Source organism: Alteromonas sp. K632G, assembly GCF_017653625.1.
GTDB lineage: Bacteria > Pseudomonadota > Gammaproteobacteria > Enterobacterales > Alteromonadaceae > Alteromonas > Alteromonas naphthalenivorans.
The window spans coordinates 1-57,671 of sequence record NZ_JAGGDM010000001.1 but is presented as its reverse complement, the minus strand read 5'-3'; the positions used below and the strand labels follow the sequence as shown (position 1 = coordinate 57,671).

The 57,671-nt window shown below is 44.2% G+C and carries 51 protein-coding genes and 1 pseudogene (1 of these 52 running past the window's edge); 23 read left to right on the top strand and 29 right to left on the bottom strand.

Translation table 11 applies throughout. The features are described 5' to 3' along the window. The 5 genes from J5X92_RS00260 to galE all read left to right on the top strand — a co-directional run. On the top strand, positions 1-580 hold the 3' portion of the coding sequence (locus J5X92_RS00260; RefSeq protein ID WP_013785221.1) for an ABC transporter ATP-binding protein. Its footprint begins 95 nt before the window's first position; the window shows 580 of its 675 coding nt (coding positions 96-675); its start codon lies off the left edge, out of view; it ends in the stop codon at positions 578-580. 11 nt (positions 581-591) lie between these two features. Next, on the top strand, positions 592-1,716 hold the full coding sequence (locus J5X92_RS00255; protein ID WP_013785222.1) for a capsule polysaccharide transporter: 1,125 nt from the start codon (positions 592-594) through the stop codon (positions 1,714-1,716). Between the two features lie 371 nt (positions 1,717-2,087). Continuing rightward, positions 2,088-3,608, top strand: coding sequence for a peptide MFS transporter (locus J5X92_RS00250; RefSeq protein ID WP_041453010.1), 1,521 nt, complete (start codon positions 2,088-2,090; stop codon positions 3,606-3,608). Positions 3,609-3,752: 144 nt separating this feature from the next. Further along, the gene (locus J5X92_RS00245; RefSeq protein ID WP_041452577.1) at positions 3,753-4,055 is read left to right on the top strand and encodes a DUF6170 family protein; all 303 of its coding nucleotides are present in this window, start codon (positions 3,753-3,755) and stop codon (positions 4,053-4,055) included. Next, complete coding sequence (gene galE, locus J5X92_RS00240) at positions 4,052-5,074, top strand: UDP-glucose 4-epimerase GalE (RefSeq protein WP_126872039.1); 1,023 nt, start codon at positions 4,052-4,054, stop codon at positions 5,072-5,074. The genes J5X92_RS00245 and galE overlap by 4 nt, the downstream gene beginning before the upstream one ends. A 177-nt stretch (positions 5,075-5,251) precedes the next feature. On the opposite strand, the gene J5X92_RS00235 is transcribed toward galE, so the two are convergent. The 10 genes and pseudogenes from J5X92_RS00235 to ccmA form a co-directional block, all read right to left on the bottom strand. After that, positions 5,252-6,118, bottom strand: a complete 867-nt coding sequence (locus J5X92_RS00235; RefSeq protein WP_260563428.1) for a VacJ family lipoprotein — start codon at positions 6,116-6,118, stop codon at positions 5,252-5,254. Next, positions 6,118-7,416 (bottom strand): c-type cytochrome biogenesis protein CcmI, encoded by a 1,299-nt coding sequence (ccmI, locus tag J5X92_RS00230; protein WP_013785227.1) that lies wholly within the window; start codon positions 7,414-7,416, stop codon positions 6,118-6,120. Before ccmI ends, J5X92_RS00235 begins: the two co-directional genes overlap by 1 nt. Then, a complete protein-coding gene (locus J5X92_RS00225; protein ID WP_013785228.1) occupies positions 7,413-7,856 on the bottom strand; it encodes a cytochrome c-type biogenesis protein in 444 nt (147 codons plus the stop codon). The genes ccmI and J5X92_RS00225 overlap by 4 nt, the downstream gene beginning before the upstream one ends. Next, on the bottom strand, positions 7,853-8,473 hold the full coding sequence (locus tag J5X92_RS00220) for a redoxin family protein (RefSeq protein ID WP_013785229.1): 621 nt from the start codon (positions 8,471-8,473) through the stop codon (positions 7,853-7,855). The genes J5X92_RS00225 and J5X92_RS00220 overlap by 4 nt, the downstream gene beginning before the upstream one ends. Beyond that, positions 8,470-10,515: a heme lyase CcmF/NrfE family subunit gene (locus J5X92_RS00215; protein WP_208804163.1), complete on the bottom strand. Its 2,046-nt coding sequence runs from the start codon at positions 10,513-10,515 to the stop codon at positions 8,470-8,472. The genes J5X92_RS00220 and J5X92_RS00215 overlap by 4 nt, the downstream gene beginning before the upstream one ends. A gap of 140 nt (positions 10,516-10,655) precedes the next feature. Then, positions 10,656-11,102: pseudogene (ccmE, locus tag J5X92_RS00210) on the bottom strand (cytochrome c maturation protein CcmE); the annotation flags it as partial. A gap of 35 nt (positions 11,103-11,137) precedes the next feature. Beyond that, on the bottom strand, positions 11,138-11,353 hold the full coding sequence (ccmD, locus tag J5X92_RS00205; RefSeq protein WP_013785232.1) for a heme exporter protein CcmD: 216 nt from the start codon (positions 11,351-11,353) through the stop codon (positions 11,138-11,140). Further along, positions 11,353-12,102 carry a heme ABC transporter permease gene (locus tag J5X92_RS00200; RefSeq protein WP_126872044.1) on the bottom strand — a complete coding sequence of 250 codons (750 nt, stop codon included), beginning with the start codon at positions 12,100-12,102 and terminating at the stop codon, positions 11,353-11,355. The genes ccmD and J5X92_RS00200 overlap by 1 nt, the downstream gene beginning before the upstream one ends. After that, entirely contained in the window at positions 12,102-12,770 is a 669-nt protein-coding gene (gene ccmB / locus J5X92_RS00195; RefSeq protein ID WP_126872045.1) for a heme exporter protein CcmB, read from the bottom strand. The genes J5X92_RS00200 and ccmB overlap by 1 nt, the downstream gene beginning before the upstream one ends. Further along, positions 12,767-13,417 (bottom strand): cytochrome c biogenesis heme-transporting ATPase CcmA, encoded by a 651-nt coding sequence (gene ccmA / locus J5X92_RS00190; protein ID WP_126872046.1) that lies wholly within the window; start codon positions 13,415-13,417, stop codon positions 12,767-12,769. The genes ccmB and ccmA overlap by 4 nt, the downstream gene beginning before the upstream one ends. A 184-nt stretch (positions 13,418-13,601) precedes the next feature. Here ccmA and J5X92_RS00185 point away from each other — a divergent pair, with 184 nt between their 5' ends. Both J5X92_RS00185 and J5X92_RS00180 read left to right on the top strand, forming a co-directional pair. Further along, entirely contained in the window at positions 13,602-16,166 is a 2,565-nt protein-coding gene (locus J5X92_RS00185) for a flagellar hook-length control protein FliK (protein ID WP_208804161.1), read from the top strand. Further along, a complete protein-coding gene (locus J5X92_RS00180; RefSeq protein ID WP_013785237.1) occupies positions 16,163-16,474 on the top strand; it encodes an EscU/YscU/HrcU family type III secretion system export apparatus switch protein in 312 nt (103 codons plus the stop codon). Before J5X92_RS00185 ends, J5X92_RS00180 begins: the two co-directional genes overlap by 4 nt. Positions 16,475-16,541: 67 nt before the next feature. On the opposite strand, the gene J5X92_RS00175 is transcribed toward J5X92_RS00180, so the two are convergent. The 4 genes from J5X92_RS00175 to J5X92_RS00160 form a co-directional block, all read right to left on the bottom strand. Next, positions 16,542-17,738: an ABC transporter permease gene (locus tag J5X92_RS00175; protein ID WP_126872048.1), complete on the bottom strand. Its 1,197-nt coding sequence runs from the start codon at positions 17,736-17,738 to the stop codon at positions 16,542-16,544. Then, positions 17,729-18,529 (bottom strand): ATP-binding cassette domain-containing protein, encoded by an 801-nt coding sequence (locus tag J5X92_RS00170; protein ID WP_126872049.1) that lies wholly within the window; start codon positions 18,527-18,529, stop codon positions 17,729-17,731. The genes J5X92_RS00175 and J5X92_RS00170 overlap by 10 nt, the downstream gene beginning before the upstream one ends. A 214-nt stretch (positions 18,530-18,743) precedes the next feature. Then, on the bottom strand, positions 18,744-19,781 hold the full coding sequence (recA, locus tag J5X92_RS00165; RefSeq protein WP_013785240.1) for a recombinase RecA: 1,038 nt from the start codon (positions 19,779-19,781) through the stop codon (positions 18,744-18,746). 263 nt (positions 19,782-20,044) lie between these two features. After that, a complete protein-coding gene (locus J5X92_RS00160) occupies positions 20,045-20,533 on the bottom strand; it encodes a CinA family protein (protein WP_126872050.1) in 489 nt (162 codons plus the stop codon). Between the two features lie 304 nt (positions 20,534-20,837). On the opposite strand from J5X92_RS00160, the gene mutS reads away from it, so the two are divergent. The 3 genes from mutS (at position 20,838) to eno (ending at position 26,634) form a co-directional block, all read left to right on the top strand. Next, positions 20,838-23,471 carry a DNA mismatch repair protein MutS gene (gene mutS / locus J5X92_RS00155; RefSeq protein WP_208804513.1) on the top strand — a complete coding sequence of 878 codons (2,634 nt, stop codon included), beginning with the start codon at positions 20,838-20,840 and terminating at the stop codon, positions 23,469-23,471. 178 nt (positions 23,472-23,649) lie between these two features. Continuing rightward, positions 23,650-25,281 (top strand): CTP synthase, encoded by a 1,632-nt coding sequence (locus J5X92_RS00150; RefSeq protein ID WP_208804159.1) that lies wholly within the window; start codon positions 23,650-23,652, stop codon positions 25,279-25,281. Positions 25,282-25,341: 60 nt separating this feature from the next. Further along, entirely contained in the window at positions 25,342-26,634 is a 1,293-nt protein-coding gene (gene eno / locus J5X92_RS00145) for a phosphopyruvate hydratase (RefSeq protein WP_013785244.1), read from the top strand. Positions 26,635-26,902: 268 nt separating this feature from the next. Here the strand turns inward: eno and J5X92_RS00140 are convergent, their stop codons facing one another. After that, the gene (locus J5X92_RS00140; RefSeq protein WP_208804157.1) at positions 26,903-29,827 is read right to left on the bottom strand and encodes a TonB-dependent receptor; all 2,925 of its coding nucleotides are present in this window, start codon (positions 29,825-29,827) and stop codon (positions 26,903-26,905) included. 622 nt (positions 29,828-30,449) lie between these two features. Between J5X92_RS00140 and J5X92_RS00135 the strand changes: the two genes are divergently transcribed. Beyond that, positions 30,450-31,244 (top strand): hypothetical protein, encoded by a 795-nt coding sequence (locus J5X92_RS00135; protein ID WP_232363144.1) that lies wholly within the window; start codon positions 30,450-30,452, stop codon positions 31,242-31,244. Between the two features lie 91 nt (positions 31,245-31,335). Here J5X92_RS00135 and J5X92_RS00130 read toward each other — a convergent pair whose 3' ends face one another. After that, positions 31,336-32,325, bottom strand: a complete 990-nt coding sequence (locus tag J5X92_RS00130; RefSeq protein WP_126872086.1) for an alpha/beta hydrolase — start codon at positions 32,323-32,325, stop codon at positions 31,336-31,338. A gap of 503 nt (positions 32,326-32,828) precedes the next feature. On the opposite strand from J5X92_RS00130, the gene leuA reads away from it, so the two are divergent. The 5 genes from leuA to J5X92_RS00105 all read left to right on the top strand — a co-directional run bounded on the left by leuA (position 32,829) and on the right by J5X92_RS00105 (position 38,885). Continuing rightward, positions 32,829-34,388, top strand: a complete 1,560-nt coding sequence (gene leuA / locus J5X92_RS00125; RefSeq protein WP_013785248.1) for a 2-isopropylmalate synthase — start codon at positions 32,829-32,831, stop codon at positions 34,386-34,388. After that, positions 34,389-35,486 carry a 3-isopropylmalate dehydrogenase gene (gene leuB / locus J5X92_RS00120; RefSeq protein WP_208804155.1) on the top strand — a complete coding sequence of 366 codons (1,098 nt, stop codon included), beginning with the start codon at positions 34,389-34,391 and terminating at the stop codon, positions 35,484-35,486. 8 nt (positions 35,487-35,494) lie between these two features. After that, positions 35,495-36,895, top strand: coding sequence for a 3-isopropylmalate dehydratase large subunit (gene leuC / locus J5X92_RS00115; protein ID WP_013785250.1), 1,401 nt, complete (start codon positions 35,495-35,497; stop codon positions 36,893-36,895). Positions 36,896-36,898: 3 nt separating this feature from the next. Further along, positions 36,899-37,510 carry a 3-isopropylmalate dehydratase small subunit gene (gene leuD, locus J5X92_RS00110; RefSeq protein ID WP_013785251.1) on the top strand — a complete coding sequence of 204 codons (612 nt, stop codon included), beginning with the start codon at positions 36,899-36,901 and terminating at the stop codon, positions 37,508-37,510. Between the two features lie 151 nt (positions 37,511-37,661). Then, the gene (locus J5X92_RS00105; protein ID WP_126872053.1) at positions 37,662-38,885 is read left to right on the top strand and encodes an HD-GYP domain-containing protein; all 1,224 of its coding nucleotides are present in this window, start codon (positions 37,662-37,664) and stop codon (positions 38,883-38,885) included. Between the two features lie 66 nt (positions 38,886-38,951). Here the strand turns inward: J5X92_RS00105 and J5X92_RS00100 are convergent, their stop codons facing one another. Further along, on the bottom strand, positions 38,952-40,196 hold the full coding sequence (locus J5X92_RS00100; RefSeq protein ID WP_126872054.1) for a general secretion pathway protein GspB: 1,245 nt from the start codon (positions 40,194-40,196) through the stop codon (positions 38,952-38,954). Further along, positions 40,189-41,100 (bottom strand): AAA family ATPase, encoded by a 912-nt coding sequence (locus tag J5X92_RS00095; protein WP_013785254.1) that lies wholly within the window; start codon positions 41,098-41,100, stop codon positions 40,189-40,191. The genes J5X92_RS00100 and J5X92_RS00095 overlap by 8 nt, the downstream gene beginning before the upstream one ends. Positions 41,101-41,229: 129 nt before the next feature. On the opposite strand from J5X92_RS00095, the gene J5X92_RS00090 reads away from it, so the two are divergent. The 5 genes from J5X92_RS00090 (at position 41,230) to hemW (ending at position 45,995) form a co-directional block, all read left to right on the top strand. Then, complete coding sequence (locus J5X92_RS00090; protein WP_208804153.1) at positions 41,230-42,408, top strand: multifunctional CCA addition/repair protein; 1,179 nt, start codon at positions 41,230-41,232, stop codon at positions 42,406-42,408. Positions 42,409-42,558: 150 nt separating this feature from the next. Further along, a complete protein-coding gene (gene srmB / locus J5X92_RS00085; RefSeq protein ID WP_126872056.1) occupies positions 42,559-43,803 on the top strand; it encodes an ATP-dependent RNA helicase SrmB in 1,245 nt (414 codons plus the stop codon). 41 nt (positions 43,804-43,844) lie between these two features. Further along, positions 43,845-43,982 carry a hypothetical protein gene (locus J5X92_RS00080; RefSeq protein ID WP_185864142.1) on the top strand — a complete coding sequence of 46 codons (138 nt, stop codon included), beginning with the start codon at positions 43,845-43,847 and terminating at the stop codon, positions 43,980-43,982. A 278-nt stretch (positions 43,983-44,260) separates the two neighbouring features. Beyond that, positions 44,261-44,863 (top strand): XTP/dITP diphosphatase, encoded by a 603-nt coding sequence (locus J5X92_RS00075; RefSeq protein ID WP_013785257.1) that lies wholly within the window; start codon positions 44,261-44,263, stop codon positions 44,861-44,863. Beyond that, positions 44,856-45,995, top strand: coding sequence for a radical SAM family heme chaperone HemW (hemW, locus tag J5X92_RS00070; RefSeq protein ID WP_208804151.1), 1,140 nt, complete (start codon positions 44,856-44,858; stop codon positions 45,993-45,995). The genes J5X92_RS00075 and hemW overlap by 8 nt, the downstream gene beginning before the upstream one ends. A gap of 54 nt (positions 45,996-46,049) precedes the next feature. On the opposite strand, the gene J5X92_RS00065 is transcribed toward hemW, so the two are convergent. The 8 genes from J5X92_RS00065 to J5X92_RS00030 form a co-directional block, all read right to left on the bottom strand. Beyond that, positions 46,050-46,859 carry a YggN family protein gene (locus J5X92_RS00065; RefSeq protein WP_208804149.1) on the bottom strand — a complete coding sequence of 270 codons (810 nt, stop codon included), beginning with the start codon at positions 46,857-46,859 and terminating at the stop codon, positions 46,050-46,052. 201 nt (positions 46,860-47,060) lie between these two features. Further along, a complete protein-coding gene (locus J5X92_RS00060; RefSeq protein ID WP_013785260.1) occupies positions 47,061-47,588 on the bottom strand; it encodes a DUF1566 domain-containing protein in 528 nt (175 codons plus the stop codon). Positions 47,589-47,590: 2 nt separating this feature from the next. Continuing rightward, a complete protein-coding gene (locus tag J5X92_RS00055; RefSeq protein WP_013785261.1) occupies positions 47,591-49,417 on the bottom strand; it encodes a DUF1566 domain-containing protein in 1,827 nt (608 codons plus the stop codon). Between the two features lie 98 nt (positions 49,418-49,515). Beyond that, positions 49,516-50,007, bottom strand: a complete 492-nt coding sequence (locus J5X92_RS00050) for a PAS domain-containing protein (RefSeq protein ID WP_208804147.1) — start codon at positions 50,005-50,007, stop codon at positions 49,516-49,518. Continuing rightward, positions 50,007-51,002 (bottom strand): response regulator, encoded by a 996-nt coding sequence (locus J5X92_RS00045; RefSeq protein WP_013785263.1) that lies wholly within the window; start codon positions 51,000-51,002, stop codon positions 50,007-50,009. The genes J5X92_RS00050 and J5X92_RS00045 overlap by 1 nt, the downstream gene beginning before the upstream one ends. Before the next feature lie 185 nt (positions 51,003-51,187). Then, entirely contained in the window at positions 51,188-51,907 is a 720-nt protein-coding gene (locus J5X92_RS00040) for an LrgB family protein (protein ID WP_013785264.1), read from the bottom strand. After that, positions 51,900-52,358, bottom strand: a complete 459-nt coding sequence (locus J5X92_RS00035; protein WP_013785265.1) for a CidA/LrgA family protein — start codon at positions 52,356-52,358, stop codon at positions 51,900-51,902. Before J5X92_RS00035 ends, J5X92_RS00040 begins: the two co-directional genes overlap by 8 nt. Before the next feature lie 369 nt (positions 52,359-52,727). After that, on the bottom strand, positions 52,728-53,060 hold the full coding sequence (locus J5X92_RS00030) for a DUF3718 domain-containing protein (protein WP_013785267.1): 333 nt from the start codon (positions 53,058-53,060) through the stop codon (positions 52,728-52,730). 239 nt (positions 53,061-53,299) lie between these two features. Between J5X92_RS00030 and J5X92_RS00025 the strand changes: the two genes are divergently transcribed. Continuing rightward, positions 53,300-53,959, top strand: a complete 660-nt coding sequence (locus tag J5X92_RS00025; protein ID WP_013785268.1) for a hypothetical protein — start codon at positions 53,300-53,302, stop codon at positions 53,957-53,959. Between the two features lie 20 nt (positions 53,960-53,979). Here J5X92_RS00025 and J5X92_RS00020 read toward each other — a convergent pair whose 3' ends face one another. The 3 genes from J5X92_RS00020 to J5X92_RS00010 form a co-directional block, all read right to left on the bottom strand. Next, on the bottom strand, positions 53,980-54,309 hold the full coding sequence (locus tag J5X92_RS00020) for a hypothetical protein (protein ID WP_208804145.1): 330 nt from the start codon (positions 54,307-54,309) through the stop codon (positions 53,980-53,982). A 286-nt stretch (positions 54,310-54,595) separates the two neighbouring features. After that, on the bottom strand, positions 54,596-55,393 hold the full coding sequence (locus J5X92_RS00015; protein ID WP_208804142.1) for an MbnP family protein: 798 nt from the start codon (positions 55,391-55,393) through the stop codon (positions 54,596-54,598). An 830-nt stretch (positions 55,394-56,223) separates the two neighbouring features. Continuing rightward, on the bottom strand, positions 56,224-57,303 hold the full coding sequence (locus J5X92_RS00010) for a hypothetical protein (RefSeq protein ID WP_208804140.1): 1,080 nt from the start codon (positions 57,301-57,303) through the stop codon (positions 56,224-56,226). A gap of 142 nt (positions 57,304-57,445) precedes the next feature. On the opposite strand from J5X92_RS00010, the gene J5X92_RS00005 reads away from it, so the two are divergent. Then, the gene (locus J5X92_RS00005) at positions 57,446-57,634 is read left to right on the top strand and encodes a helix-turn-helix domain-containing protein (protein ID WP_208804138.1); all 189 of its coding nucleotides are present in this window, start codon (positions 57,446-57,448) and stop codon (positions 57,632-57,634) included. Positions 57,635-57,671: the final 37 nt, after the last annotated feature.

The following is a 57,671-nucleotide window of genomic DNA, read 5'->3' as shown; positions in this document are numbered from 1 at the left end:
CAACGTAGCCATATTGGGTAAAAACGGTGCGGGTAAATCCACCTTGTTTCGCATGTTAGCGAAGAGTGAATACCCTGATAAAGGGCGCGTGCTTACTAATAAAGCGATGTCATGGCCAGTTGCACTGCAAACAGGCGTGCATCCCCAAATGACAGGCCGTGAGAACACACGTTTCATCGGTCGTATCAATAACGTGGCGTCGTTACCGGAATACGAAGAGAAGGTTCAAGCTTTTGCTGAGTTAGATAAGCGCTTTGACTTACCCGTGCGGACGTACTCATCAGGTATGCGGGCTAAGTTTGTATTTGCTTGTTGTATGAATATTGACTTTGATATTTATCTTATTGACGAAGCCACTTCTGTAGGCGACCCACTTTTTAGAAAAAAAGCCAGAGCGTCACTTAAAGAAAAAAGTGAAACTGCCGGCGTTATCATGGTAAGTCATGAACTCGATCAAATTCGAGAATTCTGTACATCCGCCGTCATTATAGATGATGGTAAATTATCGTATTACGCTGATCTCGAAGAAGGCATTGACGTGTACACGCAAGATGCAGCTAACAAAAAATCGTTAAAATAGGTTTATTACACGTGGAAAAAACTCTTACTAAGCTGAATGAACTGATGAAACAGCATAAAACGCTTTTGCTTGTGCTGCCTTGGTTTTTATATGCCTTCTATCTCATTGTATGGGCTGCACCTCAATACGAAAGCCAAAGTCAGTTAATCGTAAAATCAAGTGATGGCGGCAGTAGTTTCGACCCATCTTCATTACTGATGTCGGCAGGTATTAGCTCTGGCGGCATGGGAAATGAAAGCCAACTAGTAGAAGCTTATATCAAATCTGCAGACATGATTAAGTACTTGGATGAGACCATTAACCTAAGAGAACATTACATGTCTGACGAGGCCGACTTTTTTAGCGGCTTATCAAGTTCTCATAAGCAGGAAAGCTTCTATCAGTTTTACTTAGACCACGTTGAAGTGAGTGTAGATTCAGCCTCTTCTGTTATTTCACTTCGTACCCGTGCTTTTAACCCCGAATTCGCGCAAGTCATAAACCAAGCTATTGTGGTAAAAGCGGAAGAATTTATAAACAATATCAACAACAATCTAGCCAAATCAAAGCTAACCTTCGCTAAGGGTGAGCACGAGATTGTTGAGCAAAAACTTCAACAAGCTAAAACAGAAATTTTAGGCTTTCAGTCAAAATATAATGTGCTTGACCCTACCGCAGAAGGCGCAGCTTTCCAGCAAATTGCATTTTCGTTAGAAGCCACCTTGGCACAAAAGAAAGCAGAGTTGAGTACCATTTCAACCATGATGTCTGATGCTGCTCCTGAGGTGATTAATATCAAGCGAGAAATTGGTGCACTGCAGAGTGAAATTAATAAGCGCAAAGAGCAGATTAGTACCACTGACCCAGATAGCTCTGATACTGACCTTTCCGTAGGTGAACTGATGGCGCAATACAGCAACCTACAGGTTCAGTTACAGTTAGCTATACAAGCATTTTCTTCTTCACTGATTACCCTTGAAAATGCCCGAGTGGAAACCTATCAGAAATTACAGCACTTAGTAACTATTGAGACGCCTACTCTGCCGGATGACAATAAGTACCCAACAGTGGTTTACAATTTGGTGTTATTTGGCGTAATACTTTTATTGCTTTATGGCATCATTCGAATTGTATTAGCTACAATTAGAGAGCTATAACGGACAATACCTTGAAACCTGATTTGTATCGCACTTCGCTGCTATATTCTTAATAGCATTCGTAGTAATACATTCGTCGTAAAAAAGAGTGCGATACAAATTTTCAAGTAAACGACAGGCAGTAAGCTATTCCCTCATATTTTTAGCGCCAGCCCGCGAAAAGCATAAAGAGCAACCCAAGCGGCAACGCTCAATTTTCAAACAAAACGTGCTTTTGACAGGCTTAAAAGTAGAGTTTATCGCCCAAATCTTGTGTCTTCACTCGAGCTTTAGTATAACGGCTTATCCTTTATTGGACCTATATCAAAAGAGTGTATGCATTAAGCACTCTACTATAACAACCATAATTAATATGGAATGATAACGTGACTATAAAAAAATCTAACGACACCAGCTTTTTCGGCCATCCAGGGGGCCTTCGAACGCTGTTTTTCACAGAAATGTGGGAACGCATGAGTTATTACGGTATGCGTGCCCTTCTTGTTTTATTTATGACAGCCAGCCTACAAACTCAAGGGCTTGGTTTTACGGTAGCCACCGCAGGGGCAATTTACGGCCTTTATACCGGCGCAGTTTACTTTTTAGGTTTACCAGGAGGTTGGTTATCTGACCGTCTCATCGGTGGTAAAAAAGCCGTGTGGTACGGTGGTATTATCATCTTCTTAGGCCATGTGGTACTTGCTATCGACTTACAGAACTTATTTTTTGTAGGTTTAATCCTTGTAGCAACTGGGACTGGCCTATTAAAACCCAATATTTCGGCCATGGTAGGGCAGCAGTATGGCGATGATGATGCTCGCAGGGACAGTGGTTATGCCCTTTATTATATGGGTATCAACATCGGCTCTCTTATTGCCTATTTGGTAACAGGTTACCTACAAGAAAACTGGGGCTGGGACTATGCCTTTGGTGCGGCAGCGATTGGTATGGCTATTGGTCTTATTCAATATTACTTCACCAACTCGTCGCTAGCGTCAGACTCAACGGCTCCAACTAATCCTTACACAGGCAGCGCTAAGAAAACCGCGTGGACAGCCGTTATTACAACCGTAGCGTTAGCTGTCGTTGTTATTGTTCTTGCTCACATGGGGACAATTGTTATTGACCCTCTTGCACTCGCTCAGCAAGTGGCTGTATTTTTCACTGTCGTATTTTTTGCTTATTTTGGTTTTATCTATTTCAAAGGCGCATTAAGCGACAATGAAAAAAGACGCATGTGGGCATTATTTTTAGTTTGTATTGCCTCGGCTTGTTTCTGGTCAGGCTTTGAGCAAGCCGGTTCATCTTTAAACTTGTTCGCTCAAAACTATACCGACAGAGCTTTATCTGCTGGTTCAATTTTCACGTCATGGTTCGGGCTTTCTACCATTCCAACCGTATGGTTCCAGCTTTCTAACTCGCTATTTATTATTATCCTTTCGCCTTTCTTCGCTGCGCTTTGGATTAACCTTGCTAAGCGTATGATTGACCCTTCGTATACCCTTAAGTGTGCAATTGGTCTTGTGATTATGGCAACAGGCTTCTTGGTAATGTTTATGGCCTCTCAGTACGCTGCTCAAGGTTTAAAAGTAGCCCCTATGTGGTTGGTCACTACTTACTTCTTACATACTGTTGGTGAGTTATGTTTAAGCCCCGTTGCACTGAGTGCGGTAAGTAAACTATCGCCCAAGCGTTTTGCTGGTCAAATGATGGGGGTTTTCGTTCTAACCTACTCTATCGGTAACATTATTGCCGGCCTATTGTCAGGTAATTTCGATCCTGAAAATGTAGCCGAAATGCCTAACCTTTACCTACAAATCGCGTTGTTTAGTATTGCTATCGGTATTGTTATCGCACTGCTGAGTCTCAAATCACGTTTTTGGGAAAAAGCTGGCGTTGAGTCGCAAGCCTAAGTTGATTAATAAAGATAGGAACAGGTGATTAAATTTTTGTTGAAAAGAGCTCATTAGACCAATTACGGTTTGAACCTTTCCTGCAATCACCTACAATAACCGCCGTTACACAATATGTGTCGGCGGTTTTTATTTGAGTACGCTATGAAATTTTATTTTTCCACCCGAAATATTCCTCAGCTAAAAGGTCTCCCTCTTACTGAACGCGTTAAGCGTTTAGACAGAGCAGCTTCACGAATGACCGTTCCAGAAAAAACACTCATGAACGTGCTCAAGCTACTGGTTTTCATACCCGCTTTTGTGCTTATATTACAAACCGCATCGAACTGGACATCACTGTTGTGGGCGGGACTCGTATTTTTGCTGTACCCGCTTTTAGTTAAGCCTATACAACATTCTATCTGTGCTAAACATTTGGCACCTAATTCAGACAAGGAGCATGCATGAAAACCATCTTGGTTACCGGTGGCGCAGGATACATTGGAAGTCATACTGTACTTCAACTACTCGAACAAGATTACAGCGTTGTTGTCTTGGACAACTTGGCGAACTCGAGTGCAGAGTCACTGAGACGTGTTGAGGCTATCTCAGGAAAATCCGTCACTTTCGTTCAAGGTGATATTCGCGACACTGCTGTGCTTGATGGTATATTTAGCGAGCATACGATTTATGCGGTTATTCACTTTGCGGGCCTAAAAGCCGTAGGAGAATCGGTTCAGCAGCCCCTGTCTTACTATGAAAACAATGTGTATGGCACGCTTACCCTGTGTAAATCAATGCAAAAGCACAACGTTAAGAATATTGTGTTTAGCTCTTCTGCTACAGTATATGGCGATCCTGCAGCCCTTCCTTTACGCGAAGACATGGCCACGGGACACCCAACCAACCCTTACGGTATGTCTAAGTTAATGGTAGAGCATGTGTTGGCTGATTTGTTTGTGTCAGACAGCGAATGGAACATTGTGCTACTTCGTTACTTTAACCCAGTAGGCGCACACGCATCAGGCAGCATTGGTGAAGATCCAAACGGTATTCCAAACAACCTCATGCCTTATATTTCACAAGTCGCTACGGGAAAATTAGAAAAACTCAGCGTATTTGGTGACGATTACGATACCCATGATGGTACTGGTGTACGTGATTATATTCACGTAGAAGACTTGGCTAATGGGCACTTGAAAGCGATTGATAGAATTGCTTTGAATATGGGCCTTGATAAATATAACTTGGGAACTGGTCAAGGTTACTCAGTGTTAGATATGATCAAAGCGTTTGAAAAGGCATCGGGTAAAACAATCCCTTATGCTATAGCACCGCGCCGTGGAGGCGATGTAGCGGCATGTTACGCAGACCCGACTAAGGCAGCTACTGAACTTAATTGGCACGCTGAGAAAGGCTTAGAGGCCATGTGTGCAGACACATGGAATTGGCAATCACAAAACCCTCAAGGATATCCTAAAGGCTAGTGACATTATGCTGCTGCTTCCGTGAAGTGAAGTGTGCAAGCACCGAATACTGAACCTAAAAAAGCCCCTTAACGGCATTTCGTTAAGGGGCTTTATTCTTTGTGTAAGTTAAAAGCTACGTTAGGGCTAATTACCTTTTAGCTTCAGGGGCTATTTTCCCCTTAGGGCAACTTCTCGTTAAAGCTCGTTTCCTTGAGGGCCATCTTCTTCTGGCTCATCTGTCGAAGTGTTATCTTCAACATCCGTTTCTTCATACTCCAGCATGGCTTCGAACTCAGCAAAATCATCAAGCTGCTCTTCATCTAATGCCTTATCACCACTTTTGCCATCGGTAACTTTAAATGCGAGGTTTTCGAAGTACGCATTTTTTACAAATGCATAGTCATCGACTGACTGTTCAAGTTGTTGCTCTTGGTCAATTAATGAAGCTCGCCCTTCCAACAACGAAACCAAATAACGTGCAATAGCAAACTGCCCATCGATAATCGCCATAGGATATACCATGCCGTCTACAACGTTACCGGAAAAACTGCGTGGGTCATTTGGGCCAAGCGCGGGTAACATTAAGAATGGCCCCGTTCCTACACCCCATGTTCCCATGGTTTCACCAAACTCTTCTTCTTTTTTAGTTATACCTATATGGTTAGCAACATCAATAGTACCGAATAGGCCAACGGTCGAATTAAGCACAAAACGAGCAAGGCTATCTAAACCGTCGTCTACCTTGCCTTGAAACATATTATTCATAAAGTTTGCTGGTTCTTGAAGGTTTTCTGCAGCATTAAACAATCCAACACGTGCAAAATGAGGCATAACCGTGACATACCCTACTGTAATGGGTCGCAGTAAATAGGCATCTAATACTTCCCAGTTGAAATCCCACATCACGCGGTTCACAGGCTCTAGGGGATCTCTAGGATCACTGGTATCTTGAACGGATGTACTATTTTGTTCAACTTGTTGAGACACTTGCTGACTTGCGCACCCGCCTAACAAACTCGCTAATAAAAGCGCACTTACCGAGACCCATTTTGAAAATTTAATCACAATAATTCCTTCTCTATCATCACGTTGATGTCTTTCACGTTTTGAGGTGCCACCTCGGTAACTTGACTACCTTCCCATTCCCCAGGCGATACAGATACATCGCCATCAGCAGATACTCGAGCGGTAAGCGTAACTTTGCTGAGTGAGTCTAATGTGTATTGCGGCATCATTGCATTATCCGTATCTAATGCAATAGTGACAGGAAAATCTTGTAACGGGATCTTAACCACGGCCGCCGGCATTCTGTTTTCTGAGTTAGCATCTTGCGCAAACACAATAAGAAAGCCGGATTGCGGTAACGCTGAACGGGCTTCATCAGATACATTAACGGTAATATTAAAACCTGTTTTCGTACTAGTCGTCTTTTCAATCGCGGGCGCTTGCGTACCAGATGATTCATCTATGGGACTATTATCTAGTACAAGCACTTGCCCGTCTTGCGCTTGAAGTTCTTGCTCTCGCATGGCAAGTCGCTGACCAATATCGTTACCCGCAGGTAGCTTATCTTTAACTTGCCCGTAATAACGGGTTAGGTTTTCTAAATCGCCTAGCTGCGCAGAAACCACCGCCATCATTAGCGCTAAATTATCATTTTCTGGCGTACTGCGTAATAACCCCTTAAGCACACCTTGTGCGCGATTGAGGTTATTCACATCACCCGTAGTCATCAAAGCTTGGGCTAGCGTAATTTGGTGAGACGTATTTCCAGGTTTTAACGCAACAGCCTTATCTATGGCTTCAATGGCCTGCACTTCTTGGCCTAGGCTTAACATAAGCCGCCCCAAATATAGCCAGCCCGTATCATCTTCAGGGGCTTCTCGTAGGCGTTGACGAATGGCCAATGCCAAATTAGCCACGTCTTCGGGCCCTAAATCACTTCCATTGCCACTGGCTAATTGTGCGCTTAACTCTGGTAACGCTGCAATAGCATCAGAGGCACGCTGCACTTGGCTAAATTGATTCACCGAAGCGTATACCACTACACCCGCAACGACGGCGACTAGACCACCAATAAGTAAAGGAAGACCTGCCGTGCCAGTACGTGTTGATTCAAAACTACTTTCATCAACCAATGCGACTTTTAGTTCATCAACAGCCACTCGCATATCGTGCTCGGTGATTAAGCCTTCTTGCACTTCTCTTTCAAGCTCTTGCAATCGCTGCTTTACAATTTGCGTGTTGCTTAGGTTATCCGCTTTAGCGTGATTTTTTCTACGAAGCCAAGGGAATGCCAACAGCATAAGTACTAAGGTAATTAACCCTGAAACAACAATATAAAACTCAGTCCAACTCATTCTTTTTCCTGCTCAAGCAATGCATCTGCCTTAGCCAGTTTGGCTTTGATATCCTGCGGAGCTGTCGAAGACTTCCGGCGTACTACAAAAAAAAGCGCGAAAACGACAAACAACACAGGTGCAGCCCACAGCCACATGGTGGCAATGGTTACCGGTGGTTGGTAATGCACAAAATCCCCGTAACGGGCTTTCATAAAATCAATAACTTCCTGCTCAGACTTGCCTTCTTTCAACAACGCATAAACTTTACGGCGCATATCGTGGGCAATCATGGCATCACTGTCGGCAATATTCTGGTTCTGGCACATAGGGCAACGTAGTTCGGCGGTTAAACTCAAAAACTGAGCACGTTGCGCAGGCGTATCAAACGCAAAGTTATCTTCAGCGCTACAAGCAGAAAAAGCGATAAATAAAGTGATAACGAATAGTAAACGTTTCATTCGCCGACTCTCTTAGTGCTTTCTGCTTCCTTTTTACCATCGGCCTCGGCCACTAACTGTTGATAAAGCGGCCCCACTTTGTTTTGCCATACACGTTCGTTGATATCACCAATATGATGCATGCGAATAACCCCGTTAGCATCCAGTACAAAGTGTTCTGGGGCGCCAGTAACCCCTAAATCTAGAGACGTATCGCGATATACATCAAAAATATTAAATGCATAAGGGTTACCGTAACGCCTTAGCATACTAGTAACTTCTTGTTGCACTCGGGTGAGTGTTTTTGTCCCAAAGTCAGGGTCAAGATCTTGGTCAAAGTATAAACCTACAAACTTTACTCCTAGCTCATTTTTAAGCTGGGTTAAATACGGCATTTCTACCGCACAGGTTACGCACCACACTCCCCATACATTCACAATAGTCACCTCACCTTTCAGTGAATCTGGGGTGTAGGTGGTATCGGGTTGCATTAAATCGGGTAATGTAAATTCAGGCAGTGGCTTGCCTTTAACTTGTGAATCTAGCTCTCGTGGGTCTGAAAACAACCCTTGGAACAAGAAAATCACCAGCATCGAGAACAGCACCAATGGAATGACAACTAAAGGCGCCTTTTTCATTGTGTGACCTCCTGACTGCCAGCATCACTTGTATTTTTCGTATCCGCTTCTAGGGGCTGTGCCTTTCCTGTCACGCGGTTAATAGCTTTCGTCACTTTTTTCACTTTGGTCATGCGATAGCGTTTATCGCTGATCGAGAATATACCGCCAATCGCCATGACAACCGCGCCCGCCCATAACCATGCTACAAACGGTTTTATGTAAATACGAACTGCCCAAGCGCCATCATCAAGGGGCTCGCCCATGGCAATAAATAAATCCCGCGATACCGTAGAATGAATTGCTGCTTCTGTCATTGGCATACGCTGAACTGTATACATACGCTTTTCTGGTTCTAAATGTACAACAAATTCATCCGCCTTGTTCACATCAAATACACCCACATCAGCGGTGTAATTAGGGCCTTGGAATGGCTTAACATCGGTAAAAGTAAAAGCATAACCGCCAAGCTCTACAGTTTCTCCCACTTCCATTCGCACATCCCGCTCTAACTCATAGTTAGACACTAAAGTAATGCCGATAATACTGATGGCAAACCCGATATGGCCTAATACCATGCCCCAATGACTTGGCGTAAGCTTGCGTAGTTTTGTAAATGTACTGGTATTACTTGGGTTAGCGTTAACGCGCTGAAACACTTCTTGCACGGTAGTAACCAAAATCCAAAACACGAGTATCATGCCCAGTACACCCATATACTGTGCCGTGTCGTAACTAAAATTGACCAAAAGCGCTGCACTTATTGCAATTCCACCAGCGACAAGCAACTGATTTTTGAGTGCACCTGCAGTCTGGTGTTTCCAGCGAGTTAAAGGGCCAAGGCCTAAGAACAACACAAACGGCACAATCAACAGGGTAAACATTTGATTAAAAAATGGCGCCCCCACTGAAATACTGCCTAGCCCTAGTTCTTTATGAACCAGTGGCAATAAGGTACCAAGTAACACCACTAACGTAGCGGCACACAAAAATACATTATTACCCATGAGCAATACTTCACGAGAAAACGCTTGGTATCGACCGGGGCTCTTTAAAGCCGAAGCGCGCATGGCATATAGTAACAAGCCAAAGCCACTCAACACGATAAGAATACCGAGTATAAATAGACCACGGGTTGGGTCGCTTGCGAAAGAGTGAACGGAAACAATCACTCCTGAGCGAACTAAGAAGGTTCCCAACAAGCTTAACGAAAACGCAGCAATAGCGAGTAATACCGTCCACGACTTAAAGGCTTTTCGTTTTTCCGTTACCGCCAAAGAGTGCATCAAGGCGGTTCCCACCAACCAAGGCATAAAGGATGCGTTTTCTACGGGATCCCAGAACCACCAGCCCCCCCAGCCAAGTTCGTAGTAAGCCCACCAGCTACCAAGGGCGATACCCACAGTAAGAAACGCCCAGGCAGCAATAACCCACGGACGAGCCCAACGCGCCCATGTGGAATCGAGTTGACCTGAAATCAATGCAGAAATAGCAAAAGCGAACGCCACTGAGAAGCCTACATACCCCATGTATAACATTGGTGGGTGAATGATCATGCCAAAATCTTGCAGAAGCGGGTTTAAATCTCGGCCATCGACAGGGAAAAACGGCAACATACTATTGAAGGGATTTGAGGTAAGCAGCATAAACAAATAAAAGCCAATACCAACCATACCTAGCACCGATAGCACCCTTGCAACCATGGTAAGAGGAATACCTCGGCTAAATATGGCGACTGCTACCGTCCAAATTGACAGCATTAAAACCCACAGCAAAAACGAACCTTCGTGGCCGCCCCAAACTGCAGTAATTTTATAGACAAGTGGAAGCTGGCTGTTGGAATGCTGCGCCACATACTCAACACTGAAATCATCGGTAACAAAGGCATAGGTTAAGCACAAATACGCGATTAGGGTAAAAACAAACAATCCAATCGCCAAGGGCTTTGCGGTAGCCATTAGCGTGTCGTGTTGACGATGAGCCCCCCAAAGCGGGTAAACTGCAAGCAAAATAGATAATACTAGGGCGAGTGTTAATGCAATGTTCCCAATCTCAGGCACCATGGTTACTGGCCTCCTGGTTTAGACTTTAAACTTGGCTTTGAACTTGGCTCTGATACCGTCATTGATGCTGTTTCTGACGCTACTTCTGGACTTGCTTCATACTGATAAGAAGATGAAGCATCGGTGACGGGCATATTGGCAGGTTTTTCATGCTTAATGCCCTTCATTTTTTCTGCCAGCTCTGGTGGCATGTATTCTTCATCATGCTTAGCAAGAACTTCTTGCGCAGTAATTTCTGTTGCCGAAGTAAGCACACCGGTAGCCACGATCCCTTGGCCTTCACGAAACAAGTCAGGCAGTATCCCCGTGTAGGTCACCGTAACGGTGGGCCCCGTATCTATTAAATCAAAGGACACCGCTAGGCTTTTGCTGTCTCGGCTCACACTACCCGGTACGACCATACCGCCAATACGAAGACGTTGACCAACATGTGGCATTTGCCCTTGCTTACCTTCAATAATTTCACTTGGTGTATAAAATAAATCGATACTGTCGTTTAATGCATAAAGCATTAAACCAATTGCGCTGGCGATTAACAGCCCAACAATGCTCACTACCGCCAAACGCTGCTTTCTTCTAGGGTTCATGCCACTATCTCACTTTAAAAACTACTGACTACAACTTACTGTGCTGATGAAGCGTGTGATTTTTCTCTCGCTTCTTTAATTCGCACCTGACGCTGTTGTTCTTTTAAAACCGACTTCAGTAACCCTTTATGTTGCCGAAAGCTTAATACTACTAGCAGTATCATTGCTCCAAAGGTCACACCAAAAGATAACCAAACGTAGAAGGCATAGCCTCCCATGTCTAAAAATGCTGAGAATGAATCAAACTGCATTAGCTATTCTCACTTGTTGCGTGCGCTAACTTTTGCACCCAAGGGCGATGCATCTCACGGCGCACAATTTCGCTGCGTAGCCTTACCGTAGTCACTGCCCCAATAAAAAATGCAAAACCTAATAAACTAATTAATAACGGCCACAACATTTCAGGCGCAATAGAAGGCTGATCGAATTTGCTGATGGTGGCCCCTTGATGCAAGGTATTCCACCATTCTACGGAGTAATGAATAATAGGAATATTTACTACGCCGACTAAAGCCATCACCCCTGCTGCTTTACCCGCCTGTTGTTTATCTTCAAAGGCACCATAAAGCGCAATAACCCCGATATACAAAAACAACAAAATAAGTTCTGAGGTTAGGCGTGCATCCCATACCCACCACGCGCCCCACATAGGTTTACCCCAGGCTGCACCGGTAAATAACGCAATAAAAGTCATGACGGCACCCACTGGCGCCATGGCTATCATGCTCATATAGGCCGTTCGCCATTGCCATACCATTCCTACCAAGGCCGCAATCGCCATAGCCACATAGGTGCCCATAGACAACATTGCGCTAGGCACATGAATGTAGATAATGCGAAACGAATCACCTTGTTGATAATCTTGTGGTGCAAAGGCTAGCCCCCACACTGTGCCTACGGCCAAGCATAACAATGTACCAAGCCACAACCAAGGCTGCAAAGTTAGGCACAATTGGTAAGCATTTTCTGTTTTAGCGTAAGGATGTAACCACTTCCACATCAGTTTTGACTCACTTTCAAAGAATAAGCTATGGCAAACGGCGCAGCGGCAGCAGCCAGTAACAGCATGGCGCCAATAATAGCAAGTTGAGGATGATAAGGTAATTGCAGTGCGGCAGAATCTACAGCAGACGTGGCAAAAATCAGTAACGGAATAAAAACGGGGATTAAAAGCAATGCTAAAAGCAGTCCGCCCCGTGCTAGCCCTACCGTTAATCCCACTGCAATAGCACCAATTAGCGACAGCAAAGGTGTGCCAATTAGCAAAGTAAGCATTAATGCTATAAACATATCCGTGCTTAGGTTTAAAAACATCGCAAGCAACGGCGACAGAATCAATAAGGGCACAAAACTCACCAGCCAATGTGCCAGTACTTTAACCGTCGCAACGGCCGGGAATGACATGCCACTTAAGGTATATTGTTCTAAAGAACCATCAATAAAATCATCACGAAAAAGCCGTTCCATCCCTAACAAGGATGACAATATAGCCGCAATCCAAATAACGCCTGGGCCAATACGTTGCAGTGTTTCTGGAGAAGGGCTCACGCCCAAGGGGAATAGGGTAACCACCATCAATAAAAACATGAGGGGTTGAACCAACTCAGCTTTTTGCTGAAACGCAATCTGCATATCTCGTTTGAAGATACCGAGTAGTAAGGGATTCAAAACCGGTACTCCAAATCAACACAGCGGTGCGTACCCGCTTCAGGAGACAGCGCTTGGTGGGAAGTAGTAATAATCATGCCGCCGTCTGCCACATGCTGTTTCATTTTACGCTCAAGTAATATTACACCTGCGCTATCAAGTGCGGTGAAAGGTTCATCTAATACCCATACCGTTGCACTCTTGAGCCACAGCCGACTCAGTGCAACACGACGTTGTTGTCCAGCGGATAAGAATCTGACAGGCACATCTTCAAGGCCAACTAACCCTAAGCGTTCAAGCACTTGATAAATGCTTTCGATATCGGATGTTTGGGTAACATCCTTATTTTGAATACCGTGTTGCGCTAACCAAAAGCGCAAATTATCAATGGCAGACAAAGCGCCATTTAATGCACTTTTGTGGCCTAAATAAATAAGAGTTTGATAATATAATGAAGGGTTGCTGCTGATGTTCGCGCCATTGAAAATCACGTCACCGTGCTCAGGCGAACTCAAGCCAGTAAGAATACGCAATAAGCTGGTTTTGCCCGCACCGTTAGGCCCACGCAAATATACTAATTCCCCTGCATTAAGATTTAACGAAAAGTCGTCAAACAAAACACGATCGCGTTTTATGCAAGTTAGTCCAGATGCACATAAACCGGACACGCACGCTCCTTTACTATTCACTGTTTAAAACCGGCGTAGTTTATCACAGTAAGTTTCTTTCGCAGTCGCGAATTATGATTAAATATGATTTACTTCAACAACAAACGCGATGATATGCCCCGCTTATTACCTATACTTTCCATTACGGATTAAACTCGTCGCTCACCTGGCCGATAAGCTCCATATGACATCACAGTTAAGCGCACTGCTTTCAAATATAACTCAAAGTACTTCAGGGTCGAAATCGTCGGCAGCATCAGTGCTGAATAATTTATCCCAAGCTGCGGCGCTCGATACCGCCGCAAAGGTAACTGTGGCGCGATTGCCTGAACAGATACTTGCTATTCAAACGCAAGGGCAACCGGCAACTCGGGTTTCACTGTTGAAAAGCGCAGATTTATTGCCGCCACAGCGCCCTCAATTAACCTCTTTCAGCCAAGGTGGAGTAACTCAAGCTGCCCTTATTAGCACTGAAACAGGCATGAGTACCAGTCAAGTTACCGCGATGCAGCTTAAAACCCTTTCACTTTCTCTTGCGACGATGCTGGCTTCTATGCCGACACCACAACAGAGCATGCGCGTTAGCGTGCAAGCAACGGTTACGCAATTAACGAGTAATCAACTGAGTCTAACGCTAGCAGATGGCCAGCCGTTAAATTTATCACTAAAGCCTGACGCCGCAGCGCAATTGAGCGCCGATATCAAAAACAATGGCAAGCTGGTTTCACTTTCACTTAATCAAGTGCCTGGTGATACTGGTAAATTGACTGTTTCAGTAACGTCAGCGAAACAAGCAAACTTAGCGAGTCAAGGTACTCAATCAGCAGCTTCCACGTTACAAGCCGCGCCTCTATCAGTGACCGACAGCAAAATTACGACTGTGCTCACCAATGCATTGCGTTCCCAAGGTATCGCCTTCGGGCATGGTAACCCTGTTAACGGGAATGTGCCTGATGCCATCGCTAAGCTACTCCCTAATATTCAATCACAAAATACTTTGCAGCAAGTATCTATGCTCAGCCTTAAGGGCAATACGTTAACATCGTATTCCGCTGCCAGTCAGGCAGTATTGACGTTCCCCACATCCGATAGCGGTACTGTCATTCCAAGAGCTTCACAGCAGCTTGCCGCCAAACTTAGTGCTTCAGCTATACCTGTGGGAGCTATGGTTGAAAAAACGGCTGGAAATAGTTCCGCTTTGACTGAGACTACAGGAAAAACTTCGGCAAATGGTAGTGAAAATGTAGCTCAACGAGCAAAAACAGACAGTGCTAATCATGCTTCAAATTCGTCATCAATTACGTTGTCACCAGAATTCTCAACTGCGGTAGATAGCAAAGGTGCTTCGATACAAGGGACCGATGTTCACAAGGCTATTGTTACTTTATCTCGAGCATTACTTAGTCAGACGGGGTCCACTCAACAAGCGCTAACACAATTGACATCAATACTTAGCGGGACTGCAGAAGGCAGCGATAAAACCACTGCCGTATTAAGTCAAATAGCAAAGCAAATTACAGGCATAAACAGCAACGCATTGCCCAGTGCTAGACCATTAATAGCACCGCAGGTATCGAATGCAACTACCACACCTGCTTCACCTAACTCGAGCCAAGAGACTAACGCTTTTACAAATGACAATACTGTTGGTTTAAAAACGGGCGCTGGGGATGTTAATACAGGTAACGCGGATAACAGTTTACGAAAAGGCATTTCTCAGCTAATAGCTTTGCTCGGTGGCTCGGGGAACAGCATTCGCGGTAATGTTATACAGAGCAATACCTCTCAAGGTACAGGCTCTCAGGGTACTGCTACTCAAGGTACTGCCACTCAAGGTAAAGATACGCTAGGTAATCACACTGGGGCAGCTTCAAATACGCCCACTACAAACGATAAAACTGCAAATCAAGTTACTGGTTCACAGGATATAGAGAAAAATAATGTAGAGGCAAAAACCTCAACGCCAAACAACCAACAGAGCATGCAGGCGACTCAAAATAATACCGATTCATCTATAGCGTCGCGCATTTATGGTTTACTTAACGCTCCCGCTATCGCGGTAACGCCGTTATCATTGACGTCCCCCATTGCCGCCTCTAATTTTGTACAAGGTTTAGTGGCATTGTTACAACTGTCTTTAGCGGGTAGAGCACTATCGAGACAGCCATCTCTCAAAGTACAAATTGATTCACCTGATAGCATTATAAGTAAAACAATAACGAATACCTCTGGTTCTGCCCCCTCTAGCCGCGTTGCGCAAGATGTTGCCAATCTTGATAGTCGCACAAACTTACTGGCTAATTTAAAAACCTTATTAGCGAACCATCAACACAGCAAAGTGGCTCAAGCCGAAAACCGGGTTCAGGGGCAAGATAGTTTTTTCTATGCATTACCTTCTGTATCTCAACATTACGCACCGGCTGAACTTTTAGTGCAAAGAGAGCCAGATCGACAACACGGAAAAGAAGACAAAGATGGCGAGAAACGTTTATGGTATGTCACAATGAAGCTAGATATCGGTGATGCGGGCCAACTCCTCGCTAAATCCAAGATAGACACCGATACCATTACCATCGACCTCTATACTTCCAACGAAACCGTACTGACTCGTGTTGCTGATACCTTGCCGTATTTAGAACGACGATTGGCTGATTTAGGGCTGAATGTCGAGAAAATGAGTTTTCAGCGGGGTCATATTCCTGACACACTAAATAAACGCCCACATCAAATTTTTGAGACACGAGTATGAGTGAGAAAGCAAAGCGTGCGATTGGGCTTAAGTATGATGGTGGCGATAAAAAAACAGCCCCAAAAGTTGTCGCAAAAGGCTACGGAGATCTTGCAGAAGCGATTATCGCCATGGCTGAAGAGTCTGGCATTCTTATTCATGAAGACCCCTATCTTAGCGAAGTGCTTAGCACCTTAGATTTAGGGCAAGATATACCCGAATCGTTGTATTTTGTTATCGCCGAACTGCTAGCATATTCCTATGTACTACAAGGAAAAATACCGCCTGGCTGGGAAGGTGTGGTTAAGCATATAAATTATGAGGTATAAAAAGCGACTTTGAAATTATCAAAGTCGCTGCTTTTCATCTTAAGTTATGTTGGGTTGATTTACCCTACTATCTAAATAGTACTTTCTCTTTATTAAACCAGTACACACAAAATGCAATGAGTGCGGCGGCGATGGCGACTGTAGAAGTAAATATGCCGAACAAGGCAAAATAATCCATAGTGCCTTTGAATAACTCTTTCATCGCTAATGCTACATTGGTGAGTGGCACCCAAATCCAACCACCTTCTAATTTAACACCCGGCATCATTGCAATTAACACAGGGAAAACTACTACCATAACAAGTGCCCCCATATAACTTTGGGCTTCTTTAAATGATCGAGCATAAATAGAAAGAGACAATAAGACCGCGGCAAATATTGCCACTACCGGAATTAGCATTAAAAAGATAAGCACAAAATCAATGATGCCAATCATCGCCATCACCTCTGCTACAAATTCAATTGCCAACCCTTGAGACAAAACTATGCCCCATATGGCCATGGAAGATACGGTGATAAGTGCTGTAATTAGACCCGCGACACCGATGGTAAAGAATTTTCCCAAAACCAGTTTATAACGCTCCATCGGCGATATTAATAGTGTCTCTAGCGTACCCCGCTCTTTTTCACCCGCACCTAAGTCTGATGCTGGTGCCATAGCACCTTGTAGGCATAAAATGAAAATGAAATAAGGTAATAACCCGCCCAAGCGTTCACCCCATACTTCACGATCATCCGCTATGTTTTCTTTTTCAATGACAATAGGCGCGAGTAACGCTTGCTGCTGTGACTCATTCAGTCCTAAATTAGCAAAGGCCGTTTTTTGAAATTCATCAGTGTAAACATCGACAATTTCAGACACTCTTCCTAACACTTTATTTAAGCCTGCGTCATTTAAATACAATTGCAGCTTATGCTGACCAGAAGTGAGCACCTCGTTGTTAAAGGTTTCTGGGATAACTAAAACGAAGTCTAGTGTTTCATCTTTAATGAGCTTGGCATAGTCAGCTTCACCTTGGATATCCACCATCGTAAATTTGTCAGTTTCATTAGCGAATTGTTGCGACATGTCTGGCGCATATTGCTCGCCCACAATGGCATATTTCAATACAACGTTTTCGGCCTTTTCAGCGGCGGAATTCATGAAAAACATGGCGACACCGAAAATTAATGGGAAAAGCAGTAAAGGCAACACAATCATAAAAATAATAGTTTTACGGTCGCGCAATAACTCTTTGAATTCTTTTTTAAAAATTAACCACATTGCCCCACCTCCGCTGTATTCATTTTTAAAGTGTGCAAAAAGCTTTTATGCATTTGTCCGTCAGATAGCGCACTAAAAGCAGCAAGGGAATCATTAAATACACTTTCGCCTTGATTAATCACCGTTACACGGTCGCAAAGCATTTGAACTTCATCCAAATGATGGGTAGAAAAGATAACTGGCGTTCCTTTATCTTTAAGGCGCTGAATAAAGTCCATCACTGTTGAGGTGGCCATAATATCTAAGCCTGTAGTAGGCTCATCAAGCACAACTAAGGAAGGTTCATGAATAACAGCGCGGGCAATGGCTGTTTTTTGTTTCATACCAGATGAGAAGTTTTCTGCCCGTCTGTCTAAAAAGCTCTGCATGTCGAGTAAGTCAGCCATTTCTTCAATACGTGCAGAAATTATCGCTTTAGTAATGCCGTGTAATTCGCCAAAATAAGCAATATTTTCTCGCCCAGTCAGCCTGCCATATAAACCAGTTGAGCTAGACAGAAAACCTATTTTTTTACGCGCAATTATTGGGTTGGCTAGCACGTCTTCACCATCAATTACCACGGTGCCGCTATCTGGCTTAAGTGCGGTTGAAAGCATGCGTAATGTAGTGGTTTTTCCTGCTCCGTTAGGGCCAAGCAAACCAAGCACTTCTCCTTGACCACATGAAAACGATACATCTTTCACTGATTGAAAGTAGCGCCCTTTTAATCGTGGATCCTTTTTCTCTTGCTCACTTAGCTTTTTGGGGTTCTCCACCTCAAAGCGTTTAGCAAGACTAGATATATCAATCATTATCCCTTCCCTTTTTTTATTATTTAAATCGAATGCTTACAGTACTAGTCTTTGCCTTTCTATTTTTATTACAGCTTTACTGTTTTTTTATTTTAATTCAATCCAAGATATAGAATTAAAGTGTTAAAAAGTATGTTTTTTGAACACAAAAAAGCCCACCATTTGGTGGGCTTTTAAATAACACAAATGCGCTATTTTATAGTCAGTTTAGTAGCTACTGCTGATCATCTTCTGCAGCAGGTGCTTCTTCTACTTTCACTGTCTTAGGTAAAAGTAGCTCAGCGCGAATTTGTTTTTCAATCTCATCGGCAATAGCTGGGTTTTCTTTTAGGAACTTCATTACGTTCGCTTTACCCTGACCGATACGATCACCTTTGTAGCTGTACCAAGCACCGGCCTTATCAACCAATTTCTGCTTAACACCTAAGTCGATAAGCTCAGCTTCTTTACTTATACCTTCGCCGTAGCGAATCATGAATTCAGCTTGCTTAAATGGCGGTGCTACTTTGTTTTTCACTACTTTAACGCGAGTTTCGTTACCTACTACCTCATCGCCTTCTTTGACCGCACCGATACGGCGGATATCTAAACGTACTGAAGAGTAGAACTTAAGTGCGTTACCACCGGTTGTTGTTTCTGGGCTACCGAACATTACACCAATTTTCATACGAATTTGGTTAATGAAGATACACAAGGTATTTGAACGCTTGATATTACCGGTAAGTTTACGCAATGCTTGCGACATTAATCGCGCTTGCAAACCAACGTGTGAGTCACCCATGTCGCCTTCAATTTCCGCTTTTGGCGTAAGGGCAGCAACCGAGTCAACAATAACGACATCAACACCGCCAGAACGAACCAGCATGTCACAAATTTCAAGCGCTTGTTCACCCGTATCAGGCTGAGAAACTAAAAGCTCATCGATGTTTACACCTAGCTTCGACGCGTAAATTGGATCAAGTGCGTGCTCAGCATCTACGAAGGCACAGGTTTTACCATTCTTTTGAGCCTCTGCAATTACCTGCAAGGTAAGTGTCGTTTTACCCGAGGCTTCAGGTCCGTAAATTTCTACCACACGACCACATGGCAAACCGCCTATGCCCAAAGCGATATCAATGGTGAGTGAACCAGTAGAGATAGCCTCAATGTCCATCGCTTGGTTGTCGCCTAAACGCATAATAGCGCCTTTACCGAACTGCTTTTCAATTTGCCCAAGTGCGGCACTTAAAGCTTTAGATCTATTACTGTCCACGTCAATATCCTCTAGGATTAGCGGTTAAATTCTTTAGTTGGTGATGTCTTTGTTGAAGCTGCCTTTGCTATTTATACTAGCTATCTTTACTAACAGTATTATTCATCTATACAGCTAGCATTCATTGCATCAACATTTGCTTACCGACACCTTACCAAGTGTTGCGTGCATTCTATACTGTACAAGCATACAGTTTCAACCTGAGTTTTCATTTTATTTTGCTTAATGGGTTCTTATTGGCAGCATCTTAGATGACCGTCTGTTCAATCAGCCAACATCGCCAATAGATGGGTAATCGCAAATTCTATTGCATGCAGACGAACAGTCTCTCGGTCTCCAGCAAAAACCTGCTTAATCGTTTCTGACTTAGCACCACAGATAAACCCAAACCAAACAGTACCCACAGGCTTTTCTTCGCTGCCGCCACCTGGGCCTGCAATACCGCTTACGGTTACCACGACATTCGCGTCGCTCTTGTGCTTAACGCCCGCCGCCATCTCTTCAACGGTCTGCATTGACACCGCGCCATGTGCATTTAGAGTTTCTGGCTTTACAGCTAATTCACGTATTTTTGCGTCGTTTGAATACGTCACCCAACTTTGATTAAACCAATCCGAACTCCCAGCAATACTGGTAAAGGCGAACGCAACGCCGCCCCCGGTGCAAGACTCTGCGCTTGAAACCGTCCAGCCTTTACGGCGAAGCGCATTACCCAGCGCCGTCACCATCTCTGTTATATTGTCAGATACCATGAATGTCCTTTATCGCTATCAGCGCTATTATCAGCTTCGGCCGTTAAAGCATTAATTTGAAGCATTAGGCTGTGCCGATGTACTTATTGGTGAGAGCTATCATTTAACTAATGAGTTCAGGAAATGGTTGAAAATTCCATACTCGTATCAATAATACACAGCAAATACGAAAAGTGATTATTTTAGCACTCCTGCTCTTTTAATCACTCTTCTGTTAATAATTCTTCTGTTAATATAACAAATTGAGTTATCGCAAGTAGCAGCAATAAAAAGCACGAGGCATTTTTTGGAATCACACACTCCTATGATGCGCCAGTATTTAACGATAAAGGCGCAGCACCCTAACATTCTTATGTTTTACCGTATGGGCGACTTTTACGAGTTGTTTTTCGATGATGCCAAGAAAGCCGCAGAACTGCTTGATATATCGTTAACCGCACGGGGCAAATCTGGTGGCGATCCTATTCCTATGGCTGGCGTTCCTTACCACGCGGTTGAAAGCTATTTAGCCCGGTTGGTGAAAATGGGCGAGTCAGTGGCGATTTGCGAACAAGTTGGCGATCCAGCTACAAGTAAAGGTCCTGTCGAACGCCAAGTCCAGCGTATTGTTACCCCAGGTACGGTTACCGATGAAGCCTTATTAGAAGAACGCCGCGATAATGTACTAGCGGCAGTTTGCGGCCACAGTATGCATTACGGCGTGGCTACATTAGATGTAACCAGTGGCCGGTTTGTAGTGGTCGAGTGCGACACTGACGATGCCTTGTTAGGTGAACTACAACGAATTAATCCTGCTGAACTACTCTATCCTGAAGGCTTTGAAAGCTTACCCTTGATTGAACAGCGTAAAGGCTTGCGTCGGCGGCCCGAGTGGGAATTCGATATCGATACCGCCACCGAACAATTAACCGCTCAGTTTCAAACGAAAGAACTGGCGGGGTTTGGGGTATCAGATTTAACCAAAGGCATTGGCGCCGCCGGTTGTGTGCTTCAATATGTGAAAGATACCCAGCGTACAGCCCTTCCCCATATTCGCCGTATTCAAAAAGAACAGCAAGACAGCCGCGTACAATTAGATGCAGCTACCCGCAGAAATCTAGAGCTTACCCACAATTTAGCCGGCGGCATTGAAAGTACCCTGTTTAGCGTGATGGATACGACCACTACCGCCATGGGTAGCCGGTTACTACAACGCTATATTCACTCGCCTATTACCGATCAACACGAATTACATAACCGTCAAGATGCCATTGAAGCACTTATCGACAATGAGCCAGATGCTATTCGCGGTCATTTAAAAACGATTGGCGATATTGAACGCATAATGGCACGTTTGGCATTACGTTCAGCAAGGCCCAGGGATTTCGCTAGACTTAAAAACGCGTTGAATACCCTGCCCGACCTTCAAGAAGCGTTGGGGGCGTATAACGTTGCACAGCTAAATGAATTAAAACAGGCCGTCAGTACTTACCCAGAGCTACAAGCTTTATTAAATAACGCGATTATCGATAACCCGCCTGTGGTTATTCGCGATGGCGGGGTTATTGCTGAAGGCTTTAATAGCGAATTAGATGAGCTTCGAAAATTGTCTCAAGGTGCTACTGATTATCTTGACGCCATGGAGCAACGCGAACGTGAACGCACAGGCATTTCAACCCTAAAAGTAGGCTACAACCGGGTTCATGGTTTCTTTATCGAGATTAGTCGTGCCAATAGCGACAAAGCGCCCGCCGAATATATTCGCAGGCAAACGCTTAAGAATACTGAACGCTTTATCACCCCAGAGCTTAAAGAGCACGAAGATAAAGTACTTACCAGTCAAGGTCGTGCGCTAGCCCTCGAAAAACAGCTTTATGAAGCACTTTTCGATGAAGTCGCGCCAAGCCTAAATGCGCTAATTGAAACGGCCGCAGCACTGGCTAAACTCGACGTATTATGCTGTTTTGCCGAGCGCGCGTTAAGTCTGGATTGGTATCGCCCAAGGTTAAGTATGGAAAGCGCGCTGACCTACGAAGAAGGTCGGCATCCTGTGGTGGAACAGGTTATGAAAGACCCGTTCATTGCTAACCCATTAACACTCAACGATAGCCAGCGCATGCTTATTATTACCGGCCCTAACATGGGCGGTAAATCAACCTACATGCGCCAAACCGCGTTAATTGCACTATTAGCGTATATTGGCAGCTATGTGCCCGCACAAAACGCCCATATTGGTAAAATTGATAGAATATTTACTCGTATTGGCGCTTCTGACGATTTAGCATCTGGTCGCTCAACCTTCATGGTAGAGATGACGGAAACCGCCAACATTCTGCACAATGCCACCGAGCATTCGTTAGTTTTAATGGATGAGATTGGCCGCGGCACCAGTACTTACGATGGCTTATCTCTCGCATGGGCGTGCGCCAGCTACCTCGCCCAAAAGCTGAATGCTTACACCTTATTTGCGACTCACTATTTTGAGCTTACCGAGTTACCTGATACCGAGAAAAGTGTAGTTAATGTACATTTGGATGCGGTAGAGCACGACGACACCATCCGGTTTATGCATAGCGTACAAAATGGCGCGGCGAGTAAAAGCTTTGGTTTACAGGTTGCACAACTTGCAGGTGTACCTAAGCCGGTTATTAAAGCGGCGCAGCAAAAACTCGCTATTTTGGAAAACGCGCATCTTATTTCTGAAACTGAATCCAGTGCTGATATTAAAACTGATAAATCATCTAACATTGGGGATGAAACTGGCAAGCAGCACGATAGACGCGCCAACAAAAAAGCAGCGTCAACGGCGCATGGTTCCTTACAATCTCAGTCACAACTGTTGTTCCCAGATAAACCCCATCCGGTTGTAGAAGCGTTGGAAAATTTATCCCCAGATGAACTTTCACCACGCCAAGCACTAGACCTTATTTACACGCTCAAGCGTTTAAGTCAGTCATAAAAAACAGCGCTTGCGGCGAAAGCCACGCTCAAATAGGTAAAAGAAGCGATTGTGTGGGCAAACAGATTGTTTGCTCACACTAACTTGCGTATACTATTAACCCGTCCAAAGTATGGGTAGTTTAGTTCCTAAACTACACTCATATTTACCCAATACAACTCAACGTTCTAGGTTTCGCATGACAAATTATATTTTCGTCACCGGTGGTGTAGTTTCATCGCTAGGTAAAGGTATTGCCGCTGCGTCGTTAGCCGCAATTCTTGAAGCTCGCGGGCTCACCGTCACCATGTTAAAACTCGACCCGTATATTAATGTCGACCCAGGCACCATGAGCCCTATTCAACATGGCGAAGTATTTGTTACCGATGATGGCGCAGAAACCGATCTTGACCTTGGTCACTACGAGCGTTTCATTCGCACCCGTATGACCAAGCGTAACAACTTCACTACCGGACGGGTATACGAAGAAGTACTAAAACGTGAACGTCGAGGTGACTACTTAGGCGCCACTATTCAGGTTATTCCACACATTACCAACGAAATTAAGCGCCGTGTGGTTGAAGGCGCTGAAGGCCACGATGTGGCTATTGTTGAAATTGGTGGAACGGTAGGTGACATCGAATCACAACCTTTCTTAGAAGCAATTCGTCAACTAGGCACCGAACTAGGCCGCGAAAAAGCGATGTACATGCACTTAACCTTAGTGCCTTATATGCCAGCTTCAGGCGAAGTAAAAACGAAACCAACACAGCATTCGGTGAAAGAACTCCGTTCTATTGGTATACAACCAGATATTCTAGTGTGCCGCTCTGTAGGCGCGCTTCCTTCTACCGAGCGTTCTAAAATTGCGTTATTTACTAACGTAAACGATAAATCGGTAATTTCGCTTAAAGATGTAGACAGCATCTACCGCATTCCAGCTGCCCTTAAAGCGCAAGGTATGGATCAACTTGTGGTAGACCGCTTTGGTTTAGACTGTAAAGAAGCCGACCTATCTGAATGGGAACAAGTGCTTTATGCAGAGTCTAACCCTACTGCTGAAGTTAACATCGGTATGATTGGTAAATACGTTGAATTGCCAGATGCTTATAAGTCAGTTAATGAAGCGCTTAAACATGCTGGGTTGAAGAACCGTTTAACCGTAAATATCCACTATATCGACTCTCAAGACGTTGAAAGTAAAGGCGCACAAATTTTAGAAAAACTAGATGCTATATTAGTGCCTGGTGGTTTTGGTGAGCGCGGTATCGAAGGCAAAATTGCGGCAGCCCGTTATGCCCGTGAAAACAAAGTGCCTTACTTAGGTATTTGTCTTGGTATGCAAGTAGCCCTTATCGAGTTTGCGCGTAATGTAGCCGGTATGGAAGATGCCAATAGTTCTGAATTTGATCCAGAGACACCGTATCCGGTTGTTGGTTTAATTACAGAATGGCTTGATGAAGCAGGTACCACAGAAATACGTAGTGAAAACTCAGACCTCGGCGGCACTATGCGCTTAGGCAGTCAGCTTTGCCACTTAATTGAGGGCACTAAGGTGCATGAAATGTATGGCAGTGCTGAAATTTACGAGCGCCACCGTCATCGTTACGAAGTTAACAACAACCTTCGTGAACAAATTGAAGCCGCAGGGTTAAAGGTAAGTGGTTTGTCCACTGATAAACGACTTGTAGAAGTTATCGAAATACCTGACCATCCTTGGTTTATCGCGGGTCAATTCCACCCTGAATTTACGTCAACCCCTCGTGATGGACACCCATTATTTAAAGGGTTTGTCGCTGCTGCTGGACAGTATCAAAAAGAGAATCATTAATTTCTAATAAGGGAACACTTGCTCCCGTTTGTGTTTCCAAACAATTGTTAAGGAAAAAACATGGCGAAAATTAGTCGCATTATTGGTCGCGAAATTTTGGACTCACGCGGTAATCCTACCGTTGAAGCCGATGTGTACTTAGAATCAGGCGTTATGGGCCGTGCTGCTGCTCCATCTGGTGCTTCAACAGGTAGCCGCGAAGCATTAGAACTTCGTGACGGTGACAAGTCTCGTTATTTAGGTAAAGGCGTAATGAAAGCCGTAGCCGCTATTAACGATGAAATTGCCCCTGCGCTTTTAGGTAAAGACGCACTAGCACAAGCTGATATTGACGCTATCATGATTGACCTAGACGGAACAGAAAATAAAGAAACTCATGGTGCAAATGCCATTCTAGCGGTATCGCTAGCAGTAGCTAAAGCAGCGGCCTTAGAGAAAGGCGTTGCCCTTTACGAGCACATTGCAGATCTTAACGGCACTCCTGGTCAATACTCGATGCCAGTACCTATGATGAATATCATCAATGGTGGTGAGCACGCTGACAACAACGTAGACATTCAAGAATTCATGGTACAGCCAGTAGGCGCAAAGAGCTTCAAAGAAGCCCTTCGCATGGGTGCTGAAATTTTCCATTCACTGAAGAAAGTACTTTCTGCTAAAGGCCTAAACACGGCTGTTGGTGACGAAGGTGGTTTCGCACCAAACCTTAGCTCTAACGCTGAAGCGCTAGCGGTTATCGTTGAAGCAGTAGAAAACGCTGGCTACAAAATGAATGAAGATATTACGCTAGCACTCGATTGTGCGGCATCTGAATTCTACAAAGATGGTCAATACGTATTGTCTGGTGAAGACAAGAGCTTCGATTCTGAAGCCTTTGGTGATTACCTAGCTGACCTTTCTGACAAGTACCCTATTGTGTCTATTGAAGATGGTCTAGACGAGAGTGATTGGGACGGTTGGGCAAGTTTGACCAATAAAATTGGCGAAAAAGTACAACTTGTTGGCGACGACTTATTTGTAACTAACACCAAGATTCTTAAGCGTGGTATTGATAACGGTATTGGTAACTCAATCCTTATCAAGTTCAACCAAATTGGTTCACTAACTGAAACCTTGAACGCAATTAAGATGGCGAAAGATGCAGGCTTCACGGCTGTTATCTCTCACCGTTCAGGCGAAACAGAAGACGCCACTATTGCTGATTTAGCAGTAGGTACTGCGGCTGGCCAAATCAAAACTGGTTCACTATGTCGTTCAGACCGTGTTGCTAAGTACAACCAACTTCTTCGCATTGAAGAAGCGCTAGGTGATGCTGCAACTTATAAAGGTCGCTCTGAAATTAAAGGTCAGTAATAGCACGCGCTTATATTAAATAAGCGCTTATTACTTATCTAATTGAAAGCTGTGTTAAGGCCCATATTTTATGGTCTCTTAACGCAGCTTTTTTGTGTCTGCTTGAAGCCTTTTCCTAACACCCTTTCAATAATGCTCCTTCAATAACGTCCCTTTCAAAAAAGATGACAATAATTAAGGACTAGCGAGCTTAATTTAAGACAAAAAAATACCCCAGCTCGTGCTGGGGTATTTCAATTTTAGTGTTGTTAGCGAAGCTACACGCTATTTAGAAGCGGTAGTTAGCACCTAAAGTCACTCGGCGGTCGGTAAGACCTTGGAAGCACAACAGTGCACCTTCATTAATACAAGACTGCTCAACTTCTGATTCAGTAATGTTTACCGCCTCAATACCTATGTTCAAGTCTTCGTTCACGTCGTAGTTGATGCTAGCGTTAAGCTGACCACGGTCTTCCTGAACTACTGGGAAACCCCAAGGGAAACTAGATGTGCTTCCGAAGTCGTCCGAGCGGTACGCTTCACGCCATGTGTAACGCATACGGGCTGACAAACCAAACTTCTCGTAGTACAAGGTAAAGTTATAGGCATTTTCAGATAAGTTTAGTAAGCCTTGAACTGTTGACACTTCAATATCATCGATACCCGTAGAAGCTGCAAATACATTTGCCGCACGACTAGTGGCTGTATTCTCTGAATCACCACCATCGAACTCTTGAATCGTGTAGTTAGCAAGTACACCGAAACCTGAAGCCCAACCAAGTTCTTTTTCAAAACCTGAAAGGTCATATTGAACCGCAATTTCGATACCTTTTTGCGTGGTTTCGCCAGCGTCGTTAATCTTAGTTTCTGTACCTACACAAATACCTGTGCCTAGTTCAGGTCCAAAAACGTTGATATCAGCAATTGGGTTAAACACACCGCCACCTTCACAAGGGTCGGTAAGATCACGATAACCTGTTACTGGATCTTCAAATGCACTTACAATCTGGTCAACATGAAGCGCTTTACGTGTTTTATGGAATATACCAACACTTAACACGCTCGCTTCAGCAAAGTACCATTCTGCCGCTAAGTCGAAAGAGGTTACTTCTTCAGGCTCTAAACCAGGGTTACCGATAGCTACATTTGGGTTAGGGCTTGTGCTAAATGTTACTGAAGTAGATAAGTCGTCGAAGTCAGGGCGGCGTATATCTTTACCGGCACCGAAGCGAAGGACAACATCATCAGCCACATCAGCAACAATATTTAACCGAGGTAGAATGAAATCATAATCACCGGTATTAGTTACTTGCGATACCAATTCGTTTCCATCACCGTCAACAGTAATTGAGTTACCTACAGAGGTAACGTCTGTCTGCAAATAACGCAAACCAAAATTACCGCGGAACATCTCATATTCAAAGTTTGCTTGCGCATAAAGTGCATGTGTTTCTTCTTCGATGTCGAAGAAACCTGATGAACTTGATGTTGGCGCATTCAATGTAGCCGTCGAACCGTGTGCGTCCATAGCTTGTTGTAGTGTAGCTAATACGCCATCTGGATCTGAAGCCACTAATTCAGGGTTAATGATTAAGAAATCTCTAACGTAAAGTTCGCGACCATCCGCATCGTTGAAGTTATTAGGCCCAGCGACTAGTAATTCAGAGAACAAATCACCTCGAGGGCTGTCTTCCATACTTCTTAAACCAACACTGGTGTTAACATCGTCACGGGTGCTCGCTGATTTATTGTAGCGATAACCAAAGTCAACTGACGTGATCATCGAGTCTACGTAATAAGAAAAATCAAAACGGATCGCATCTTCTGAGTTTTCAGTGGTATCTCTACCTATATTCACATCACGTAAAACAACGTTAGCAGGGTCTAAAAGCTGTTCTACTTTTGGTGCGTATTCTGCACCAGAAGCAATTCCGAACGCTAATGAACCGCCAGATAAGTCATATTCAAACGGAACACTGTTGTCGTTACCACCACCAGCATCTAGCGGTGCATTGGGGTTGATAAAGTTAAGGGTAGTATTAAAGCTAGGAGTGGTAGTATCTGAAGATGAAGAGGCAACTTCAGCACTTACAAACCATTTCTCGCCTTGCCACTCACCACCTAATCTAAAGATTTGGCTCTCTGTAATACGAGAGTTTGTATCGGTAGACAAACGAAGATTAGGATCGTCGTCATCGTTATCAAGATTGACTGGAATGACACCGCGAAGAGCAGCCTGCATTGAACCTAAATCAGTGCCACCTAAAGAACCGAAATTAATCGTTTCGAAGGCATCCGGTACTGAAATATCGTTAAGTGCACTTACGCCTGACGCTTGAACACGTGAGCTTTCTTGCAAACGTTCTTGGTCATTGATGATTGCATCGAAGAAAAACTTAGTGTTGTCGTTTGGCTGCCATTCAAAGGTACCTACAAAGTTTTTCGTTTCATATTCGTAGTTATCATAATCTTGTACGAAAAACTGAATGGGTAGGAAATCGAAGGATTGCGCACTGGCCACGCCGCTATCTGATGCAATTAAGTTATCTCGGTCAGCACGTGGTCTGAACGCCGATACATCTTGCTCCGAATAACTACCACTCACTACCACACCGAATTTACCGTGATCGTTTTCCCAGTTATCACCAAACGTCGCTGAAAGATGAGGTTGGAAACCACTGTCTGTAGACAAGCTGCTGTTTTCACCTTGAATACGAATCGACGTCAATCTCTCAGTTAATTGAAGAGGACGAATTGTTTTAAGGTTGATGGTACCACCAACAGAACCTTCAATTGTTTTCGCATCTGGTGACTTGGTAACTTCCAAACCGGCAATAATTGCTGCTGACACATCTTCAAAATCGATACCGCTTCGGCCTGCGCCTGAACCCACTGTAGATACGCCGTTTATTTCTGTTCGGTTAGCGTCGGTACCACGAATCTGAACCCCTGTTCCAACACCCGCTTCACGCGTAATTTGTATACCCGTGATGTTTTCTAACACTTCCGCTAAGTTTTGGTCAGGCAATTTACCAATGTCTTCAGCTTCAATGACTTCTACTAAATTGTTTGTAAAACGTTTTTCGTTTAGTGCACTGGCAAGCGAGGCGCGAATACCAGAAACCTGTATAACTTCTACGTCTTTTTCAGCTTCTTGTTGAGCGTCTTGAGCAAGGGTAGAAGTGGCAAAACTCAACGATGTTGCAGATAACATCGCTAAGGTAATCTTAGATAATGTGTGTTTCCTCTTGCAGCGTTTTGAACCGAGCTTTTAGGCTTTCAAATCAGCGTTGCTAAGTTATGTGTGGTTACACCCTGCACCATTAAAGATACACTTCACTTACAAGATAATTACAAAGCTAGACGAAAAACATACACTGGTCAACCTTTGATCACTCAAAAACACAGATTCATTAACATCAATTGTAATGCCAATTAACAACACAACAACTAACCAATAAAAGCACCCACCATCCAAATCAGATACTAATTTGTAGTTATCAGACGGTTAGCTATAAATGACTGCAATTTGAGTTTATTTTTTAGGTAAAAAACGTGAGATAAATTAAATAATTATTCTTTAGTATTGATTCGTCAAATGAAGACCAATTCGAAAGCGGTAGTACTAATTGCTTATATAAATATATTCGATGCGACTAGATTGGTAATGTAAAATGTTAATGGCTATTGTTGCCGTACGCTGGCGGGATAGATACTTTCATTTGTGGGCATTCATTACAGAAAAACTAGTTAGCGTTTCAAGGCTGTTAATTCAGTCACGCAGCCTATAATTCTCCTGCTGCCAAACTGTGACTTATATTTATTAGTTGGTAGCATTGGGTTTCTGGATACCCAGCCTAAATCCTGCTAACGTAGGTTTATTGCGTCTTTTTTATTGTCTTACCAGTATTATGGCATCCGACGGACATACGTCTTCCACACAATCAGGCTTTTTTAGCAATTCAGGCGAGCTAGGTGGTGCACAACCACAGTTCACTGAAATTTGTACTGCGTTATACGAAAGAGAGCTTTTGCTTATCGCGCACAAGGGCCCAGCCAATGTGTCGATACTGCGCCGCCGATTAGCCGGCCTGCCCCACCATATTCGAAGTGTGGCGCGATACCTCATTGACAATAACTCACCGCTAGACATCGATCCCCACAATGGAAGTTGGTTTATCAAGCAACCTGGAAAGTGCCCTGGGATCACCCAATCTATTGATAAAAAATATCAGTGGTATAGGCAATATGCAGATTACGGTTTGGTTGTACCGATATGCATCACTACGCTAGAAGGTATGCATATAGAGCTCGACTCAATAGATAGCGTGAACCGCACCACAAACACGCTTCATACTAATAAACACGGATGGTTTTCTCTTGACGGCGAGGTGGCGCATAGTGAGATTGAAACCAATCAGTACACCCCAGAAAAAGACACTCCCTGCTTCACCGACGCAAATGCGGTATTAAAACGGCAACTTCTAAAACCTACGACGGCAATTATGGCATCTGCGTGCAGCGGACATATGTGGCGACATAAATCGAAGGGAGCACCTCGAGCACTTTCATTGCGAGAAATGCGTCTGTCTACTCACATAAACTGGAAAAATTTCACCCTGAAAGGTTAAGCCGAGTTCTTATTTAAGGCACACCTATGGCAGGCTTTAACAACAACGCAATGATTACCTTGATACATACTTCCCTGCACAGTGTCGGTATTTAATCCAACGCTTCTTCGTAGCGCTTTATAAAGCGAGAAAAGGCTTCAACGTGTGGTAAGTGCCCCAAACCGTCAAGCTCTTTCACCGTTATGGCAGTGTTGCGGGCTTTAACTTCAGCGCCAAGTTTATCGTAACGACCTAACTCTCGCGTAACGCCCTCTTTTTTCCAACCTCGCCCAGGTCCGGTTCTATCCCGTGTACCTAAAATTAAGGTGACAGGTATTTGTAAATTATCGAATTCTTCGATAACCGGTTGAGTAAATATCATGTCGTAGGTTAACGCACTCACTTTGGCTAGCTGAGGCCAATCATCACCTTCAATCCACCCTGTTAGAAAACTAGCATGTTCCGCATAGGTACTATTCCAATCACCATCGTAATAGTTTTTCTTTTGATAATTAACGATATCTTCAGGCGTTTTTTTCAGTTCATTTTGATAGAAAAATTCCACATCTTTGTACTCAACATAATGCAGATAATTCTCTAACCCTATAGGGTTGATTAATATCAATTTGCTCGTCATTTCAGGGAAAAGCAGTGCAAATCGCGATGCCACCATGCCGCCCATTGAATGACCTGTCACAATCACATCGTCTAGATTCAAAGAGGTGAGCAAATCTTTGGTATTATTCGCTAATGCTGCAAAGCTGTATTGATAATTAACCGGCTTATCTGATTTGCCAAAGCCAATTTGGTCAGGAATAACCACCCCATATCCTTGATTGTGTAGCCAATTAGCTGTCGTTTCCCAATAACTACTGGCAAAGTTCTTACCATGCAACAACAGTACTGTTGGTTGCCCTTCTTCTGCCGGCAAATACATGTATGCCATGTTCAATCCCCGCCCTTGAGATTCAAATGTCAAAGTGTGAACATCAAAGGGATACTCGAAGTCGGTTAGATTTTTCGAAAAGGGTTTTGCAAAAACAATGGTTGAAAACGTGAAGATAAGAAACGAATAACCTAAAGAAAAAATAGCGCGCTTCATCATTTTGCTCTCAAGAAGATAGTAAGTGATTTACCCTATCAAAATCACTAAAACAATACGCCTTGATTAAGCAGCAAATTTCGCTGTTCCATCGCAATTTGGCTAATTGAATAGGCAATACCAGCGCTTCACCAATTTGATGAAATTAGTATATACATCCTAACGACCCGCTTTTTACCCACTGGATTCAAAGCAGGTGAAATGAAAGTGTTAAATAACAACAAAAAGTAGGATGGAAATCCTATTTTCAAAAAACCATTATTTATAACCAAAATTTATACGCATTATTAGAATCAAAGGTTGACCTTAAAGGCGTGGATCGGTACATTGTCGCTATCAACTGGTCGGCAAAGAAAATACGCAAATGATGCGCAATCGCTTTCTTCTAACTCTACTCCTTATGGCAGCAAGACTGCACGGGTAGATTGCGACCAGCGATTAATTACACAGAAACCCGTGCTTAGCACGGGTTTTTTTTTAACTTTTATAAACGAGAGAGCGTTATGACAAATCAAGTGAAAATCTTTGATACCACATTGCGAGACGGTGAGCAGGCCTTGCCTGCAAGCCTAAGTGCCAAAGAAAAGCTGCAGATCGCTCTAGCACTCGAACGTTTAGGCGTCGACATCATTGAAGCAGGTTTTCCTGTTTCATCGCCTGGTGATTTCCGCTCGGTTCAAATGATCGCAAAAGAAGTTAAGAATTCTGTAGTTTGTGGTTTATCTCGTGCATTGGCAGGGGATATTGATGCCTGCGGACAGGCGCTTAGTGTGGCTGAGCAATTTAGAATTCACACCTTCATTGCTACATCAGAAATTCACGTTGGCGCAAAGCTACGTAAATCTCACGATGAAGTAGTTGATATGGCAGTTGCAGCAGTTAAACATGCTCGCAAATACACCGACGACGTTGAATTTTCGTGTGAAGATGCTGGCCGTACTCACATAGACTATTTATGCCGTATGGTAGAAGCCGCCATTAATGCCGGTGCTACCACGGTGAATATTCCCGATACGGTAGGTTACACAACGCCAACAGAATTCGGCGGCATTATTCAGCAGTTGTTTAATCGCGTTCCAAATATCGACAAAGCCATTATCTCTGTACATTGCCACAACGACTTGGGCTTAGCAGTAGCTAACTCACTAGCCGCGGTAGAGCAAGGTGCGCGTCAGGTTGAATGTACTATTAACGGTATTGGTGAACGTGCGGGTAATGCCTCGCTTGAAGAAATTGCAATGATTTTGCAAACCCGTCAAGCCATGTTGGGTATTAACACCAACATCAATTCGCAAGAAATTTCGCGTACGTCTAAGTTGGTTAGCCAATTATGTAACATGCCGGTTCAAGCGAATAAGGCCATTGTAGGTGCGAACGCATTTAGTCACTCATCGGGCATTCACCAAGACGGTGTATTAAAAGCGCAAAATACCTATGAGATCATGACACCAGAAAGTGTAGGTATTAATAAAAACAACCTAAACTTAACCTCTCGTTCAGGACGCCATGTGATTAAGCATCGCTTAACTGAATTGGGTTACAAGGTAGAAGATTACGACTTAGAAGCGGTTTACGACGCCTTCTTGAAGTTGGCTGATAAGAAAGGCCAAGTTTATGACTACGACTTAGAAGCTTTATTATTCTTCGATAAGCAAAAGCACGACCACGCTCACTATCAATTGATGAACCTTCAAGCAACGTCAGGAAGAGAAATTATTCCAAGCGCTACGGTTAAACTGAAGGTAGGTGAAGAAGAGATTATCCAATCTAGTATTGGTAACGGCCCTGTTGATGCAGCATACAATGCGATTAGAGCAATCTTGGGCCATGAAGATGTTGAAGTTGTAGACTTCAAATTAGATTCAAAAGGCGAAGGGGCCGATGCCCTAGCACAAGTAAGTGTAATCGCCACTTATAAAGGGCGTCGTTTCCACGGCATTGGTCTTGCCACCGATATTGTTGAAGCTGGTGTTAAAGCCCTTATTTTCGTACTAAACAACACTTATTTAGCTGATCAAATTGACCAGCAGAAAAATCAACAAGAACGCGTTGCAGGAGTTTAAATGAGCCAGTTCTCAATTGCCGTATTAGCCGGAGACGGTATAGGCCCAGAAGTAATGCAAGAGGCTAACAAGGTCTTAGATGCGGTAGAAAAGAAATTCGACGTAGCATTTAACCGCACAGCCTACCCTGTCGGTGGTTATGCTATCGATACTGAAGGTGAAGCCCTGCCCTCAAAAACCTTGTTAGGTTGTGAGCAAGCCGATGCCATTTTATTTGGTAGTATTGGCGGCCCTAAGTGGGACACCTTACCGTTAGAGCAACGCCCAGAGCGCGCTGCGTTACTAACACTGCGTAGTCACTTTGATTTATTTAGTAACTTACGCCCTGCCCGTATTTATCCTGGGTTAGAAGCCTTGTCTCCACTGCGTGAAGACATTGCTAAATCGGGTGTAGATGTGTTGGTGGTTCGTGAACTTACCAGCGGCATTTACTTTGGCCAGCCCAAGGGTCGCGAAGGTGAAGGCGAAGAAGAGTTTGCTTATGACACTATGCGTTACAGCAAACGCGAAATTCGCCGTATTGCAGTTGCCGCTTTTGAAGCTGCGCAGAAACGTCGCGGTAAAGTAACTTCAGTCGATAAAGCCAATGTATTACTGACCAGCCGCTTATGGCGCGAAGTGACTGAAGAAGTGGCAAAAGACTACCCTGATGTAGAACTAGACCACATCTACATTGATAACGCGACAATGCAAATCATGAAGAACCCAGCGCAGTTTGATGTAATGCTGTGTTCAAACTTATTCGGCGACATCGTTTCTGACGAATGTGCCATGATGACAGGCTCTATGGGCTTATTGGCTTCTGCTAGTATGAATGAAGATGGCTTTGGTTTATACGAGCCAGCGGGTGGTTCTGCACCTGACATTGCAGGTTTAGGTATTGCCAACCCAATTGCACAAGTGCTTTCTGCCGCCATGATGTTGCGTTTCAGTATGAACCTAACTGATGCTGCCGACGCTATCGAAAAAGCGGTTATTGCCACATTAGAAGCGGGGGTTCTTACAGGCGAACTCCTTCCTGATGATAAGCGAGAGAACGCATCTACCACCTCACAAGTAGGTGATGAAATAGTAAAACAATTAATGGCGCAGGAGTAATTAACACCATGGCCAAGACCTTATACGACAAAGTGTGGCAAGCACATATTATCGATCAATTGGGCGAAGACAGCTTAATTTATATCGATCGCCACCTTATACACGAAGTAACTTCGCCTCAGGCTTTTGCTGGCTTAAATGAAAAAGGCCGTAAAGTACGTTGTCCTGAGCGCACAGTAGGCACGATGGATCACAGTATTTCTACTCGCTCGTTGGCGATAGATGCATGCGGCCCGCAAAATGCGCTTCAACTTCACACCCTTGCGAATAACTGTGAACAACACGGTATCCAGCTGTACCCTGTTGGCCACCAAAAGCAAGGTATTGTGCATGTTATGGGCCCTGAACTAGGCCTAATTCAACCGGGCATGACAGTAGTATGTGGCGACTCACACACTGCCACTCATGGCGCATTTGGTGCCCTAGCATTTGGTATTGGTACGTCTCAAGTAGAGCACGTATTAGCCACCCAAACCCTTAAGCAAAGCCGTGCGAAAAGCATGCTTATTAAGGTAAATGGTACGCTTCCTGTTGGTATTACTGCGAAAGACATTATTCTTGCCATCATTGGTAGAATTGGTCACGCAGGCGCAACGGGGCACGTTATTGAATACGCGGGTGAAGCTATTTCTGGTTTAACCATGGAAGAGCGCATGACCGTGTGTAACATGAGCATTGAAGCCGGTGCTAAAGCAGGCTTAATTGCACCAGATGACACTACTTTTGAATACCTTAAAGGCCGTGAATATGCGCCGAAGGGCCAAGACTGGGAAGACGCAGTAGCCTATTGGAAAACCCTTTACACTGAAGAAGGCGCAAGCTTTGACACAGTAGTAGAGCTTGAAGCGGCTGACATTGCACCTCAGGTTACTTGGGGCACAAACCCAGGCCAAGTTATTGGTGTTGATGCACCCGTGCCGGGCCCAGATGACTTCTCTGATCCTATCGAAAAAGAAAGCGCTAAAAAAGCCTTGGGCTATATGGGATTATCAGCAGGCGACAAGCTTGCCGATGTTGCCGTAAACCATGTGTTTATCGGTTCTTGTACTAATGGTCGTATTGAAGATTTACGTGCAGCTGCCCATATTGCTAAAAACGGCAAAGTGGTCGATTCGGTTACCGCCATTGTGGTTCCGGGTTCAGGTCATGTGAAAAAACAAGCGGAAGCTGAAGGGTTAGATAAAATTTTTACCGATGCTGGCTTTGAGTGGCGCTTGCCGGGCTGCTCTATGTGCTTAGGTATGAACGACGATAAACTGGTGGCTGGCGATCGCTGCGCATCAACCAGTAATCGAAACTTTGAAGGCCGCCAAGGCCGTGGTGCACGCACCCACTTGGTTAGCCCAGCGATGGCAGCTGCCGCCGCTATTACGGGCCGTTTCGCCGACGTTAGAGATTTTCAGGAGTAAATAATGTCTGATACAACACAAGGTTTTACCGCGCATACAGGTACAGCGGTACCGCTAGACCAAGCTAACGTAGATACCGACCAAATTATTCCTAAGCAGTTTCTAACTGGTGTAACCCGTGCGGGCTATGGAAAGCACTTGTTCCACGATTGGCGTTATTTGGATTTAGAAGAAAAAGTACCTAACCCTGAGTTCTCATTGAACAAACCTGAGTTTGCCGGTGCAAGTATTCTACTTACCAGAGAAAACTTCGGTTGTGGTTCTAGCCGTGAACATGCGCCATGGTCGCTGAACGATTTTGGTTTTAAGACCATTATTGCCACCAGCTATGCTGATATATTTTACGGCAACTGCATTAACAACCAATTGTTGCCAGTTGCGCTTGCCAGCAGTGAAATGGACGCGCTATTTGCAGCAGTAGAAGCCAATCCAGCGCTAGAAATTACGGTTAACTTACCAGAGCAAACTGTAACTTTTGGTGAGAATAGCTTTAGCTTCGACATTGCGGATCACCATAAAACTAACTTGCTAAAAGGGTTAGATGCAATTGGCCAAACGCTTGAGCTTACCGACAAAATCTCGGCTTACGAAGCTAAGCAACCTGCTTGGATTTAAATACTGGCTGTAAAATACTCACTCTTAAACGTAAAGTTTAAACTTTAGTATCGTTCAGTGGAATTTTGCGCCGTAGTGATGGCGAAGTACTCGTACTTCGCCTAACTTTAGTAAGTAATTAACATCGCTCAAAAAATTGAATGGAGTCTTTATGCTGAAAGCAGTACCTATTGATGATCTCAAACCAGGGATGTACATCAACCAAGTACTTAAACAAACTGGCAGCTTACGGATGCGTTCAAAGGGCCTTATAAAACATCAAACGGTCATCAACACCTTAAAATCTCGCGGGATACAGATTGTTCAAGTAGACTTCGAGAAGTCTGTTATTCACGAACCAGCAACCGACTCAGCTCCCCTTCCCACTTCAGAAACAATCGTTCAAGCGTCTACTAACGTAAAAGAAGAGCAGTCGCCAGCCCCAAATAGCCTTACAAGAAACGCAATGAAAGAAGCTAATGGGCTTTACTTTGATGCGATAAATATACAAAACGGTTTTTTATCTGCACTTAATCGTGGTGCGGTAAACGACTTAAAATTAGTGAAAGAACTAGCTCAGAGCCTTATCGATAGTATATTTGATAACAAGGACGCCCTGTCCTGCTTAACCCTGATAAAAAACAATAACGCTTACCTGCTAGAACACTCTATCAACTGTAGTATTTTAATGGGCATGTTTACCCAGTTTCTTGGCTATGACAGAGGAACCATAGACCAAGCGAGTCTAGGGGCATTGTTAATGGACGTTGGCATGTCGTCGTTACCTATGGATGTTCACAACAGTGTTCAAGACTTGTCAGCGGCAGATTGGGAAGTGATGAAAACCCATGTTGATATTGGTGTTGAGCTTGTGGAGCAGTGCGGTGATATTTCGGATTTAGTGTTATCGATTATTGCGCAACATCACGAACGCATAGACGGCAGTGGCTACCCTAAAGCACTCAAAGACATGGAAATTTCAGAATTTGCGCGCATTGCAGGTATTATTGATACCTACGATGCTATGGTGTCCAATCGTCCCCACAAAGAAAGTATTAGCCCCACCCAGGCCCTCAAACGATTAACGGAAGATAAGAGCCTCGATCAAGCCTTGGTTAGCCAATTTGTCACATGCATGGGAGTGCACCCTGTAGGCTCAATTGTTAGGCTAAAAAGTGGGAAACTTGCCATTGTCAGCCAACAAAACCCACTTAGTACAATGAGTCCCATTGTAATGACATTTTATAGCGTTCCATCCCAGCAATATGATGATATTACTCGGTTAGATTTAAGTGATAATGACGATGAAATTGTTTCGGGCGTGCGGCCCGATGATTTCAACGTGAACTTGTCGAATTTCTTTCAAGACGTATTGGTAAATCAAGCGCCAGACTAATGAGCACCCTGACTATAAGCCAAGGGTATTAACATTCACTTCAATACCCATTACCTAGCGCCTTTACTACCAGTCAGTAAGCGCCGCCATGGTGAAGAGTTCTTCTTCAAAACCTAGCACCACTTGCTGCGCTTCAATATTGACAATTTGCACTTTATCGTCAATCCAATCACCCTCACTCATTTGTATGCCATTCACTCGCACCCAACGATCGTCTGGTCGTGAAGCGTACATATGCGCACTGAAATTCATAGAGGGCAACCGCGTTAATAGCCGTACAGGCAACTGATCAACACGCTGAATATTATCTCGTACCGTCACTTTCGTTTCCGGCTCAAAATCATTGTTCTCAGCTTGAGTATCAAGCGCTGCCACCGCTTGATTAAAACGCGCTAACAGTTCTGGCGATACTTCAATCTTGTTGTCATCTTGGTTACCTTGAGAATTAAGCACCCGCCCTTCTTCCTCAGCCGCGGCTAAGTCGAGGGTATCATCAGCGTCATTTTGATTTCCCGACCGCGTCTGATTTTCCGTCCGTGATGGGTTTTCCGTCCGTGCTTGGCTTGGCACTGACTGCGAATTTGGGTTGGTATTAGCGGCTTGCGCTATGCGATCTGAACCATCTTCTTGCGAAGCGATATTTTCAGAAGGTGAATTATCGCTAGTCGTTGATACTTGTTCAGATGCATTGGGCACCATTAGTGGCGTAGTTTCAGGCGCTGTAGTTTGTTCAGCCCCTTGTTCGCTGCCTTGAGAGTTCACTTGCGCAGGTAACTGTGAAGGGGCTTGTGCAAGCGCTTGGGAGCCTTGCTCCGAGATGCCAATGGTGTTTGGAGCTTCAGGTCGAATAGATTCCACAACCGACGCAGTAACGGTAGGCCACCACTCCCCTCGCGTGGCAATCAGAAACCCTAAGCATAAACCACCTGCAACAATCGCTGAGTAAGTCGCCAGCTCTTTACCATATACCTTCCACATGGAAGGCAGCCCTTGCACGGTAGGCAAAAACAAACTGCGATTAAATTGGTCAGATAGCGTTTTGTCGAACTTTGCGCTGGTATCGTGCTGGCCACGTAATAGCGCTTGGGTTTGCGTTCGATGTCCAACGCCAGCTGTAGCTGCAGGCGCAATCTCTACGGTTTGATCGGGATCTATTTCTATTTCCTGAACCCCCATTTCTGCTAAGCCTTCCACCATAGCATCACTGGAGACCAAGCCGGATTTTCGAATTTTAACTGGGCCATTCTGTTGCGTAATTCTAACAATCACCATGCCGGGCTTTAGGTCACTAATACTAAGAATGTTAGACATATAAACTCCCTAGGCCATAGCCACAAAACACAGCCACTACAAATGCGCTAGCAAGCCACCATTTACGGTTACCCTGTATACGCTGGCTGACCACATCTTCACCAAGAATTTGCTGTGCCGCAGCAAGGAAAATAGGCTTTTGCACTACGGCATGTTGTTTGGTGAAAGAAAGCGTTAATGCTCTATCGCAAAGCAAGTTTATAACTCTTGGAATACCACCGGTTATTTGATGCACTGCCCGCAAAGTAGATTTGCTAAAAATACTCACATCACCGTGAGCCACACTAAGCCTATGCGCTATGTAAGCACTAACTTCCGGGGCGGTAAGGGGCAGTAAATGATACCGGGCAGTAATACGCTGCGCGAGCTGTCTCAGCTCGTTACGCTTCAATAGTTGCTGTAATTCAGGCTGACCAATTAATACCACTTTTAGTAGTTTTTCGCGGTTGGTTTCTAGATTCGTGAGTAACCGCAACTGCTCCAACACTTCTGGCAATAAATGTTGCGCTTCATCAACCATCAACACGGTATTCATGCCCTGTTGGTGATTTTCTGCCAATTTAGATAAAATCAAATCGGTGAAGTATTTTAAGCTGGCTTTCTCTTCTTGGTACGGTAAACCAAGTTCATCGCATACCGTGGCGAGCAACTCCAGCGCAGAAAGCGTTGGGTTTAGTATCATTGCTACTTGGGTGTTATCTGGCAATTGTTGCAATAACTTACGAGAAACCGTGGTTTTCCCTGTACCTACCTCGCCGGTAAGCATAACAAAACCGCCACTTTCACTTAGCCCAAAAGTAAGGTGAGCTAGCGCCTCTTTGTGCCGCGGGCTCATATAGAGGTAATCGGGGTTTGGTGCGATTGAAAACGGATTATCGCTTAACCCAAAGTAATTCAAATACATGGTATTCGCTGTTGAAGTTGAAAACGCGATTTAAACTACCAGAGCGTGAACAGAAGTCAAAGTGTGCTTATACGATCTGCTTCTGTAATAATAACTATTGGCTGAGTTAAATTTTAAAATAGAGGTTACATGCAGGTTTATTTAGTTGGCGGCGCGGTACGCGACACCCTTTTGGGAAGAACCGTTACCGAACGTGATTATGTTGTGGTAGGAGCAACACCAGCGCAAATGCTAGCTAAAGGCTTTACGCAAGTCGGTAAAGACTTTCCTGTATTTTTACACCCCAAAACCTCAGAAGAATACGCACTTGCCCGTACCGAACGTAAAATGGGCAGCGGTTATACAGGCTTTGAGTGCGATGCTTCTACGTCGGTCACGTTAGAAGAGGATTTAAAACGCCGCGACTTAACGGTAAATGCCATTGCCCGAGATCAAGACGGCGAACTTATCGATCCCTATCATGGGCAAAAAGACTTACAGCAAAAAATACTTCGTCATGTTTCTGAAGCGTTCAGTGAAGACCCTCTGCGGGTATTTCGCGTTGCCCGTTTCGCCACCCGCTATGCCTACTTAGGATTCACCATTGCTGAAGAAACCCTAAGCCTGATGACCGACATGGCCAAGTCTGGTGAATTAACTAGCCTAAGTGCAGAGAGAGTATGGCAAGAAACCAAGCGAAGTTTACTTGAAGCCACGCCCGAGGTATTTTTCAAAACTTTAAAAGCGTGCAACGGCTTAGACGACTGGTTTGCAGAACTTAGTCAGTCTGAAAGCGCTTTTAACACTGCCATTCAAACGCTCAAACAAATTCAAAGGCAAACGCACTCTCAACCACAAGAACAAGACGCCAGTCCGTCTGCGCCAATAGAAGTTCGTTTTGCAGCGCTTTGTTCAGGCTTATCACTCAATGACGTTCAGCAGATGTGTAAACGATTAAAAGTGCAAAATACGGTAAGCGACATTGCTGAAATGGTAAGCGCGCATAAAACATCACTTCTTAATTGCGACAAACTAGACGCCGACACGCTGTTAACAGTGTTTAATAAAACCGATGCATGGCGACGACCTGAGCGCTTTAGGCTTTTCCTTAATGCCCTGCAACCAATTGCAATGCAACCCTCTGATTTAGCGCAGGCCGGCGCTATGAGTTCATTACATTGGCCAGAGCGCGAAGCGTTGATAACTCAAGCCTTAGTGGCAGCCAATGCCGTGGATGTTCAGCACATTATTGCTCAAGGATTTAAAGGCCCAGAAATTCGTGAAGCCCTGAACAACGCTAAATTGGAAAAAATAAGCGCACTACTTTGATAAGGCGCACTGGCAAGTGCGTTTTAAAAATGAGCTTTTATAAAGAGCTCACACAAAACACGTCGGTAAATTACCTATTACGTGTTTTTTTTCTACGTTTTGTACCATAAATGCTACAATACGCCCCATTCAATATGAGCGTTTTATACTATGACTTTCGAAGATCTCGAATTAGACGAAGAACTCTGCCACGCGGTGGCGGATATGGGCTACGAGAGCCCCACCAGCGTACAATCTTTGGTTATCCCTCATGCAATGGACGGGCGCGACATTTTAGCGTCTGCGCCTACTGGCACGGGTAAAACCGCTGCGTTCTTGTTACCGGTTTGTCAGTTTTTACTCGACTACCCGCGTAAACAACCCGGTTCAACCCGTATTCTTATTCTTACCCCTACCCGCGAACTCGCGCTGCAGGTGTATGAACAAGCCGTAGAGTTAACCAAGCACACTGACATTGTTAGCGGTGTGATCACCGGTGGCATTAACTACGGTACCGACAGAGAAACCCTTAGCCAAAGCATCGATATTTTGGTGGCGACTCCAGGGCGTCTATTCGAGCATATTCAAAATGAAATGGCCGATTGTCGAGACATCGAGTGCCTTATTCTTGATGAAGCCGATCGCATGCTAGACATGGGTTTCCGCACTATTGTGAACCAGATTGCGAGTGAAGCACGCTGGCGCAAACAGAACATGCTATTTTCTGCCACATTGGAAGGCGGCGGTGTAAGTCAGTTTGCCAAAGACATTCTGCAAAATCCTGAAGTGATTGAAGCCTTTCCATCACGCAAAGAAAAGAACAAAATTCACCAGTGGTATCACTTAGCTGATGACTTAAACCATAAAAAGGCATTGCTCGTTCATATATTAAAAGAACAAGCGACTACCACGGTTGTATTCGTTAAAACCCGCGAACGCCTGCAAATGCTTAAAGACTATTTAGCATCGCAAGATATTATGGTGTGCTGGTTACAAGGCGAAATGCCACAAGATAAACGTATGGCTGCCTTAACGCGCTTTAAAAGTGGCGAAGTGCCGGTACTCTTAGCTACCGACGTAGCCGCGCGAGGCATTGATGTACCTGAAGTTAGCCATGTTATTAACTTCGATATGCCACGTAAAGCCGACGTTTATGTTCACCGAATTGGACGTACCGGCCGTGCTGGCGCCAAAGGCACTGCGATATCTTTGATAGAAGCCCACGACTTTGAATTTATCACCAAAGCAGCGCGCTACACCGAAGAACCAATCAAAGCCCGGGTTATCGCTGAACTTCGTCCGCAAAATAAAGCCCCCAAAATTGGCCCAAGAAAGAAAAAGCTAACGGCGAAAGACAAAGCAAAAGCCAAGTCCAAAGCGAAACCAAAAATTAAGAATCGCACGAAGAAGCGCTAACGCGATAACCTGACGCGGGGATAAGTGATGCGGCCATTTGCGTGCTAGTTGATGACGAGGTTGGCGATGGCACGGTTAGCGATGGCACGGTTAGCGCGGCCAATCAGGTGTATTGGCTGCGCAAGCTTTCTCCCAATTCAGGGCAATCTGCGAAACCGGCAGGTATAAACCACCTTTAGCCATTCAAAGTTTTTTAAAAACGGTGCCTTATTAAGTTGCTCTTAATCTGCTACACAAGCTATTAAATAAATCGCGATTAAAACTGCAATATTAGCGACACAGGCTAGCAAGTAGGAGAACTAACTGCACAGTAACCCCTCTGCCGCATGGATGCGGCCTACATGCAAAAGAAGGGCGTACAGGGATGTATTCACCGCGTGGTTACGGGGTAGTTAGGTCTCCTGCTTAGCTTAGCCAGCGCCAGCTAAAACTGAATTAAATTTGTTAAGGTATTTTTATGACTTTTCCTCAAAAGATAGTGCTTGCGTCTGGTAATCAGGGCAAGGTGCGTGAATTCACCAGCTTGTTTGCTGAGTACGGTGTAGATGTCATCGCGCAAAAAGAATTGGGCGTGGAAGACGTGCCTGAAACGGGCACTACCTTTGTTGAGAACGCCATTATTAAAGCGCGACATGCTGCCAAGGTTACAGGTTTACCCGCTATTGCTGACGATTCGGGCTTAGTGGTCGACGCCCTGGGTGGCGCGCCAGGTATTTATTCAGCCCGTTTTGCTGGAGTTAATGCTACCGACAGCGACAATATCGACAAGCTTTTAAGTGAGTTAGCAGGTTCTGATAACCGCAAAGCCCACTTCTTTTGCACACTGGTATTCATGCGTCACGCAGGTGACCCTGTCCCACTCGTTAGCCAAGGTAAGTGGGAAGGTGAAATTCTTAAATCTCGTGAAGGCGATGGCGGCTTTGGTTACGATCCTGTTTTCAATGTGCCATCTCACAACTGCACAGCCGCACAGTTAGATAAAGCTGAAAAGAACCGTATTAGTCACCGCGGAAACGCACTGGCTATACTATTAGAAACGATGAGAAACACCTTTGCGTAATCCTCCACTAAGTTTGTATGTGCATATTCCTTGGTGCGTACAAAAATGCCCATATTGCGATTTTAATTCACACGGCTTAAAGTCGGCATTGCCCGAAAAAGAGTATGTCGCTCATCTGCTTGATGACTTAGCCATAGATGCTAAGCGCATAGGCGATAGGACCGTTGAAACTATTTTCATAGGCGGTGGCACACCTAGCTTATTTTCAGCCGAGGCGATTAGCGACCTAGTTAAAGGCATTCGCGAGCGCGTGAACTTGGCAGATAATGCCGAAATCACTATGGAAGCCAACCCTGGCACGGTGGAAAGTGGCCGTTTCGCTGGCTTCTATCAAGCGGGTATCAACCGCATTTCAGTAGGTATACAAAGCTTTCAGCCAGCCCACTTAAAGGTACTTGGCCGCATTCATGACGATACCCAAGCCATAGAAGCGATTAATCAGGCACACAGCGCTGGGCTACCTACATTTAACCTTGATTTAATGCACGGCTTGCCTGAGCAAAGTGTTGAAAATGCCATGTCTGATGTAGACAAAGCACTGGCGTTGTCACCCTATCATTTGTCGTGGTATCAGCTAACGATTGAACCCAATACACCTTTTTATTCACGTCCCCCTGAGTTACCCGATGATGATATTTTATGGGACATTCAAGAACAGGGGCATGCCCGTTTAAAAGCTGCTGGGTACGAGCAATATGAGATTTCTGCTTACGCAAAAGCGGGGCATCAGTGCCAGCATAACCTTAACTACTGGCGCTTTGGGGATTACTTAGGAATAGGCTGCGGTGCACACGGAAAAATTACAGATATCCCCACGGGCACGATTACGCGCACGGTTAAAATTAAGCACCCTCGTGGCTATATGGAAATAAGCCGTCCTTATTTAGATACTGAAACTCAAGTACCTGCTGAAGACTTACCTTTTGAATTCTTCATGAACCGCTTTAGATTGGTAGAGCCCTGCCCTATCGAGGATTACCCTGCATTAACCGGTGTTGAATTAACGAAAGAATATCAAGATGCATTGGATGATGCACAGGCAAAAGGACTGCTGGATATCACCGATACCCATTGGCAGGTCACCGCCAAAGGCAGACGTTACCTGAATACTTTGCTGTCTTGCTTCGTATAGGTGGTATTGAGATTGGTTGGCTTGAATTATCAGAGATTAGTGCAAAGCTAGCTACTACTCAGTCTCTTCTGGAGAATGGGAAGTAATCAGATTATACGGTTGCAGTGCAGGAATTGAAGTGCGAAGCTTTTCTTCAGCAACATCTAATCGTTTTAGCTTGTTACAAATCCACTCTGCTTTATTTCGTAGGCTGGTCGCTTTGCTGTTCATATCTCTTTCAAGCTGTTCGCCTACCGTGCCTAACTGACGGGTAATTTCAGCCACTTTCTCGCTGTTCACTTCATCACTATTGGTATTGATCCCGCTAATCGCCGACAAAATACCACCTACCGAGGTGGAAATAGCCTCTTCCAATTGGGCTTCAATTTCACTATCAACAAAATCATCCACACTTTCTAACGATCCTGGGCCAATGAAATAGTGATTGCTTGCGTGCCTAAACTTATCTTTAACTCTTACCTTCACTCGCTTCATGGCGCTATTTAAGCGCTCGTAGCTATCGTGGTCGCTTCCTACTAAACCCAAGTAAACACTTTCAATAGTATCTACTGCCAGGTCGACACCCTCGGTAGCCAACACTATCATTTTGGGCACCACATAATGTAGGCCATGCGCATACTCTCCTAACCACTCGCTTTGCTCAGCGGTAAGGGTTTGCCAACGACCATCGATAAAAAGTTGAGTTTGATCGTTAATTTGCACCCGCGTGCGAGACTTTTCCATAACGCGAAGTTGAGTGTCGTTAACCGCTAAGCCATACGCAAAATCAATGTTGCACGAGATTTCTGCCGAGGCTGGTTTAATCCATCCAGCAAATAGCACTGTGCTTACAATACCTAGTAAAAGGCGTTCAAAATATTTCATGGGAGTATTGTGGCTAGCTTACACGCAAATAGGAAGGCGACATGAGTCTAAACTGCGAAAAATCAGGGTGAAGTATCAAGGTCAACATGGATGCCTGCTAGCAATAAGAAAAGCGCGCATTATAAGTGCGCGCTTTCATATTTCCTACCATACAACCTTAGCATTAGCCTAAAGTATAAATTGAAGATTGGCGCATATTCGCTAATCGTTTGTGTACGTTCGCACCAATCTTACGTAAATAAAGCGATCTTTCTCTTTAATTGAATGGCTCGCATTGAAGAAAGCCACTACCCACGCCCTATCGGGGTCATCAACCGAAGGGGTAGATGTCCAAAAGTCATCTGGCGGCGTTTCTGGGAACATGGTGCTATTTACAGCGGGGCGTACACAGTCACGCTCAACAATGGTGGCAAGTTCCTTAACATTAGGAAGTCGCCAACCTAATAAGTCTTCATCACTGGCCGCTTGCGCTAACTTCAATGCTTGCTGCCATGTGTACTTCACAGCTTCGCCATCACAGGTAGACCCATCCCATGTTTGCCCTTCTGCACACCGCTCCCACACCAAGTCGGTAGGCTCATGCAACACCGTACTACTGGTAATAGTGGTAAAGTCTTCATCAGGTGTGGTTTCAAGCCCATCGGACAAACAGGTTTGTGCCGAAAGAGTCGTAGAAATTAACATCAATGATGCTGCTATCGGTGCTAATAAAGGTGCAAATGTTTTCATGATTATCTCCCCGCTCTTACTAAGCGTACTTTTGCCGCCGAGGATTTATTTAAGAAATTATCTACCCCAGAATCGAAATCCAGCGCCCATGCATTTTGTGCATCGTCGCTGTTTACACCGTCGGCGCTTGGTACAGAAGTCCAGTACCACACTGGGTTTGCTGAAAGTACGCCAGTATACGGAAAGTAGTCTTCATCAATGGTCATACTATCAGAGATACCTAAATGCATGAGCGAGAAAAGCTCTTGATGGGTGGGCATACGCCAATCGTAAAAACCGCATAATCCTTGAGCGTTTAGCGCTGTCACATAAGCTTGTGTGTTGCAGTTGGTCAGTGAACAAACCGTATCTCTGCCGCTTAAATCACCTTCATAGCCGCCATTAACATCGTCGCTATACCATGAATAAGTGTAGTCTTTATCTTGCAGTGTACCGTCGTCGGTTTTAACTTCCCACACTAAGCCCGTTACGTTGTCGCGTACGCATGACCACGTATCTGCACTGGCATCCTGTTCATCACCATTGGCATTTAAGCGGGTATAATCGAAGCCCGCTTTACCACGTCCGGCTTTCTCAATTAATCCATTTTGTTCAACAATATCAGCGCCTCGTTGACCATCTTGACCCGGCCACTCGTTTTGTTGCGCTTCAGTCAGCGCATTATCAGTTGCTTGCTGCAACACGCCAGTATCATTCATTAAAGGAGTCGGCATGGGGCGTACACCCACATTAATTGTATCTTCTACTTGATTACCGTTGGCATCGGTCACGGTTAATGTGTAAGCCACTACAGTATATTCAGTTACCGCAGGCGCGATAGCAAACGTCGATAAGTCATCTTCATCATCGATTGCTTGTATGTCTACGTTTTGGCTTAAGGTAGCTGCATCTGCCGCATTAGCAGGTAAGGTTATTGAAGAGACGTTATTGCTGCGCTCCCAATCGTAGGTCAGGGGTAATGCGCTTGGAATACTGGTGCTGGCATCGCCATCTAGTACAATCGTTTCACCGCTGAATACGCCTTGTGAGGAACCTGCGTCAACGACGGGAAGCGTATCTGACTCCGACTGAACAAAAATAGTCACAGATTCTGTGTCGGTGGTGCCTTCACTGTCGGTTACAGTTAGTTCGAAACTCAAGGTCTGCGCATCATTTGCAATAGGCGTCACTATGGTAAGAGTTGATAAATTGGTTTCTTCCCCCGTAATAACGTTAGTACCATCGGTTTGCGTCCAGCTGTAATCAGAGATGGACGCGCTCTCGTCTGTAGCGTCGTCATCGGTACTGCTACTGCCATCAAAAATAACTTCTACGCCGCCAGGGAAATTATTTGCGTCTAAACCATCCCACTCGGGCACATCAATAATTGCTTCTGGAGCAATATTAATCGGCACCACGGTTATAATGGTCAAGTCACTGGCTTCGTTGCCCCCCGTGTCGTTAACCGTTACGGTAATAGTATATTCAGTGGCACTTGATACGCTTGGTGCTTCAAAACTAGCAGCAGAATCGCTAGTGTCTTCGTTGGTGATAGTCAGTGAAGGCGATGCCGACCAGCGATAAGTATATTCTTCATTCCCACCACTCACTACCGCACTCAAGGAATAACTTGCGCCCTCGGTCACCGTTGCATCGTCACCGGCGTTAATCACTAAGTCACTGTTACTAGAGCCACTACCGCCATCTGAATCACCGCCTCCGCCACCACACGCAGCTAACGCAAACACCGTAGCGACTAAAATGAAATGCTTTGTGGAAGAGACAGCGTTTGCTTTCGCCTCTAATGGCAATAGTTGGGGTGAGAATAGAAACTGGAAAAACGTTCGCATAGTGACTCCGGCAACACGTGCAACTGTGGCCACGTGTTGATTAGCTCGAATAAAAAATGGGGGTGGTTCGCAAGTACTTGTGGCGATAAAAGTAAATATTAGCGGGCGAGCTGATTACGCTCTTGTGCTTCCGTCATATGCACTTGTATGGCTTCAAGTTGCATTTTACCCACCGCAACATCTGTCATGTCGTAAATCATCATACTGATGTATTCAACGTTTCCTGTAGCCGATATTAATGGCGACAGTGTGATGTTTTGATACATAAATGACTCACTACCTGTAATCGGCCGGTAGTTAGGAAACTTAAATAAATAAGGGCGCTGTTCCCAGGTCATAAAGGCTCTGGTTTTTAGATCAAATACCGGTTTAGACTTTTGCGTAAACCAGTCTTCTTTAATGGTAGGGAATAAGTCAAAAAGCGATTTATCACGAACATCACTAGGCAGCATGCCACTATGACTTTCCATGAAGCCGTTCCAGACTTGAATTTTAAACTGTCGATTTAGCACAACAATGCCTACATCAACCGTTTGAAGCATGTCCATCATCCAATGGAATTCGAGTATATCATCCAATTGTTGGCTCATTAGAAGTCCTCCAACAGGTGGGCAAGTTTCGAATTCATCATTTTCATCGACTCTTCGGTAAACAACAAAATCAAATCACATTGAACATTGTAACCTTCTAAGCCATAGCTTAGCTCGATGGCGAGGGTTCGTTTCCATCTAATCTGATTCATACTGATAATTTCAGTAATAGCTCGGTGCTGCCCTAAAACAATGGGATGACCTTGGCTGAAGTTAACATCCATTTGCACTGCTAGGCCAGTAAGGCAAGTACCGATAAGAATACTGGCCGCATCCATTAATAGTTCTAGCTGTAGCTGATCATCCACTTCGCCCTCAACGTTGAGAATTTTTGCCACATCTTCAAAGCTCGAGTCACTTAAAATACAAATGGCCTCACCACTGATGCCCGGCCCTAGAAAGCCCTGACACACAGCAGTAACTTGCTCATGACTTTCAATATCTGAAAGCATCATATGTAATTCAGAGACTTCAATAAGGTTTACATTAGGAATAGGAAGTCGAACGAAGACGTTCATAATACGGGCTAAGTGATCACCGGCTTGCCCCATGGCGATATTCGTTATTTCTTGGTAACAGTCACGAATATCAGGATCTAACGGCGCAGCCTCAACAACGGGCTCTGGCTCGCTGTGCAATATGTCAAATTTATCGAGCACTTCAGCAAGGGTTTGAGGTGAGACCGGCTTACGAATAAAATCCAATGCCCCCAAGGCCGTTACTCTATCGTAAGCTTCAGGTTGAATATCACCTGAAATGACAATGACCTTAGTCGACAAGCCTTCCGCTTTAATTGCCTCTAACGTGCCATAACCATCGAGTATGGGCATGTTCAAATCAAGTAGCAGTAAGTCGCCTTTCCCTTCTTTGAGTGCAACGAGTGCTTCCTGCCCATTCTTTGCAAAATGCACGGCAATTTCCCAGTCCTGAGGCAAACATTTGGCAACTTGTTTTCGAGCGACTAACGAGTCGTCACAGACGAGTACAGAAAACATTGAATAATCTTACCACCTAGCTTTTTGATAATAGTGAAAATTACAATGCGTTGTAATCAACACTGTATCGGCGTTAATACTTCGAACTGAAGCGATAAATTTTGACGGTTCATATATTGACGTGACACGTCGAAACTAACAATAGCACTTTCGAATGAAATGCTTTTTATCCATTGTAGTCAAAATTAAAGAGATGGTGAGAGAAAACTAAATATTAATGGCAAAATAATAGCGGTAAATATGCCATTTACGCACAAACCTAGTGTTGCCATGGCTGCCACTTCATCGCCCATGTGGAGCGATTTTGCGGTTCCTACTGCATGGGCAACCGTGCCTAGCGCAACGCCTTGAGATTGCGTATCGGTTACCTTAAAAATACGAAAAACACTCGTAGCGGCAATGGCGCCTACTACACCGGTTGTAATGACAAACACAGCGGCAAGAGCAGGAATTCCACCTATTTGAGCCGATGCTTCCATGGCGAGGGGCGTGGTAATAGATTTGGCTAACATAGTGAGTTGAAGACTAACTGGCGAGTTAAACGCCCACAGTGCAGCCCAAGCTAAAATAGGCGCTACAATACCGCCAGCCACTATACTTAACAGCAAGGGTAAACCATAGTGACGCAAGCGTTGCCATTGTCGATAAATAGGCAGTGCCAACGCAACGGTGACAGGGCCTAACAACCAATGCAACAAACCAGCAGATTGCTGATAATGGGTCATAGCAGTATTGGACAAATACACGAGCACTCCCACACTTAGCGCCGTAAAAATAAGTGGGTGAGAAATCGGGTAACGGTAATATTTTCGGTTTATGGTTAACCCAATCCAATAAAATAGTAGCGTAATTGCAAGCCACGCCACACCCGAAAGCGTAGCGGCATGTCTAATAGCTTCAATCATTGTCACTTCCCTTTCTCACCATTTTTTTCACTACCTTTTGCTCGGTGACTTGTTCGGCTGTATCTTTTTTAGCAGGTACTTGCGAAAGGTGTGCATGGCGTGAGGAAAGTAGTTTTTCTGCTATTTTAGCGCTAATACCTAAACTTATGCAGGTAGTGATAATTATCGCGATACCTATGGCCCACCCATTTTCTGCTATTTCCTTCCAATATGCGCTAACGCCAAGAACAGCAGGTACAAACAATACCGACATATGACTGAGTAAAGGAGAGGCGGCACGTGCCACAAGAGGTTCGGCCTTAGGAGCGATAAAAAGCACCGCTAAAAGAATGAGCAAGCCAGTAAGCGCACCAGGCAGGGGTAAACCTGTTGAAGAAGACAGCCACGTACCAAGGTAATAACATCCAAGTACTAATATCGCGCCGGTTATCCATTGTCGTAGTTCAACCATTACACTTCTTGTTCTCCTGAAAACCCAGTAAGTGAGTAGACAAAGCACTTACTTCTTAGCGAAAACAGTCTATCGGCTGAACGAATATGACGCTAGTAAGACATTGGTCTTTTTCGACGTTTTTCTTTCCAAGCCTTATGGAGAAGGAAATAGAGAGAAGGAAATAGAATATAGGCAGATTATGTGCAAAGGGCTCAAGCTTAGAAGGCTGGTACTTAAAAGGCTGGTACTTAAAAGTTTAGAGCGTAAAGGAATGACGCATGAACTTGATAGTTTAATCCCCTTTTTAAATAAAAAAGAGCTACTGAAAATCAGTAGCTCCAAATCCAGGGATTTAAAATTCAATCATAAAGTCTGATTTAGTTGCCGTTAACGTTTCGCCGTTAAGACTGATTTATCAGCTTTTACTTTGCGAGCAAGATAGTCGCCTGTTGACGTCGCGTTGTGTGACTGAGCGAAAGACAGCATATCTTCGCCGTTACACACTAATCCTCTGTGCAAATTTTTATAACTGATACGACTGCGTTTTACTGCTTTATGCAATGCTAAGCGATTATCTTCTTTTATCGCTTCGCAAACTGCTACAAGGTCTTGTTCAGTGCTTTCAGGATACCCATTTGCATTGGCTAGACTTGCAGACAACGCAAGAGTGATTCCAAAACCAAACAAAGCGGGTAATCTAACGTGGCGTGACATATCCATATCAAGTTCCTCAAATGAGAGTAGTTAAATGATGCGTCGACAACTACTTTTGTCTTCGCGTGCATAAACTAGTGAAAAAATATGACATTCGCGCTATAAAAAGGTTAAAACTCTGTTACGTGAGACCAAGCGATAAACGGCCGATAGAAGCCGATAATTAACCATACTAAAACGCTTACTGGTCGCAGGTTACACACACTTTGATACAAATCACTCAGTCATTAGACAAGGAGGTAATCATGTTAGAACAGCAAAAATACCATCATATTAGAGAACAAATGCGTCCAGGCGATATTATCGCTTTTGGCGGAAACAGCCTTTTCTCTCGATGGACAAAATTAACCACCCGCTCAGCCGTAACTCACATTGCTATTGTTATGCAAACCAAAATGCGTGACGAAGCGTCGGGTCGGTACTTTAATCAAGTTATGGAAGCCACCGTTTATGACGGTAAAAAAGGCGTGATGACTAACCGCTTAAGTGAACGGGTGCATACCTACGACGGCGACATGTGGTGGCTACCATTAGGTGAATCTGCTCGCGATATGTTCGAGCAAAACAAACATGAATTTTTTAATTTCATGTTTGACCAGGAAGGCAAGGCCTATGACGTACTACAACTTTTTGGTTCCGCTGTAGACGCGTTAGATAGCCACCCTATTTTAGGAAGCATTAGCTACAACCAAGAAGACTTCAGTAGTTGGTTTTGTTCCGAGTTAATTGCCGAAGGGCTGGAAACTGCAGGTATCATAAATAGTGTTAACGCATCAGAAGTTACGCCAGTAGATATTTGTCGATTCTCAATATTTGAACAGCGCTATGTGCAACTTAAAGGAGAAGCACGGCCAATAGCAGGGTTTAATACGCAGCTAGCAGATAACTGGGGACAGGTTTGCTGACCCCACATAATTTCTAATAACTAGAAAATGCTATCTTGATGGATTTTGATGAACATACTGGTACCGATTTTTGTGTAATCGATTTTATATTCTTTTCCATTTAGGGTTTGAATAAACACTAAGGTTTTTTCATCGCCAAACACATCGCTTGTTGTAATATCAACAAGTTCCATATCCATCATTTTAGCATCGCGCTTATTCTCAGGGATTTTCCCTTCGTACTGCTTGATGCCTTTATAAGTAACGATAAGGGGCGGATTTTCGTCGCCGTTCGTTATTAGCAAATCTAACTTTCGAATTTTATGGATAATGGTATTTCTACCGCTTATCAGGAAGGCCTTCTCTGTCATTCTTCTCTCCGCGCCAGTTCGCCTTGTTCAGGAATCATTTATTTTTATTAAGATAGCAAATTTCGACACTATGTGCACAGCATAACCTATTGGCGATAGGTTATTATCTCTGCTTAAAGTATAAGCTTAAATTCACGTTCGCGCGTATAAAAGCATCTATCATTGATTAAAAAAACTATTTAGCATGGTTAATTTCTACTTAAACCCATGCGCTCGCTATTATTATGACCCGCGAGCCGCAGCCTCTCTAGTATCCGAAAGTCTATAATACGCCCTTAGCGCGAGCCTAATCCCACTTTATCCATGGTCTATTCAGTAAGTTACGTAGCAATTGCTTGCATGGTTGTGCTTCAGGGCTTCCAAATTCACAGCTATCAGCCTCTAAAAGGTCGACCTGAGCGAGTATATTTGAAACCGAAATCTCAAGTGCCAGTTCGCTATCGAGCTGTGTCATCGGTAAAATGAATTCTACCCTGTTAGTAAAGGCACAAGATGCTTCAGGCGCTGCATCAGCGGATTCAGACTCACAATTAGCACTGCCCAAATGATACTGCCACTGTTTATTGTTAGCCCCCGCGTGAGATAAATCCAGGCGTAAGAAACGATGCCCCGACTGTTTGTTTAAAAACATGCTGGTATCATTTAACGGTGATGCTTGAGCTAGAGGGTCGGTATGGTTTACATCAAAGGGAAGCCCCATTGTGAACCTAAGGTTGGTCGCGAGTTTTAATAGACCTTCCGATACATCTAGAATGATTTTATTATTGGCATTTTGTGGCGCGCTACATAACGTATGGAACTTTAATAAGGCAGTAGATTGGGTTTGCCACTGCGTTTGCTTAAAAGATACTCGCTGCCATTTACCGTCAATACGCACTTCAGGTTTGGTTAAGTAGAAGCCAAAGTAATCTAGTTGCCATTTTGTAGGCCCTACTTTTACCATTAATGGGCATGCGCTATTTTCAATGCCCGTAAGCGTAAATGGGATCTCGCCCACTTCTCGTTCACTCAAGCCCAGCTTGTCGCAGCCCGACAACCCTAAAATAACCGCTAATATGACACCTAAACGCCCGTGCATTTTCATTTCTATCTGTACTTCCTGTTTGAATTTAAGGTGCTAGGACCTTGGTATAGTGGTGTTGACCCCTTCGCCCAGAGGTTATAACTAATAAACGACCCGTTGCTAAGGATCATAGTGAGGCTAATAAGGCTGGCTCGTCAAGGATTGAGGTGGCCGTGCAAGGTAAAGAAGGTGATAACAATGCAAATTCATCACAAATGCAGGTAAAGCTGAACAAAAATAAAGCAAACTGTTCACAAAGCCTAACCCTAGGCGTGACAAGGCAAATAAAACTGCTTATACTTGCGCTCGCTTTTCATTGATACGTTTCACGTTTTCAAGCAAGCGATTTCAAATATGGCCCCATAGCTCAGTTGGTTAGAGCATCCGACTCATAATCGGATAAGGGTTGTATAGAAAGTAGAAGTAAAGCGTTATTATTCAATCGCTTAAAATAAATTGAATTATTAGTGAATTGGTTTGTGCTACATATGTGCTACAATTCACGGCCTTGGAAATGGCCCCATAGCTCAGTTGGTTAGAGCATCCGACTCATAAGTAATTGTGACCCTAGACAGAGATGTTTAGTGGAAAAACTGGGTGAATTGCTGGAAAGCTAAGTGACATTGTCATATGCCAATCAGCAGCCAAGCTCTTCAAGCGTGAAGAGAAGGTTCAGAGACTAGATGGTTCAGCACGACCTTGCTGTGTAAAACATCATTAGCGCCCAGCACCCTACCGGATTTATTCGAGGGTGATGATATAGTCCGTGCCATTACGAAAGTAGTGGATAAACAGAATCGGCAGGTCCCCTGTTCAAGTCAGGGTGGGGCCACCATTTCCAAATGTTCAATTTAATTGTTTTCGTTAGTAAGAATTTTCTGAATACGAGATTTATTTATACTCACCTGCTCAGCAATTTTTCTAACTGACATACCCTTCTCACGCAAAGAAAAGACGAGTTTATTGCGCTCTAACGTACCACGCTTTTGTTTAGATTGATTTATTTCCATTTCTAACTCAGCTTTATACCACCCTTCGGCTATTGCCAGTGTATTTACAAACCAAAAAGCACTACGAGATTTTTCGCATGTATTCCTCAATACCTCCTTTGAATAAACCCTGTTTATAAAATCAGTCAGAGAACTATATTCCTCTTTTAGAAATTTATAAGTAAGTAGTCCGTTAGGTGCTTTTAATTTGTCTCCGAGGAGCAAGAATATAGTTGGAAGATATTTACGCATCAGCTGCATTAGTGCTAAGCAGCTTTCTTCCCACTTTGAGTTTTCCAGTAGAAAGCTTAATTCCTTTGGATTACCCTTAGGATTTTCCCCATATGCTCCCCGAAGGTCCCTTTTCCTCAGATGATTCTTGAGTTTTTGATCGGTTTTTAAAAAACCTCCGATCTGTTTACTTTTATGAAATGATGGAAGGTTTGAAGTATGGTCCCAACAATGTTTTCTAGTTCTCGTAACCCGGAAGCATAATGCGCAGTATGTGACTTCTTTTTTATTGAGATAATCTCGTAAAATTAGAGTGACCAACCTAATTAATTCTAAATCTGATGCAACATCCAGTCGCTTAACTACCCACGCAGATTGGCTAAGTTCTGCCACTTCTAGCCCCCAGCCTTTCACTTTTTTCTCTGATGAGAGAACCTTTGAAGGGAGTTCAATCTCCTCATCGCTTCCGAAGCCAATACAAGCGCAAATGGCTAAACATTGGTTGAAATGTTTATCTAGGTATTTACTTAGAATTCCAGTTCCCGTAGCAATTCCCCACGAATACTTTGTTGCGCCAGTTTTCACTGACTCGCTCTTTTTGAGAACATTTAACATTTCAGAAACACTAGAGTAGAAAGCAGAACTGCACGTTCCCTCAAACTCCCTGAGTAACCCCTCTAAGTTAACAATTAAATGATTTTCTACCTTCATCGCTCGGCCAAATATGATTTTTAAATTCTTTAAATCTAAAGGATTAATAAGTTAGTGTCCACAAACTTTTAACATTCATACTGACTAAACTCTTTAGGTATAGATATCCTTCAAGCATGTTTAATCAATTAAGGTAAAAAACATGCAAAAACCAGAACTCTTAAATCGTAATGATGCGGCTGATTACATTTCAGTAAAACCGCAAACATTATCCGTATGGGCAACAACAGGTCGCTATTCACTACCATTTGTAAAAGTTGGTCGAAAGGTCTTCTATCGCAGAGAAGATCTCCCCCTGTGTCAGGATAGTTGTCGCCTCAGTTTTTCATAGTATTAGACAGGGTGCGGAAGTTAGGCATGAGTGAGAC

Excerpts from the sequence above, each read along its gene's own strand:
- J5X92_RS00065 (WP_208804149.1), bottom strand. The coding sequence starts at position 46,859 with ATGAAATATTTTGAACGCCTTTTACTAGGTATTGTAAGCACAGTGCTA.
- J5X92_RS00185 (WP_208804161.1), top strand. The coding sequence starts at position 13,602 with ATGACATCACAGTTAAGCGCACTGCTTTCAAATATAACTCAAAGTACT.
- leuC (WP_013785250.1), top strand. The coding sequence starts at position 35,495 with ATGGCCAAGACCTTATACGACAAAGTGTGGCAAGCACATATTATCGAT.
- J5X92_RS00050 (WP_208804147.1), bottom strand. The coding sequence starts at position 50,007 with ATGAGCCAACAATTGGATGATATACTCGAATTCCATTGGATGATGGAC.
- J5X92_RS00175 (WP_126872048.1), bottom strand. The coding sequence starts at position 17,738 with ATGTGGTTAATTTTTAAAAAAGAATTCAAAGAGTTATTGCGCGACCGT.
- J5X92_RS00025 (WP_013785268.1), top strand. The coding sequence starts at position 53,300 with ATGTTAGAACAGCAAAAATACCATCATATTAGAGAACAAATGCGTCCA.
- J5X92_RS00005 (WP_208804138.1), top strand. The coding sequence starts at position 57,446 with ATGCAAAAACCAGAACTCTTAAATCGTAATGATGCGGCTGATTACATT.
- J5X92_RS00075 (WP_013785257.1), top strand. The coding sequence starts at position 44,261 with ATGACTTTTCCTCAAAAGATAGTGCTTGCGTCTGGTAATCAGGGCAAG.
- J5X92_RS00200 (WP_126872044.1), bottom strand. The coding sequence starts at position 12,102 with ATGTGGAAGTGGTTACATCCTTACGCTAAAACAGAAAATGCTTACCAA.
- J5X92_RS00010 (WP_208804140.1), bottom strand. The coding sequence starts at position 57,303 with ATGAAGGTAGAAAATCATTTAATTGTTAACTTAGAGGGGTTACTCAGG.
- ccmI (WP_013785227.1), bottom strand. The coding sequence starts at position 7,416 with ATGAGTTGGACTGAGTTTTATATTGTTGTTTCAGGGTTAATTACCTTA.
- J5X92_RS00045 (WP_013785263.1), bottom strand. The coding sequence starts at position 51,002 with ATGTTTTCTGTACTCGTCTGTGACGACTCGTTAGTCGCTCGAAAACAA.
- J5X92_RS00060 (WP_013785260.1), bottom strand. The coding sequence starts at position 47,588 with ATGAAAACATTTGCACCTTTATTAGCACCGATAGCAGCATCATTGATG.
- J5X92_RS00180 (WP_013785237.1), top strand. The coding sequence starts at position 16,163 with ATGAGTGAGAAAGCAAAGCGTGCGATTGGGCTTAAGTATGATGGTGGC.
- J5X92_RS00140 (WP_208804157.1), bottom strand. The coding sequence starts at position 29,827 with ATGTTATCTGCAACATCGTTGAGTTTTGCCACTTCTACCCTTGCTCAA.
- ccmD (WP_013785232.1), bottom strand. The coding sequence starts at position 11,353 with ATGCAGTTTGATTCATTCTCAGCATTTTTAGACATGGGAGGCTATGCC.
- J5X92_RS00160 (WP_126872050.1), bottom strand. The coding sequence starts at position 20,533 with ATGGTATCTGACAATATAACAGAGATGGTGACGGCGCTGGGTAATGCG.
- J5X92_RS00225 (WP_013785228.1), bottom strand. The coding sequence starts at position 7,856 with ATGAAACGTTTACTATTCGTTATCACTTTATTTATCGCTTTTTCTGCT.
- mutS (WP_208804513.1), top strand. The coding sequence starts at position 20,838 with ATGATGCGCCAGTATTTAACGATAAAGGCGCAGCACCCTAACATTCTT.
- leuB (WP_208804155.1), top strand. The coding sequence starts at position 34,389 with ATGAGCCAGTTCTCAATTGCCGTATTAGCCGGAGACGGTATAGGCCCA.
- leuA (WP_013785248.1), top strand. The coding sequence starts at position 32,829 with ATGACAAATCAAGTGAAAATCTTTGATACCACATTGCGAGACGGTGAG.
- J5X92_RS00170 (WP_126872049.1), bottom strand. The coding sequence starts at position 18,529 with ATGATTGATATATCTAGTCTTGCTAAACGCTTTGAGGTGGAGAACCCC.
- leuD (WP_013785251.1), top strand. The coding sequence starts at position 36,899 with ATGTCTGATACAACACAAGGTTTTACCGCGCATACAGGTACAGCGGTA.
- J5X92_RS00100 (WP_126872054.1), bottom strand. The coding sequence starts at position 40,196 with ATGTCTAACATTCTTAGTATTAGTGACCTAAAGCCCGGCATGGTGATT.
- J5X92_RS00030 (WP_013785267.1), bottom strand. The coding sequence starts at position 53,060 with ATGGATATGTCACGCCACGTTAGATTACCCGCTTTGTTTGGTTTTGGA.
- J5X92_RS00095 (WP_013785254.1), bottom strand. The coding sequence starts at position 41,100 with ATGTATTTGAATTACTTTGGGTTAAGCGATAATCCGTTTTCAATCGCA.
- J5X92_RS00105 (WP_126872053.1), top strand. The coding sequence starts at position 37,662 with ATGCTGAAAGCAGTACCTATTGATGATCTCAAACCAGGGATGTACATC.
- J5X92_RS00215 (WP_208804163.1), bottom strand. The coding sequence starts at position 10,515 with ATGGTGCCTGAGATTGGGAACATTGCATTAACACTCGCCCTAGTATTA.
- srmB (WP_126872056.1), top strand. The coding sequence starts at position 42,559 with ATGACTTTCGAAGATCTCGAATTAGACGAAGAACTCTGCCACGCGGTG.
- J5X92_RS00245 (WP_041452577.1), top strand. The coding sequence starts at position 3,753 with ATGAAATTTTATTTTTCCACCCGAAATATTCCTCAGCTAAAAGGTCTC.
- J5X92_RS00040 (WP_013785264.1), bottom strand. The coding sequence starts at position 51,907 with ATGATTGAAGCTATTAGACATGCCGCTACGCTTTCGGGTGTGGCGTGG.
- eno (WP_013785244.1), top strand. The coding sequence starts at position 25,342 with ATGGCGAAAATTAGTCGCATTATTGGTCGCGAAATTTTGGACTCACGC.
- J5X92_RS00150 (WP_208804159.1), top strand. The coding sequence starts at position 23,650 with ATGACAAATTATATTTTCGTCACCGGTGGTGTAGTTTCATCGCTAGGT.
- J5X92_RS00015 (WP_208804142.1), bottom strand. The coding sequence starts at position 55,393 with ATGAAAATGCACGGGCGTTTAGGTGTCATATTAGCGGTTATTTTAGGG.
- J5X92_RS00220 (WP_013785229.1), bottom strand. The coding sequence starts at position 8,473 with ATGAAAAAGGCGCCTTTAGTTGTCATTCCATTGGTGCTGTTCTCGATG.
- J5X92_RS00020 (WP_208804145.1), bottom strand. The coding sequence starts at position 54,309 with ATGACAGAGAAGGCCTTCCTGATAAGCGGTAGAAATACCATTATCCAT.
- J5X92_RS00090 (WP_208804153.1), top strand. The coding sequence starts at position 41,230 with ATGCAGGTTTATTTAGTTGGCGGCGCGGTACGCGACACCCTTTTGGGA.
- J5X92_RS00130 (WP_126872086.1), bottom strand. The coding sequence starts at position 32,325 with ATGAAGCGCGCTATTTTTTCTTTAGGTTATTCGTTTCTTATCTTCACG.
- J5X92_RS00035 (WP_013785265.1), bottom strand. The coding sequence starts at position 52,358 with ATGGTTGAACTACGACAATGGATAACCGGCGCGATATTAGTACTTGGA.
- J5X92_RS00055 (WP_013785261.1), bottom strand. The coding sequence starts at position 49,417 with ATGCGAACGTTTTTCCAGTTTCTATTCTCACCCCAACTATTGCCATTA.
- galE (WP_126872039.1), top strand. The coding sequence starts at position 4,052 with ATGAAAACCATCTTGGTTACCGGTGGCGCAGGATACATTGGAAGTCAT.